This is a genomic window from Veronia nyctiphanis, assembly GCF_004116385.1.
GTDB classification, from domain to species: Bacteria; Pseudomonadota; Gammaproteobacteria; order Enterobacterales; family Vibrionaceae; genus Veronia; species Veronia nyctiphanis.
Genome location: NZ_PEIB01000028.1, coordinates 1 through 57,671 on the forward strand (window position 1 = coordinate 1; position 57,671 = coordinate 57,671).

At 45.8% G+C, this 57,671-nt stretch carries 47 protein-coding genes and 10 pseudogenes (1 of these 57 running past the window's edge); 32 read left to right on the forward strand and 25 right to left on the reverse strand.

Annotated features, from left to right (window positions below):
• Positions 1-56: 56 nt before the first annotated feature.
• A pseudogene (locus CS022_RS18185) lies at positions 57-305 on the forward strand (transposase); the annotation flags it as partial.
• A 57-nt stretch (positions 306-362) separates the two neighbouring features.
• On the opposite strand, the pseudogene CS022_RS18190 reads toward CS022_RS18185, so the two are convergent.
• A pseudogene (locus CS022_RS18190) lies at positions 363-482 on the reverse strand (IS3 family transposase); the annotation flags it as partial.
• 73 nt (positions 483-555) lie between these two features.
• Between CS022_RS18190 and CS022_RS18195 the strand changes: the two are divergent.
• The 7 genes and pseudogenes from CS022_RS18195 (at position 556) to CS022_RS18225 (ending at position 5,976) form a co-directional block, all read left to right on the forward strand.
• Positions 556-1,680: pseudogene (locus CS022_RS18195) on the forward strand (IS3 family transposase).
• Complete coding sequence (locus CS022_RS18200) at positions 1,643-2,053, forward strand: helix-turn-helix domain-containing protein (protein WP_161569671.1); 411 nt, start codon at positions 1,643-1,645, stop codon at positions 2,051-2,053. Before CS022_RS18195 ends, CS022_RS18200 begins: the two are co-directional and overlap by 38 nt.
• A gap of 331 nt (positions 2,054-2,384) precedes the next feature.
• Positions 2,385-2,990 (forward strand): prephenate dehydratase domain-containing protein, encoded by a 606-nt coding sequence (locus CS022_RS18205; protein WP_129123454.1) that lies wholly within the window; start codon positions 2,385-2,387, stop codon positions 2,988-2,990.
• Positions 2,991-3,142: 152 nt separating this feature from the next.
• Positions 3,143-3,523 carry a GNAT family N-acetyltransferase gene (locus CS022_RS18210; RefSeq protein ID WP_201746320.1) on the forward strand — a complete coding sequence of 127 codons (381 nt, stop codon included), beginning with the start codon at positions 3,143-3,145 and terminating at the stop codon, positions 3,521-3,523.
• Positions 3,524-3,591: 68 nt separating this feature from the next.
• Positions 3,592-3,983: pseudogene (locus CS022_RS26650) on the forward strand (NUDIX hydrolase).
• A 173-nt stretch (positions 3,984-4,156) separates the two neighbouring features.
• Positions 4,157-5,160: pseudogene (locus CS022_RS18220) on the forward strand (Gfo/Idh/MocA family protein).
• Positions 5,161-5,406: 246 nt separating this feature from the next.
• The gene (locus tag CS022_RS18225; protein WP_129123456.1) at positions 5,407-5,976 is read left to right on the forward strand and encodes a class I SAM-dependent methyltransferase; all 570 of its coding nucleotides are present in this window, start codon (positions 5,407-5,409) and stop codon (positions 5,974-5,976) included.
• A gap of 56 nt (positions 5,977-6,032) precedes the next feature.
• On the opposite strand, the gene CS022_RS18230 is transcribed toward CS022_RS18225, so the two are convergent.
• Positions 6,033-6,890, reverse strand: coding sequence for a hypothetical protein (locus CS022_RS18230; protein WP_129123457.1), 858 nt, complete (start codon positions 6,888-6,890; stop codon positions 6,033-6,035).
• A 353-nt stretch (positions 6,891-7,243) separates the two neighbouring features.
• Between CS022_RS18230 and CS022_RS18235 the strand changes: the two genes are divergently transcribed.
• The 5 genes and pseudogenes from CS022_RS18235 to CS022_RS18255 all read left to right on the forward strand — a co-directional run bounded on the left by CS022_RS18235 (position 7,244) and on the right by CS022_RS18255 (position 12,749).
• A complete protein-coding gene (locus CS022_RS18235) occupies positions 7,244-7,708 on the forward strand; it encodes a RidA family protein (protein ID WP_129123458.1) in 465 nt (154 codons plus the stop codon).
• Positions 7,709-7,738: 30 nt separating this feature from the next.
• Positions 7,739-8,338 (forward strand): rod shape-determining protein, encoded by a 600-nt coding sequence (locus CS022_RS18240; protein ID WP_129123459.1) that lies wholly within the window; start codon positions 7,739-7,741, stop codon positions 8,336-8,338.
• A 287-nt stretch (positions 8,339-8,625) separates the two neighbouring features.
• Positions 8,626-9,720 carry a sugar efflux transporter gene (locus CS022_RS18245; RefSeq protein WP_129123460.1) on the forward strand — a complete coding sequence of 365 codons (1,095 nt, stop codon included), beginning with the start codon at positions 8,626-8,628 and terminating at the stop codon, positions 9,718-9,720.
• Positions 9,721-9,853: 133 nt separating this feature from the next.
• On the forward strand, positions 9,854-10,393 hold the full coding sequence (locus tag CS022_RS18250; RefSeq protein ID WP_129123504.1) for a GNAT family N-acetyltransferase: 540 nt from the start codon (positions 9,854-9,856) through the stop codon (positions 10,391-10,393).
• Positions 10,394-10,572: 179 nt separating this feature from the next.
• A pseudogene (locus tag CS022_RS18255) lies at positions 10,573-12,749 on the forward strand (esterase-like activity of phytase family protein).
• A gap of 118 nt (positions 12,750-12,867) precedes the next feature.
• Here CS022_RS18255 and CS022_RS18260 read toward each other — a convergent pair.
• The 9 genes and pseudogenes from CS022_RS18260 to CS022_RS18300 form a co-directional block, all read right to left on the reverse strand.
• Positions 12,868-14,418, reverse strand: coding sequence for a hypothetical protein (locus CS022_RS18260; RefSeq protein WP_129123461.1), 1,551 nt, complete (start codon positions 14,416-14,418; stop codon positions 12,868-12,870).
• The gene (locus CS022_RS18265) at positions 14,406-15,182 is read right to left on the reverse strand and encodes an ABC transporter ATP-binding protein (RefSeq protein WP_129123462.1); all 777 of its coding nucleotides are present in this window, start codon (positions 15,180-15,182) and stop codon (positions 14,406-14,408) included. The genes CS022_RS18260 and CS022_RS18265 overlap by 13 nt, the downstream gene beginning before the upstream one ends.
• 194 nt (positions 15,183-15,376) lie before the next feature.
• Complete coding sequence (locus CS022_RS18270) at positions 15,377-16,609, reverse strand: flagellin (protein ID WP_129123463.1); 1,233 nt, start codon at positions 16,607-16,609, stop codon at positions 15,377-15,379.
• A 98-nt stretch (positions 16,610-16,707) separates the two neighbouring features.
• Positions 16,708-17,946 carry a flagellin gene (locus CS022_RS18275; RefSeq protein WP_129123464.1) on the reverse strand — a complete coding sequence of 413 codons (1,239 nt, stop codon included), beginning with the start codon at positions 17,944-17,946 and terminating at the stop codon, positions 16,708-16,710.
• Between the two features lie 299 nt (positions 17,947-18,245).
• Positions 18,246-18,548: a carboxymuconolactone decarboxylase family protein gene (locus tag CS022_RS18280; protein ID WP_129123465.1), complete on the reverse strand. Its 303-nt coding sequence runs from the start codon at positions 18,546-18,548 to the stop codon at positions 18,246-18,248.
• A gap of 195 nt (positions 18,549-18,743) precedes the next feature.
• Positions 18,744-19,363 (reverse strand): annotated as a pseudogene (locus CS022_RS18285) (glutathione S-transferase family protein).
• A gap of 29 nt (positions 19,364-19,392) precedes the next feature.
• A pseudogene (locus CS022_RS18290) lies at positions 19,393-20,426 on the reverse strand (NADP-dependent oxidoreductase).
• Between the two features lie 154 nt (positions 20,427-20,580).
• Positions 20,581-21,738, reverse strand: coding sequence for an iron-containing alcohol dehydrogenase (locus CS022_RS18295; protein WP_129123505.1), 1,158 nt, complete (start codon positions 21,736-21,738; stop codon positions 20,581-20,583).
• 109 nt (positions 21,739-21,847) lie between these two features.
• On the reverse strand, positions 21,848-22,432 hold the full coding sequence (locus tag CS022_RS18300) for a TetR/AcrR family transcriptional regulator (RefSeq protein ID WP_129123466.1): 585 nt from the start codon (positions 22,430-22,432) through the stop codon (positions 21,848-21,850).
• 840 nt (positions 22,433-23,272) lie between these two features.
• Here CS022_RS18300 and CS022_RS18305 point away from each other — a divergent pair.
• Positions 23,273-23,563: a hypothetical protein gene (locus CS022_RS18305; RefSeq protein WP_129123467.1), complete on the forward strand. Its 291-nt coding sequence runs from the start codon at positions 23,273-23,275 to the stop codon at positions 23,561-23,563.
• Positions 23,564-23,590: 27 nt separating this feature from the next.
• Here the strand turns inward: CS022_RS18305 and yegD are convergent, their stop codons facing one another.
• Both yegD and CS022_RS18315 read right to left on the reverse strand, forming a co-directional pair.
• On the reverse strand, positions 23,591-24,943 hold the full coding sequence (yegD, locus tag CS022_RS18310; protein WP_129123468.1) for a molecular chaperone: 1,353 nt from the start codon (positions 24,941-24,943) through the stop codon (positions 23,591-23,593).
• A 187-nt stretch (positions 24,944-25,130) separates the two neighbouring features.
• The gene (locus CS022_RS18315) at positions 25,131-27,122 is read right to left on the reverse strand and encodes a TonB-dependent siderophore receptor (RefSeq protein ID WP_129123469.1); all 1,992 of its coding nucleotides are present in this window, start codon (positions 27,120-27,122) and stop codon (positions 25,131-25,133) included.
• 126 nt (positions 27,123-27,248) lie between these two features.
• Here CS022_RS18315 and CS022_RS18320 point away from each other — a divergent pair, with 126 nt between their 5' ends.
• The gene (locus CS022_RS18320; RefSeq protein ID WP_161569672.1) at positions 27,249-28,259 is read left to right on the forward strand and encodes a helix-turn-helix transcriptional regulator; all 1,011 of its coding nucleotides are present in this window, start codon (positions 27,249-27,251) and stop codon (positions 28,257-28,259) included.
• On the opposite strand, the gene CS022_RS18325 is transcribed toward CS022_RS18320, so the two are convergent.
• The 3 genes from CS022_RS18325 to CS022_RS18335 all read right to left on the reverse strand — a co-directional run bounded on the left by CS022_RS18325 (position 28,219) and on the right by CS022_RS18335 (position 31,028).
• Complete coding sequence (locus tag CS022_RS18325) at positions 28,219-28,629, reverse strand: DUF4149 domain-containing protein (protein ID WP_129123471.1); 411 nt, start codon at positions 28,627-28,629, stop codon at positions 28,219-28,221. The two genes, CS022_RS18320 and CS022_RS18325, sit on opposite strands and share 41 nt — an antisense overlap.
• 222 nt (positions 28,630-28,851) lie before the next feature.
• The gene (locus CS022_RS18330; RefSeq protein ID WP_129123472.1) at positions 28,852-29,844 is read right to left on the reverse strand and encodes a 2-hydroxyacid dehydrogenase; all 993 of its coding nucleotides are present in this window, start codon (positions 29,842-29,844) and stop codon (positions 28,852-28,854) included.
• A gap of 302 nt (positions 29,845-30,146) precedes the next feature.
• Positions 30,147-31,028 (reverse strand): LysR family transcriptional regulator, encoded by an 882-nt coding sequence (locus tag CS022_RS18335; protein ID WP_129123473.1) that lies wholly within the window; start codon positions 31,026-31,028, stop codon positions 30,147-30,149.
• 158 nt (positions 31,029-31,186) lie between these two features.
• Here CS022_RS18335 and CS022_RS18340 point away from each other — a divergent pair, with 158 nt between their 5' ends.
• From CS022_RS18340 to CS022_RS18410, 15 genes are all read left to right on the forward strand, one after another.
• Complete coding sequence (locus CS022_RS18340) at positions 31,187-31,564, forward strand: RidA family protein (protein ID WP_408057262.1); 378 nt, start codon at positions 31,187-31,189, stop codon at positions 31,562-31,564.
• A gap of 79 nt (positions 31,565-31,643) precedes the next feature.
• On the forward strand, positions 31,644-33,092 hold the full coding sequence (locus CS022_RS18345) for an aldehyde dehydrogenase family protein (protein ID WP_129123475.1): 1,449 nt from the start codon (positions 31,644-31,646) through the stop codon (positions 33,090-33,092).
• A 38-nt stretch (positions 33,093-33,130) separates the two neighbouring features.
• Positions 33,131-34,117: a membrane dipeptidase gene (locus CS022_RS18350; RefSeq protein ID WP_129123476.1), complete on the forward strand. Its 987-nt coding sequence runs from the start codon at positions 33,131-33,133 to the stop codon at positions 34,115-34,117.
• Positions 34,118-34,193: 76 nt separating this feature from the next.
• Entirely contained in the window at positions 34,194-35,756 is a 1,563-nt protein-coding gene (locus CS022_RS18355) for a BCCT family transporter (protein ID WP_129123477.1), read from the forward strand.
• A gap of 99 nt (positions 35,757-35,855) precedes the next feature.
• Positions 35,856-37,577: a hypothetical protein gene (locus tag CS022_RS18360; RefSeq protein ID WP_129123478.1), complete on the forward strand. Its 1,722-nt coding sequence runs from the start codon at positions 35,856-35,858 to the stop codon at positions 37,575-37,577.
• Positions 37,574-38,290: a DUF3726 domain-containing protein gene (locus CS022_RS18365; protein WP_129123479.1), complete on the forward strand. Its 717-nt coding sequence runs from the start codon at positions 37,574-37,576 to the stop codon at positions 38,288-38,290. The genes CS022_RS18360 and CS022_RS18365 overlap by 4 nt, the downstream gene beginning before the upstream one ends.
• Positions 38,291-38,627: 337 nt before the next feature.
• The gene (locus tag CS022_RS18370; protein WP_129123480.1) at positions 38,628-39,362 is read left to right on the forward strand and encodes an ABC transporter ATP-binding protein; all 735 of its coding nucleotides are present in this window, start codon (positions 38,628-38,630) and stop codon (positions 39,360-39,362) included.
• A 25-nt stretch (positions 39,363-39,387) separates the two neighbouring features.
• Entirely contained in the window at positions 39,388-40,560 is a 1,173-nt protein-coding gene (locus tag CS022_RS18375; RefSeq protein ID WP_129123481.1) for an ABC transporter permease, read from the forward strand.
• Positions 40,561-40,754: 194 nt separating this feature from the next.
• Complete coding sequence (locus tag CS022_RS18380; protein WP_129123482.1) at positions 40,755-41,855, forward strand: alpha/beta hydrolase; 1,101 nt, start codon at positions 40,755-40,757, stop codon at positions 41,853-41,855.
• A 330-nt stretch (positions 41,856-42,185) separates the two neighbouring features.
• Positions 42,186-43,310 carry an alpha/beta hydrolase gene (locus CS022_RS18385; protein ID WP_129123483.1) on the forward strand — a complete coding sequence of 375 codons (1,125 nt, stop codon included), beginning with the start codon at positions 42,186-42,188 and terminating at the stop codon, positions 43,308-43,310.
• A gap of 348 nt (positions 43,311-43,658) precedes the next feature.
• Positions 43,659-44,153: an alpha/beta fold hydrolase gene (locus CS022_RS18390; RefSeq protein WP_145964526.1), complete on the forward strand. Its 495-nt coding sequence runs from the start codon at positions 43,659-43,661 to the stop codon at positions 44,151-44,153.
• Complete coding sequence (locus tag CS022_RS18395) at positions 44,147-44,722, forward strand: alpha/beta fold hydrolase (RefSeq protein WP_129123485.1); 576 nt, start codon at positions 44,147-44,149, stop codon at positions 44,720-44,722. The genes CS022_RS18390 and CS022_RS18395 overlap by 7 nt, the downstream gene beginning before the upstream one ends.
• A gap of 95 nt (positions 44,723-44,817) precedes the next feature.
• Positions 44,818-45,123: a DUF6482 family protein gene (locus tag CS022_RS18400; protein WP_129123486.1), complete on the forward strand. Its 306-nt coding sequence runs from the start codon at positions 44,818-44,820 to the stop codon at positions 45,121-45,123.
• Between the two features lie 366 nt (positions 45,124-45,489).
• A complete protein-coding gene (locus tag CS022_RS18405) occupies positions 45,490-46,161 on the forward strand; it encodes an HAD family hydrolase (protein WP_161569673.1) in 672 nt (223 codons plus the stop codon).
• 153 nt (positions 46,162-46,314) lie between these two features.
• Positions 46,315-46,866, forward strand: a complete 552-nt coding sequence (locus CS022_RS18410; protein WP_129123488.1) for a hypothetical protein — start codon at positions 46,315-46,317, stop codon at positions 46,864-46,866.
• 163 nt (positions 46,867-47,029) lie between these two features.
• Here CS022_RS18410 and CS022_RS18415 read toward each other — a convergent pair whose 3' ends face one another.
• The 3 genes from CS022_RS18415 to CS022_RS18420 form a co-directional block, all read right to left on the reverse strand.
• Entirely contained in the window at positions 47,030-48,115 is a 1,086-nt protein-coding gene (locus CS022_RS18415; RefSeq protein ID WP_129123489.1) for a flagellin, read from the reverse strand.
• Between the two features lie 71 nt (positions 48,116-48,186).
• Entirely contained in the window at positions 48,187-48,840 is a 654-nt protein-coding gene (locus CS022_RS26655) for a carbohydrate-binding domain-containing protein (protein WP_235869658.1), read from the reverse strand.
• Positions 48,837-49,307, reverse strand: a complete 471-nt coding sequence (locus CS022_RS18420; RefSeq protein ID WP_235869660.1) for a flagellin N-terminal helical domain-containing protein — start codon at positions 49,305-49,307, stop codon at positions 48,837-48,839. Before CS022_RS18420 ends, CS022_RS26655 begins: the two co-directional genes overlap by 4 nt.
• A 273-nt stretch (positions 49,308-49,580) precedes the next feature.
• Between CS022_RS18420 and CS022_RS18425 the strand changes: the two genes are divergently transcribed.
• Positions 49,581-50,099, forward strand: a complete 519-nt coding sequence (locus CS022_RS18425; RefSeq protein ID WP_129123490.1) for a GNAT family N-acetyltransferase — start codon at positions 49,581-49,583, stop codon at positions 50,097-50,099.
• Positions 50,100-50,111: 12 nt separating this feature from the next.
• Here CS022_RS18425 and lhgO read toward each other — a convergent pair whose 3' ends face one another.
• Complete coding sequence (gene lhgO, locus CS022_RS18430; protein WP_129123491.1) at positions 50,112-51,302, reverse strand: L-2-hydroxyglutarate oxidase; 1,191 nt, start codon at positions 51,300-51,302, stop codon at positions 50,112-50,114.
• Between the two features lie 107 nt (positions 51,303-51,409).
• Between lhgO and CS022_RS18435 the strand changes: the two genes are divergently transcribed.
• A complete protein-coding gene (locus CS022_RS18435) occupies positions 51,410-52,318 on the forward strand; it encodes a pseudouridine-5'-phosphate glycosidase (protein WP_129123506.1) in 909 nt (302 codons plus the stop codon).
• A gap of 65 nt (positions 52,319-52,383) precedes the next feature.
• Here the strand turns inward: CS022_RS18435 and CS022_RS18440 are convergent, their stop codons facing one another.
• The 5 genes and pseudogenes from CS022_RS18440 to CS022_RS18460 form a co-directional block, all read right to left on the reverse strand.
• Entirely contained in the window at positions 52,384-53,256 is an 873-nt protein-coding gene (locus CS022_RS18440) for an ABC transporter ATP-binding protein (RefSeq protein WP_129123492.1), read from the reverse strand.
• 2 nt (positions 53,257-53,258) lie between these two features.
• Complete coding sequence (locus CS022_RS18445; protein ID WP_129123493.1) at positions 53,259-54,125, reverse strand: ABC transporter ATP-binding protein; 867 nt, start codon at positions 54,123-54,125, stop codon at positions 53,259-53,261.
• A gap of 18 nt (positions 54,126-54,143) precedes the next feature.
• Positions 54,144-55,958, reverse strand: coding sequence for an extracellular solute-binding protein (locus CS022_RS18450; RefSeq protein ID WP_129123494.1), 1,815 nt, complete (start codon positions 55,956-55,958; stop codon positions 54,144-54,146).
• Between the two features lie 19 nt (positions 55,959-55,977).
• A pseudogene (locus tag CS022_RS18455) lies at positions 55,978-57,023 on the reverse strand (ABC transporter permease).
• Positions 57,023-57,671 (reverse strand): annotated as a pseudogene (locus CS022_RS18460) (ABC transporter permease subunit) (it continues 379 nt past the right edge of the window). Before CS022_RS18460 ends, CS022_RS18455 begins: the two co-directional pseudogenes overlap by 1 nt.

Genomic DNA, 57,671 nt, shown 5'->3' on the forward strand with positions numbered 1-57,671 from the left:
CCACTGACTTGATAGACACACTTGAGTTAGACATGATGACTAACAGAGAGGTGTTTATGAGCGGTAAGAGATTTCCAGAAGAATTCAAAATCGAAGCGGTAAAACAGGTCACCGAAAAAGGCCACAGTGTTGCTGACGTTGCCAATCGTTTAGGGACAACAACACACAGCCTTTATGCTTGGATAAAACGCTATGGGCCTGAGGCTTCTCATCAACAAGCCAAGTCAGATGAAAGCGACGAAATTCGGCGCCTCAAAAAAGAGCTAAAACGCGTCACAGAAGAGCGCGACATATTAAAAAAAGCCTCTTCAATGCATCCTGCATTGTATGCGCGGCCTTGCGCTTGTCATCGACGGTCAGTACTTTTGATTAAGAGCGACTTTGAGTGCTTCTGCATCCAGCATCGACTCCGCCAACAACTTCTTCAGACGTGTATTTTCTTCTTCTAAAGCCTTTAATCGTCGGGCATCAGAGACAGAAGTGGCCCCCAATTTTCGGACACGACTTTAGGTGATTGATCTGTTTTGATAGTCCCCAGAAAGACTGGAGCAGATGATGACAAGAAAACGTAGAAACCACTCACCCGAATTTAAAGCGAAAGTGGCGCTCGCCGCCGCTAAAGGTGATAAGACGGTTGCCGAGTTAGCCCAACAATACAACCTGCACGCTAACCAAATCTCAACATGGAAGAAAGAGCTGCTTGATAATGCGGCCATGATTTTTGCTTCTGAAAGTCAGTTAGGCAAGGATAGCTCCGAAGAGGTGGACAAACTCCACGCCAAGATCGGTCAGTTGACCATGGAAAATGATTTTTTGGCGAAAGTGCTCGGTCGTTAGACCGGGCCCAGCGGAAAAACTCGCTGGTTAAACAGACGCCATTGCCGATAAAACGCCAGTGTGAGCTTCTCAATATTGCTCGCTCTACGGCTTACTATCATCCCATCGGACCCTCTGATGAGGAAATTGAATTGCGCCGTATGATTGATGAAATTCATCTGCAATATCCGTTCATGGGCAGTCGGCGTATTCGAACTGAGCTGGCTAAAAAAGAGTGTCACGTTAATCGCAAGCGCATCGTTCGGATCATGCGAGAAATGGGCATAGGGACGATTTATCCCAAACCCAAAACAACACTGGCGAACAAAGCACACAAGGTTTATCCCTACCTGCTGCGTGATATCGATGTCACTTATCCAAACCAAGCTTGGGCGATTGACATCACGTACATCCCCATGGCGAAGGGTTTCCTATATCTGGTGGCCATTATCGACTGGTATAGCCGCAAAGTACTGGCTTGGCGCTTGTCGAATACGATGGATACAAGCTTTTGCATTGAGGCTCTCGAAGACGCACTGCAACACTACGGGCCGCCCCGATATCTTCAATTCAGATCAAGGCAGCCAGTTTACTAGCGCTGAGTTTACTCAGAGATTAATTGACCATGATGTACGGATAAGCATGGATGGGAAAGGACGCTGGGTCGACAACGTGTTCATCGAGCGATTATGGCGTAGCTTAAAATATGAGGAGGTTTACTTAAAAGCCTATACCACGCCCCGAGAAGCTGAACTTGAAATCGGCCACTACATGGTGTTCTATAACGAAGAGCGTAACCATCAGGGACTCAATGACCTTACTCCTGATGAAGCCTACTTCGGCAGGCAAAGATACGCAGCATGAGCTGGATCAAACACTTAAGAAATTAGCTTGTGTGTCCAACCAATGGGGTCCACTTCTCTCAGACTATTTAGATGAGCACTATGCCAACCCTATTTCGGTACAAGCCATAGCGCAGCATTTCTTTGTAAGCCCGAGAACGCTTCAGAGACGTTTCTTAAAAGTAGTTAACTTGACTGTTATCCAGTATTTGCAAAAGCTGCGTCTTCATAATGCCTGTCAGCTTATAGAGTTAACCAGGAAAGGAATTGCAGAAATTTCTTATGAAGTGGGGTATCAAGATGTCAGTGCTTTCAGAAAGGTATTCTTGCGTGAATTTGGCCTGACTCCAACAGAGTTGAGAAAACGTTTCTGTGCCAATCCGCCAATGGAATGACGATTATTTATATTTCTCGGGTTGTTTTCTAGTTCTTTGAGAAGTTACAACTCCCACTCGTTAACAGCTATTACTAAAATTCGGTCTTTTAATCAGTAATGAAAGTGTCTGAGCTCTCTGTACGCTTCGGTCTGGCACGACAGCCACTACACCGTCAGACGATGAGGAATAGAAACATTTTGGTCCAGTTGTGAGCAAGGCCAAAGTAGACAGCTTGAATAGATAATAAACGATAGGAATTCACGAAAAGTAACTAGTATATTCATCTAGCTGCTCGATAAAGTGGCTATACGTTGAAACTTTATAATTACCAAATTTTGTCGAGAGTAGAATGTCGAAAATGATTATCGGTATACAAGGTGGAAAGGGAAGTTACAATGATGTTGCTATCCAAAAGTATCTAGAAGATAACAATATTCATGACCATAAAATTATATACCTCAATAACACTGAGGATGTTTTAGAAAAATTAAGGCTAAAGCAGATCACACATGGACAATTTGCCACTAAAAATAGCATTGGGGGGCCAGTCGAGGAAACGGTTGAAGCATTAAAAAAACATACCAACTTGGGAGCTGGAATAATTATTCTTTCCGAGTATGAGATACCGATAGCTCATTGTCTCATGTGTCATCAATCAGCGAGCCTAGATACGATAACGGAAATCAGAAGTCATTCACAAACATTTTTGCAGTGCAAAGAAAATTTAGAAGCGTCTTTTTGTCATCTCAAGCAAGTCCCGGGTAAGGGCGCATATTTAGATCCCGCTCGGATTGCTCAAGGAATTTCCGAAGGAGAGTTTGGTGAAAATATCGCAACGCTAAGCAACCCCAAAATTGCAGATTTGTATGATGTAAAAATAATCAGCGGTGAGTTACAAGATAGAGAAGATAACATAACGACATTCCAACTCGTGTTACTGAATGATCAACCCTAAAAATAGGTGCAATAGGGCCTAGCAACCCACTACTGTTCTAAGGGCGTTAGTTGTAGAAGCCCAGTAATAGACACGTTTGCATTGTACATCCCCTTTAATCAAATTTATCAATCAATTAAATGACAATTCAATACTCAAATGACCTTTGTAAAGTGACACCTGAACAACTGAAAGATTTTTTTGTTGACTGGCCTAATCCCCCTACTGAAGCTAAACGGTTAGATGTACTCAAAGGCAGTTATGCTGTGTGGTTCGCCTTCCACGAAAATCGACTTATTGGCTTTATAAATGCAATCTCTGATGGTGTATTTTATGCTCACATTCCGCTACTCGAAGTTTTACCGGAGTATAAAGGAAAGGGAATCGGCTCAGAGCTTGTTCGATTGATGAAAGATTCACTTTCAGAAATGTATGCAGTAGATATTGTCTGCGATCCGCCTCTTAAAGTTTTTTATAAACAAAGGGGGTTTGTAGAGTGCTCTGCAATGGTAAGTCGATGCTACGAGAACCAATCTGCAGGAAGTAAGAGTTAACAAGAGCAAACACAGGAGAACACAACTTTCTCCGTCGTGCGGTAGTCAGGACTTACGAGGGAACACAGATGAAAATAAATGAATGTATCTCTTTTATCTTACAAAAGGGGTCTGAGGTGTTACTGGAAAAACGCAGTGAGTAAAAGGAAACGGACCCCGGTTTGATTACGATACCTGGTGGCATATTGAATACGGAGAAACCCAAGTTCAGGCATTATTTCGTGAGTTAAGTGAAGAGCTCAATGTTATTCCGACTGAATAAAAATATTTATGTTCCCTTTACCACCCAACGAAAGAACTCCAGTTAATTCATTATTTCATTGTCAGCAGTTGGACTGGGAATATTAGTGCTCAGGAGGCTGATGAAGTTAAGTGGTATTCATTGGATGAAAATCAAGTTGAAATTGCTACTGACAGTATTGCTTTGAAAGAAGTAGAGCGGGTGAGTCGTTATCTTTGAGAAAAGCTCTAACAAGAGACTCTGAATTGAATGCTTCAAGTCTGACTTATTGGGTCACAGCTGCAGTATTTAGAAGTAAAAAAATCATCTAACGAGTTATATTAAAACGGTGTTTTGATATGTTTGTTGGGTATTAATATCCATCGCAAACTAAAACAAAGAAGGGTGCAAGATTGAACAATAACAAAGTGCGTTGGGGCATTGCCGGGCTGGGTAATATTGCGCATCGTTTCGTCAGCGACTTGATTGGGTATACCGACAATGCTGAACTTTATGCTGTTGCTGCTAGGAATAAACAACGTGCTGAGGAGTTCTCAGGCCAATATGGCTGTGCAATCAGCTATGGTTCTTACCAAGAGTTGGCAAACAACCCAAATGTTGATGCTGTTTACGTTGCGACGATTCATCCATTCCATAAACCGTTAGTTGAGTTATTTCTTCAGCAGGGTAAGCATGTGCTGGTGGAAAAACCTGCGTTTACTCATCTCGAAGACTGGGATGCGATGGCAGGCTTAGCTGAACAAAAAGGTCTGCTATTGGCTGAGGCGATGAAGACTGTTACCTTTCCGGCCTATCAATCGCTTAAGCGATTTATCGAACAGGAGAGCCTGACAATTAATGAGGTTGAGGCCTCATTCGGTAACTGGCATCAATTTGACCCTGACTGGCATTTGTTCGACCCGACTTTATCTGGTGGCGCAACGTTAGATACGGGTGTGTATGGCTTGTGGCTATATGCTGATCTTTGTCACTTGATGAAAAAGCCACTATCAAAGCCACATGTCGAGTTCTTTCGAGATAATCCCGAAAGTGAGGTCGACGAGAATGTGATGTTTACATTCGATGGTGAATTTAAGGGAAAGGTTGCTGCGTCTATTACCCGCAATCAAAAGCGCGAAGCATTATTCGTGGACCGGGTGTTGAGATCGTTATTCATGACAAATGGTGGAACCCGACGAATATTGATATTTGTGTTGAGGGTGTGAAGCGCAACATATCGATGCCCACTGCCGGTGGTGGGTTTGAATTCGAGATTGAACATGTGTCTTCGTTGATCCAGCAGGGCGTTTTTGAGTCTGATATATTGAGAAAAGAAACCAGCCGGGACGTCATTGGACTCATGGAGCAAGCATTGGTTGATAATGGCTTTGGGCATCTGGTGAAAACAAAAAACTAGAAGACCTTGGCTAAAGTATGTACTTACTTTAAACCTATAGCTCACACGCAATCATCAATCCGCCTCGTTGTTCAGGCGTCTTTTTGTATTTGAATCACGCTAACAAACAATGTTCACTGAAAGTGAACCTGCTGATGAATCATGCTTTGGGATACACTGATTTTGGGAGGGGCTTGCGAAAGTGAAAAGTGACATGGAAAAAGATAAGTTCGATATTTCAGACCTAGTATCGTCAGGAAATGGCAGATGTTGATCATTGAAGCGTTACTCCTGCTTACCGTCTTTTTCTTCGTTGCTTCCATTGCGTGGAGCACAATAAGAGTCGGCATTTCGCCGATGCCGAGTTCTCAAAAAGCGATTAAGGAGATGCTTCAACTCACTGAGAGCACGGGGGATGGTCCTATCTACGACCTCGGTTCTGGCTGGGGAACCATAGTTGTGAGGCTGGCGAGAAAGTATCCGCAGCGTCAGATTGTCGGCTATGAAATTTCTTTGCTCCCCTATTTGGTCAGTCTTTTCCTGAAAAAACTTTTCCACATTGATAACCTGACGCTTTATCGGCAGGATTTTACGCATGCGAATCTGTCTGCCGCGTCGGTTGTGGTGTGTTATCTCTTCCCTGGGGGAATGGAAAAGTTAACCGCGATTATTGATATTGCCCAAGATCGCGAAACGTCATCAGACAATGCGAAACTCAAGTGTCGACCCGATTTCATCATCAGCAATAGCTTTGCTTTTCCCTCACTACAACCAGAGCAGGAAATCTGTCTCGAAGACATGTATCGCCTGCCTGTTTATCGCTATCAATTGAAGTGAGGTCGAAGAAGTGACGTCCACATTGAGCCATTGCTGACCTAATGTGGATTTTGAGCTTATTCTGAATCTTGAGGTGTTACTTCGCTAGGTTGCTCGGGTTCTTTGTACAAGAACTTAAAGCATAGTGAGAGAATACAAATCTCAAAAACGACCACAAATAGCCATACAACAAGCTCGATGAAATCGACGAAGAGGTTATTGGTTTCAGGAAAAAGACTAAAAACAAAACTTGTCAGCATTGGGATGATACCGAGTAACAAAAGTAGCCTCACACCGTTGCCCTTAGAAATATCCCACGCCCAGACAATATTTGTCCCCTTCACGCCAAGTGCCATAGCAGGCAAAACCAAAGACCAGCGAGCGGCTAGGTACATTACGGGCAACCAGAGCACATTAGTTAAGATTCCAACAGTTATACTAATCGCATCGTGACTACTCATGCTGCCTATAGCAAATGAAATATCCGGAGATAAAAGTCCAACGGGAATCATGACAACCAGTGTGTAGGGGATTGAGATGATTGCTACGATAAGCCCCATGGCGATTGACCATCCGATATAGCCGAGTTCTTTCATCGAAAAATTAAATATTTTTAAGGGTGGTCTTTCATCAGCTGGATACACGAAAATTTGGTGGCAGCGAACAACCGCCATCACAGCAAATGCCAGACTCAATAGAACAGCAATTCCCACTGATGATGCCAATACTGCAGGGTCAAAGTCTGCTTGTTCGGTGTAACTTAACAGGTCTACATCAAACACATATGGCCCAATAATCGTCAAAGCAAACAGGAAGAAGAGGAAAGGAGAGCAAGCCTGTAACAATACTTTAATGTTGTCTATAGGAAGCCTGAGAGCTTGTGCAATCGTCTCTTTAACGGGGAGTTCCCTGAACTCTGTTGAGTTATCTGACATAGTGATTTCCTTCTTTTTCTATGTGCGATTCTTTGTTTGAGTGACTGATTACTGTCAGCTTCAAAGGGGTGCGTGACTCCATCGTGAAAAACTTTCGGAGGTATACCAGAGCGTAATTCTATCGATAAGCTTCACAGTGCCTTTAACAAGGCTAAGAAGTGTGTCCCATGCTGTGTGTAACGCTGAATCAGCAAATATCTGGTCACAGACGAGATAGAGAGAATAATTCTGTGATTGGGTTTGCGCTTTTTGGTGTCATTACACCGTTTTCAATCAGTTAGTATAAAAATGATTATGAATTGAACAACGAAACATGTTGTTTTTGTATAGGCTAGTGGTGTTTAAGGTCAGTGATGGAAGTACAGAGCAGATTGGATGCGCTTGGGTTAAAGCTCCCAGCAGCGACAAACCCCAAAGGTAGTTACACGAATTGTGTACGAACGGGTAATTTACTTTATGTGTCCGGTAAGGGCCCAGATGGTGGGCGCTCTGATGCGCCACGAGGCAAGCTGGGGCAGGAATTTGATGTGCAGCAAGGATATGAATTTGCCCGCGCGACGGGGTTAGACATTCTGGCGGCTGTTGAAAAGGAATTAGGGACCTTGGAGAAGGTAACCCGCGTGGTTAAGCTTCAGGGCTTTGTAAACGCAACAGATGACTTTGAGCGTCACCCAGCGGTTTTGGATGGATGTTCCGATCTGATGGTTGAGGTGTTCGGTAGCAAAGGCGTGCATGCCCGTTCAGTATTCGGCGCAACGTCTGTCAGAGGTAATTTGCCAATTATCATTGATTCTATCTTCGAATGTGCCGAACTTTGAGGAAGTTAAATTGAGAGAAAAGGGAAGGGAATGCAAGATTGGTTGAGGCGCCGTGTTAGTAAAGTCGTTTACGTGCAGCTTTGGGAAGAGCGATTAAAAGTTATCCATTGTGGGAACGGAAAAACGTTTGATGAAAAGCCACTTCTTGCGCTCCGACATCAACCGAAAGGTGGACGGATCATTGCACAGATAGGCAACGAGGCTGCGGCGTTTTCAGGCGACGATATCGAGCTCCTTAATCCCTTTTCTCATCCCCGAACTCTTATCTCAGACATGTACAGTGCAGACCTGGTGATTCGTCATGGCTTCAGTAAATTACGGTCATTTCGCTATTTTGTTTCGCCTTATGTTGTTGTCGTGCATCCAATGGAAAAGCGGGAAGGCGGGGTAACCAAAGTAGAAAAAGCAGCACTCGAAACCTTGTTCAAAGAGTCGGGAGCGAGAGAAGTGTTGGTGTATGAGGGCGAGGCGCTCGACCCTGAAAATATTGACTATTCACATTTATATCAGGCATCGATTAAAGACCACCTTATGGACATCAAGCGCGGACGTAAAACGGCGGGGGTGCTTGCTGCCGTTCTTGGTGTTTATGCGCTGGCTCTGATTGCGTTCTTTTCAATCAATGGCTGACAACCACTACACACGTTTTTGGTCGCCGTCCTCTTTGGCGATCACTTTTCAGTGATAGTTTCCGCGTTTACCCGCTAAATCATTAAAGATTGTTAACTGCTTTCCCATTTCAATGTCTGACTATGTACCTTGATTTGCAAAGATGAGAATCTTCTCCTGTCTATCCATATCCCTCATCATCCAATGCTCTGCCTAAGTATTCCAATGCCGAGGTAGTGGTTGCTTTCCGTCTAAAAAACAGAGGGATTAACTGAAGGAGCTCTGCTATCCGTTTCCCTTTCGAACTTATGCGTGGCGAGTCTGGCCTGTATCTCAGTGTCAATGTGCTGACCGCGATGGCTTACTCGGTGATCTTGCCAATTATGAGCCTTTTTCTGGTTGAAGGTTTGGGTATCGAGCCGGGCTATATTGGTTTCTACACAGTCACCACAGCACTCGCCGCGATTGTCATTAGCCAATTCAATGGCGGTCTGGCCGATAAAGGTGTATCGGAGAAAAAACTGATGATGGTGGCATTGTCAGCGTTGGCATTGGGCGGGCTGTCATTCTCAGTACTGACCGAGTTTTGGCAAGCTGTTTTGACTGGCGCATTGTTTATGTCGGTCGGCGCATCATCTATCTCTATGATCCTCACAATGATTCGTGGGTTTGCCGAGCGCTCGGGAAAAAATAGCACCCGGGTGATGGCGCAGATGCGCTCATCGGTCTCACTGCTGATGATTGTCTCGCCATCGCTGGCTTTCCTGTCGATTGACTATTTAGGGTTCAGCGCCAACTTCTTACTCTCGGCGACTTTGGCAGGGCTCGCCCTTCTTGTGACCTGGCGTTATCTGCCTGATATTTCAAAAGCTAACGTAGGAAGTGACTCTGAAAGTCATGCCTCGTCTAAAATGTCCCCTGTCGTGTTTTACCTTGGTGGCATCATGTTGTTGGCAAGCATGGCCCGGATGTCCTACATGCCTGCGATGCCGTTGTATCTGACGCAGGATTTGGGCTTACCCGTCTCGTTGCCCGGTATTCTTATTGGCGTCGGTGCTGCGTGCGAAGTGCCTCTGATGTTATTGGCTGGCAAGCTTGCGGAGCGATACTGTAAAACCCGCGTGATCATGTTCAGCTTTACCTGCGGTCTGGCATTTTTTGTCGGGTTACAGTTTGCGTCAGAGGTCTGGCATTTCGTTGCCTTGCAGATTTTGAATGGCGCCTTTTTCGGTATGTATGTCAGCCTCGCGGTAACACTTTTGCAAGACTACGCCCCCAACAGCATAGGTAAAGCATCAGCGATGTACTTCAACACCATGTCTGCGGGGTCGATGATTGGTAGCAGCCTCATGGGGATCATTGCGCAATACTATGGCTATAAAAACAGTTTTTCATTGGGTTAACGGTACTTACCGTTGCTTTGGCGATGTTGACAGCATTTTATATCTGGAACCGGAAAAGACTCACGTTAGCTGAAGGGATTATTAGCTAAATTAGAGTAGTCAAAAGCACCGACAGGGGAAGCACTGCTTGAATATGGAAATACGTCGAATCACGGTCAGTGATATGGATGACTTTATCCTTCTTTGGAATAGCGTTTACGAGGAAGGCAAATACCTAGGCAGTGCCCCGCCACCCAAAGAGCGTCTCGTTAAAGCGCTGAGCCGAGTGGAAAGAGAGCAGATACCTAATTTTGTGGTTCATGACCAAGAGCGCCTGATTGCAAGTGTTGAGGTCTTCCCCGGTTCGATGTGTGGCCTTAATACGGATGATGCCGATCTGACAGGTATGCTCGGGATAATGGTTGATAAAGATCATCGCGGGAAAGGAATTGGTAGAAAGCTACTGGAAACAGCGATAGAAGATTGCCGCCGTTTTGGTTACAAGGCGTTGTCTTTGATGGTGTATAAATCGAATACCAAGGCCATTGCGCTCTATGAGTCACTGGGGTTTGAGTACCTTGAAGACGGCGTTATCCATACCCTACCTTCGGGAGACATTGTCACCAGCCAAAAAATGGGATTACAACTGGAAGAAGGCTTGATGCGTCGTATTCAGGCTTTTTTCAAAGTATGAAATCCATTTCACCGAGCCAACAGAGAAATTCATCACTAGTCATTTAATTGACATTGTTTGGTCATTAAAACAACACACTCTTTCGGAACAATCGCCGCCGAGCAAGCAGCAAACGAGGGAGTGAACCACATGGCTGTCAAACACAATCAAATTTTAAGACTGACATTACTGGCCACCGCATGCGCCTGGCAACTTACGGCATTACTGCGCAAGCGGCAGAAAAAACAGGCTTTGAGCGCATCAGTTCGTTCAGCACGGCAGGCAATATTCCAGCGAGCATGAGCAAGGAAAGCGAAAGTTCAGCGGAAATCATTGCAGCCACAAAAGATGGTAACACACTGGTATATTCAGATAGCCCACTTGGTGGTCTAGGTATCATCGATATCACTAATCCGAAAGCACCAAAACCTGCAGGTTTCATCAAACTTCAAGGCGAGCCAACCTCAGTTGATGTCCTGAATAACACGATTATCTCTGCACTAAATACCTCAGAAAATTACACCCAGCCTTCCGGTATCATTGGTCAGTGGGACTTGAAAACACGCCAGCAATTGGTGGGCTGTGATCTTGGCGGTCAGCCGGATTCGGTTGCCGTTGCAAAAGATGCCAGCTTTGTCGCTGTCGCTATTGAAAATGAGCGCGATGAAGATCTGAATGACGGTGTTCTGCCTCAGTATCCAGCGGGTCATCTATCTCTTATCGGCCTGAAAAATGGTCAGTTGGACTGTAATGCGATTCGCAAAGTCGCATTGACGGGTCTTGCTGAAATTGCCCCAACAGACCCTGAACCAGAGTTCGTCGCGATTAACGGCCTCAATGAAGTTGTCGTTACGCTTCAGGAAAACAACCACATTGCCATTGTTGATGGCAACACAGGCAAGGTGATCAATCACTTCCCGGCGGGTGGTGTTGAGCTGAATAACGTCGATGTTGAAGAAGAAGGTGCACTGACGTTTGATGGCAAGCAAGCTAATCGTAAACGTGAACCGGATGCGGTGAAGTGGCTTGACAACGACCGCTTCGTGACAGCGAATGAAGGCGACTACGAAGGCGGTTCGCGCGGCTTCACTATCTTCAACAAAAAGGGCGACGTGTTGTTTGAGTCAGGCTAGATTTTGAATACCGCGCAGCAATGGCGGGGCACTATCCAGAGAAGCGTTCTGGCAATAAAGGCATAGAGCCTGAAGGCCTCGAAATCGGTACTTTCAATGGTGAAACCTACATCTTTGTCCTTTCAGAGCGTGCTTCATTGGTTGGTGTTTACCGTGATACAGGTGCAGCGCCTGAGTTTGTTCAGCTGCTACCATCCGGCATCTCACCAGAATCAGCTGCTGCGATTCCGGGACGCAACCTGCTGGCGACAGCCAACGAGAAAGATTTGATTGAAGACGGCGGTGCTCGTGCACACGTCATGCTGTTTGAGCAGACGTCAATGACAAACCAATACCCGCAGATTGAATCTGTCATGGTGAATGGCAAGCCAATCGGTTGGGGAGCACTTTCTGGTTTGGTGGCCGATCAAGACAATGCGTCTCGCCTTTATGCAGTGAATGACAGCTTCTACAAAGGTCAGCCTTCTATTTTTGTTATCGACGCGAGCAGCAAGCCTGCAAAAATCACCAAGCAACTGGTGGTCAAGCGTGATGGCAAACCTGCGAAAAAGCTCGACCTTGAAGGGATCACCACAGATGGCAAAGGCGGTTTCTGGCTGGCGTCTGAAGGTCGTACCGATAAAGAAATCCCACATACTATTTATCGCACCGATGCTGAAGGCAACATCACTCAGACTGTGAAATTCCCACAAGAGCTGCTGGCGGTTGAGAAGCGTTATGGTGCTGAAGGCATTACCCGCGTTGGTGATGACCTGTGGATCGCAATTCAGCGTAGCTGGAAAGACGACTCGGAAAATACCGTTAAGCTTGTTCGCTATAACACCAAAACCCGCGAGTGGAGTGCAGTGCGCTATCCAACTGAGCCAGCGGCGCAAGGTTGGGTTGGCTTGTCAGAAATCACAGCATATGGCGACTCGTTGTATCTGATTGAGCGTGATAACCAGATTGGTGACAAAGCTCGTGTGAAGCGACTGACCCGTGTCAGTCTGAACGACCTGAAACCCGTGGCTTTGGGTGGCGACCTGCCCGTTGTCAGTAAGAAAACGGTTTATGATTTCCTGACTGACCTTAAAGCAACCAACGGTTATGTGACTGACAAAATCGAAGGCTTTGCGATTACCAAAGATGGACGCGCTTTCGCCGTTACTGACAATGATGGTGTCGATGACAGTGCCGGTGAAACCCTGTTCTTCGAACTTGGCAATAATGGCCAGTCGTTCAGCCTCGCTGACGCATCGAAGTAAGTTTTACAGTGTAAACAAAGGCACCCAAATGGGTGCCTTTTTACAATCTATAAGGTGCGGATGAACTAAATCCGGTTAGCCAAACTGAGCCATGTTACGAAGATTGAAAAATCGCATTTTATTTTATCCTCTTCATTCGCCATACACCTCCTGAGTTGCCCACCATGGTCAGCATCAGACTCGCCAACACGCTGAAACCAGCAATCATAAGTGTGTTTGTCATTGCTACTTCTGAGCCACTGACACCGACGAAATCAGCCATTGGCTCTTTGTTTAAGATGCCCGCGACCCAAAAGCTGATAAAGGTGAGTTCAAACAGCTTGTTTGAATGCGTCAGTGATGCCAAAAGGAAGGGCAGAAAAATGCTTATCGTCAGAAACGCCAGCCAGTGCAGCAATGCCGTTATCTCTCCTGCAATAGCAAAACGCAGTGTAATGCCTGCCAGCAGAAGGTTAACCAAGTAAAACATCGCCAAAGGCCGAAGCATACGTTGTAAGCCTGATTGTCCGGTTGTTTTGAGAAGCTCTTTGATATTGGATTGTGCATCGACTGTGTGTAGGCGCGCCAGCATAAGTACAGGGATCATCACCGCGACAGCGAGTAGGCCATTTTGAATTGCGGATATTGGTAACAACAGCGAAAGTGCGGACACACCGAGCGCCGTGAGGAAGAGTCTTGAATTCAGCGTTTGCTCGACAAAGCGCACTTCAGCACGAAAGCGGCTTGAACCGACCAGTGCTAAAAGGTCTGAGGGGAAATGCCTGATTTTCGTTAACCCCTTTGTGAGCATAGTTTGCTTTGATAAGGCTTTAGCGGCATTCGCCTGCTTTGAAACCACACTCGGTGAAGACAGAAAGACCTGCTTGGCTCTCATCAGGCTCATTACGACTAAAACACTGGTTGCCATCAGATGATAAAGAACAGGTAGCCAGCTTTCAAAAGAGAGTTTAAGCCCCTGCCAAGTGACGATTTCCTGCACGTCTTTCAGTGGCGTAAAGCCAATCGAAATAGAGCCAGAAGATGCCATGCCAAGATGAGCAAAGTCGTTTTCCATCCCTGTTGTTACCAATGTATGCGCTGAAAATCCGGTGAGCCCGAGCGCTGCTATAAGTGACCACAATAGAAAGTACAGCCAGTTCTTGGCCGTGGCACCCGGTTTTTGCAGCGTATCCATCAGTAAAATGAAGGCGCTGGTCAAAAAGATTGACGGCAAGATCAGCAAGAGAAACGGCAAGACATAGTCTGACAGCACCAAAGGGGATTCAGGGCTAAGAAAATACTGCAGTATGCTTGCTGCGATCAGAGAGGCTAAGGCCAGAAGTGTCAGATAGAACACATGACCTATCCATCTCACTAACAGGTATTGTTGAGGGGATTGCCCTGTGGTGCGGATGAGTTCGAGCATCCGGTCTTGGCGGTCTTTATCAATCGAACCGCTCAACCAGTAATAGCCAAAGAGGGAAAGTAAGTATGAGCCAACCAATGCCAGTGACGCACCAATCCAGGCTGAGTTATAGATCCCTCGGTAGCCGTTGATATCAATCACGCGATATCCTGCTTTCTCTCCAGGGAACAAAAAACAGGTGATGGTGACGGTGATGAGAATGGCGATCCAGACTGACTGCGCTCTAAGGCGTTGCTTTATATCCAGCAGTGTTAAGCGCCACATTCGACTACCTCCTCACTCAGATTACTCCCTACTGATGACATGAAATACGTAATGACGTCACTGATGGAGAGATTGGTATCCGATAATGCTTGGCTGGCTTGCTGACGAAGTGATTGAACATCTCCGATTTGGGTGACTTTTCCGCGCTCCAAAAAGACAAGATGATCGGCAAGCGCTTCAATATCGTCACTAAGATGACTGACGATAACCACTGTTGTCGATGTGCTTATATCTTTGATCAATGAATAAAAAGCGAGCCTTTCATTATGGTCGAGTGCGACCGTAGGTTCATCAAGAAGTAATACCTTTGGGTTTCCAAGCAAAGCCTGCACGATACCGACGCGTTGCTTCATCCCACCAGAACAATCAGACATCATTCGATCTCTGAATGCGCTCATATTCACTTTGTCTAGCCAGTGGGTAATTTGGCTGTCTGCGATGTCTCTCGTTAGTCCTTTCATTGCGGCGATATAGTGAAGAAATTCATTGACGGAGAGATGTCCATAACTGGGGCTATGTTGAAACACAAAACCAAGTTGTTGATACAGTGCTTGCGGGTTTTCAAGAATGCTCTTTCCATCGATTAAAACGTCGCCCTCTGAAATCGGGTCAAGCAACGCAATCGCTCTTAATAAGCTGGATTTGCCCGCACCATTGGCACCGATAAGACCTGTAACGCCATGATTAAACGCGATAGTCACAGACGATAGAATATCCGTGCCGTCTACTTTCCTTGAAACATTCTTTACAGTTAGTTGTGCCACCTAACGTTCCTCGTATATATCTGATTGAATTTATTTTTTTAAGATAGGAATAGGTGGAAGCTTTACGCGTTCATCATGTGTGGACAAGGAGGGTGGAGAGCAAATGCGGTTCAATTCGAGTTAATCAGATGAAAGTACTATCGCGATGTCCTACCGCTACGTGTGAGACGGCTAAAAGACTGGACTAAGAGGTGTTAACGCAACAGCTGTAAATAAGACTGCGAAATAGATTTTGCTTGCGAGAGCATCGACATTCCCGCATTTTGCAGCATGGATGATTTAGTGAATCTCACCGTCTCTTTACCAAAATCAGTGTCTTGAATTCGGCTATTCGCAGCGGCAATACTCTCATTGTTTTTACCCAGATTATTGAGGCTGTGCTCCAGCTTGCTGTGCATTGCACCAATTTCGGCTCTCTGTTCGTTAAGACGTTTCGCAGCAATGTCGACAACTGATACCGCAGCCAGTGCACCACTGACTGTTGATATGTCCACATTGTCAATGGTGAGCGTTTTCCTGTTTTCCGGCGGATAAAGCACATCTCCAGAAAAGGAATTTTCTATCCCTAGCTCTACCGCAAGGTTTGAATGAATCCAAGTATCGTCATAGTCACCGGGGCCCTCTTCATCGAGAATCCAATAGTCGTCAACGAACATCTGTAAAGTATTGTTATCGCCTACAGAAAAACGGTAGCTGTCATTATCAAAAGGTTGAGAACTCCAAGTAATGTTGTGGTGACCGCCATTAAAGTGGGTCGCCATCTCCTGTAAGTCATCACCCGGATTCGCCGTTAATTGGAAGGAAGAAGCATTTCCGTCATAGTCAATGGTCAAGTCTACCAATAGTCGGTTGTTGCCTTCCTGGACTGTCCAATCGCTGGGCATGCCATGTTTAGCGATAAATAAAGTCCCCCCCAAGCGTTCCTGATCAGGACGAATGCTTTGCAAGGTAAGTTGAAAGGCTTCACCGGATTCAGCGCCTACTTGAATTGATCGAGTGCCAAACTCACCATTGAGAAGCTTTTGACCACCAAAAGAGGTGGTTTCAGCAATTCGTGAAAGCTCATCTTGTAGCGCTGACACCTCCTGTTGTAATGCATCACGCTCTTTGGTTTCGTTACTGCCATTGGCTGCCTGCAAGGCAAGATCCCTCATACGATGAAGAATATCGAGAGACTCTTCGATTGCACCGTCAGCAGTTTGAAGCATGGAAATGCCGTCGTTGATATTACGCATAGACACATCGTAACCACGACTTTGTGAAATGAGGCGATTGGAGATAAGAAGCCCTGCTGCATCGTCTCCGGCACGGTTAATCCGACTGCCAGATACAAGCCTGTCTGAAGAAGAAGTATGACTTTCATTGGCATAATTGATGTGCCGATAAAACATCATTCCTTGGTAATCATTAACAATATGTCCACCCATTACATTGGCTCCTATTATAGGACAGTATCGTTTTCCGCTTTTTACCGCTGTTAGTCAGTTCCCTTGTCTAATTATCTGGAAAATATAGATTTCTTTGTTCAACGCAGTAACTGCAAATAAGACTGAGAAATAGATTTTGCCTGCGAGAGCATCGACATTCCCGCATTTTGAAGCATGGATGATTTGGTGAATCTCACCGTCTCTTTACCAAAGTCAGTGTCCTGAATTCGGCTATTCGCAGCGGCAATACTCTCATTGTTTTTACCCAGATTATTGAGGCTGTGCTCCAGCTTGCTGTGCATTGCACCAATTTCTGAGCGCTGCTCATTGAGTCTTCTCGCGGCGACGTCAATAACAGATACAGCGGCTTGCGCCCCACTGATAGTGGTGAGGTCTATGTCGTCGACTGTGACATTTTTTCTATTATTAGGCGGGTTCAATGTGTCCCCATCTGTGTGGTTTTTTATTCCGAGGATATCAACCAGCGTCTGCGAGCCATCGTCACCATCATAAATCCAAGTGTCATCATTGTGTCCTATAGGAACATTATTGTTTCGCCACTCTTCACTGACGAATAATTGAAGGGTATTGTCATCGCCGACAGAAAAGCGAAAGGCGTCCTCAGAAAGTGAACCAGTTCCTTGGCCATTAAAACTGTTTAATCGGGTCGCTAATTCTTGAAGATCATCGCCTTCCTTTCCGTATAGCTCAAAATGTTCTGAAAGTTGAGAATCGTTTTCCAACCACAATCTGATGTAATTATTGCCATCGGGGACAACCCAATTATCCGGCATGCTGTTTTTTGCCACGAAGAGCGTACCACCAAACTCGTCCTGATCTGGTCGAATACTCCCTAGTGATAATTGCATAGCCTCGCCAGATTCAGCACCTATTTGAATGGACCGAGTGCCGAATTCGCCGTTCAGTAGCTTTTGTCCACCAAAAGAGGTGGTCTCAGCGATGCGTGTTAGTTCATCTTGCAGGGCCACGACTTCCTGTTGTAAAGCTTCGCGCTCTTTTGTCTCATTACTACCGTTAGCGGCTTGTAGGGCGAGGTCTCTCATACGGTGGAGTATCTCAACCGATTCTTCGATAGCGCCATCAGCAGTTTGAAGAATAGAGATGCCGTCGTTAATGTTACGCATAGATACGTCGTATCCACGGCTTTGTGATATTAATCGGTTAGATATCATCAGGCCCGCCGCATCGTCTCCGGCACTATTAATCCGAATGCCCGATGCAAGCTTATTTGATGAAGAGGTATTAGTTTCATTGGCATGATTAATATGCCGATGAAACATCATTCCTTGATAATCATTAACAATATGTCCACCCATATTGAAAACTCCTTAACCAAGGTTATGTTTTATTTTTTCCATATATCTTTAACGTTCTAAAAAATGAACTCTTTAATCATTTTCAGTTTTTTATATCAACTATTTTCCTTATCTTATTTTGCTTATTAAATTCAATTATTTATATATAGAATGATGGTGTGTAATATTGGGTTTTTTTACAGCATGTTGATCTTAATAGACAATTTATAAATATTATTGTACGTGAGTTTTAATTAAGAATTACAACTTCAAAGGCCAGTGAATATTTCATTACTGGCCTTTTAACGAATACATTTCAGTTAGTCAAAAAGGTGTGTACCGTGTGTCAATGCACCACCGGCACGAAGTGCTGCAGCTACATGTATTGTTTCAGCAAATTCCTCTTCAGTTGCACCCGCTTTAATTGCAGCATTTTTGTGTGCTTCAATACAGTAGGCGCATTGTGTTGTCAGTGCGACAGCGATTGCCATCAGTTCTTTGTACTTTTTGGGAATCGCGCCATCTGCCAGCGCATGATTATCGTAATCCCAGAATCCCTTTGTAGTATCGGCGTTATGTTCTTTTAGCTTCGCCAATTTTTTTAGGTTCGCCATGTCATGCATATTGCTCTCTCCGTATCAGTACTTTTTTGTTTTCTGTCTTGGTGGGTTTAAGTTAACGCTTCCACATGATGTTCGCGAAAGACAAAAGCTATGGCATGGAGAAAGATTAGGTTGTTCGCAGCGTTTAAGTGATTGGTTATGTGATTAGGTAGCAGATAAAAATAGGCGCTTATTATCGTAAGCGCCGGAAGGGGATCAGTTGTTATTTTCTTGTTCTGTCTGCTCTGCGACCTTATACGCCGGACGAGATGACAGGGTGTCGTGGTAGCGGGCAATGTTCGGGAAGTTTGCGATGGCACCTTGCTGTGCAAGTACATCTGCGATAAACGACATCATAATGTCCGCGCCGGACAGTTTGTCGCCAACCAGATAGGTTGTGTTTTCAAGCGACTGGTTGATGTACCCCAGAATCTTCGCGGCTTCTGAGTTGGCATAGCTTCAAGAAACTCAGTTTTGGCAGGTTCACGCTTCAGGAAAGTCACCAGCAATAATGGCAACATTGCCGAGCTTTCCGCAAAGTGCATCCAATAGAGGTAATCAGCATACTCAGCGCTGCCACGCGCAGGAGAAAGTTCACCCTCGGCAAATTTGCTGATGAGGTATTCGGTGATCGCACCGGATTCGGCCAGCATCTTCCCATCTATTTCAATAACCGGTGATTTACCCAATGGGTGAACGGCTTTCAGCGCTTCAGGTGCCAGAAAAGTCTGAGCATCACGTTGATACGAAACGACCTCATAAGGTTGTTTCAGTTCTTCCAATAGCCAGATGATGCGCTTTGAACGTGACTTATTCAGATGATGAAGTTTGATCATGTTTATATTCCTTATTAATTCACATTTAATCAGTCGTTGGCGACTTGGATTACCACTTTGCCGAAGTTCTTGCCATCCAGAACATCAATCAACGCCTGCGATGATTGCTCCAATCCTTCTAAACGTTGCTCTTTATAAGTAATCTTGCCTTCTGCCATCCATTGGCCCATTTGTGCAGCAAACTCCGGATAGCGATGCCCGTAGTCATCCATGATGATAAATCCACGCATGGTAATGCGTTTCACCAGCAACAGACCTGCTAATTGAGAGAGGCGATCGACACCCTGTGGTAATTCAGTGTTGTTGTATTGCGAAATCAGACCGCAAAGAGGAATACGCGCAGAGGTGTTGAGCAGTGGCATTACGGCATCAAACACTTTTCCGCCGACGTTTTCGAAATAGATATCGATACCTGTTGGGCAAGCTTCTGCCAATTGAGTAGCGAAATCGTCAGATTTGTGGTCGATACAAGCATCAAGCTTAAGGGTCTCAAGCGCATAGCGACATTTTTCTTCACCACCGGCGATACCGACAACGCGACAGCCTTGCAGTTTACCGATTTGGGCGACCATCGAACCGACTGCTCCAGTTGCGGCAGCTACCACTAGTGTTTCTCCGGCTTTCGGTTGACCGATATCCATCAGGCCCATATACGCGGTAAAGCCCGGCATACCCATCACGCCGAGGGCATAAGAAGGCGGCATACGCGTCGGATCAAGCTTAATCAGGCCTGTTCCATCTGATAAGGCATAATCTTGCCAACCCGCAAAGCTCAGTACCCAATCGCCCTCATTAAAGTCTTCATTGTGTGAGGTTTCGACTCGGCTGACAGTACCACCAACCATGACACCGCCAAGTGCAACGGGGTCAGCGTATGACTCCACATCATTCATTCTGCCGCGCATGTAGGGGTCGATAGAAAGGTAAACGGTGCGAAGAAGCACCTGACCTGCCGAAGGCGTCGGAATTTCAGCGTCTTTCAGTGCGAAGTTTTCAAGGGTCGCGCGCCGAAAGGGCGAGCTGCGAGTGTCATTTGGCGGTTTATCGTTGTTGATTGTGTCATGTTGATTTCCTTAAATTTGGCGTAAAGAGGCCCGCACCTGAAAGCAGGTGTTCAATTTGTGTTTTGTTTAAACGGGTAACCGACGGTTCGTCAGCTACCCGTCAGCCTGAATGAGAAAGGTGATCAGGCTTTTTTCAGACAATCAATGTCAGGATCATAAGCTGCGATTTAAGATCCGTCGGCTGCTATCAAGATCGATATCTTGATGTTCGCCCAAGTGGGTCATCTTGTGATCAGTCAAGTGTTGGACAAGCGGGTCAATGCAGGTTGCATCAAGCTGGTAGTCGCCAAGTCGGGTTTTCACGCCCACCGATTCGAAGAACTCGCGTGTTTTGATGATTGCTTGTGTGGCTTTTTCAGCGTCATCGCCTTCTGTCATTCCCCAGACGCGTTCCGCGAATTGCGCCAGTTTGGCCTGCTTCTGTTGCTGCTTTTCTTCAAGCAGAGAAGGGAGAATAACGGCCAGTGTTTGCGCGTGATCCAGACCGTATAAAGCTGTTAACTCATGACCAATCATATGGGTTGCCCAGTCTTGCGGGACGCCTGTCCCAATGAGGCCATTCAACGCCTGCGTTGCTGCCCACATCAGGTTTGAGCGAGCTTCATAGTCTTCTGGATTTGCCATTGCCTTGGGGCCATCTTCGACCAGAGTTTGTAAAATGCCTTCTGCAAATCTGTCTTGTACTTTGGCGTTAACCGGATACGTCAGGTATTGCTCGGTAACATGAACGAATGCATCAACAATACCGTTTCCGACTTGTCTTGGTGGCAGCGTGAAGGTTTTGACCGGATCAAGAATCGAGAACTGAGGAAAGACAGTTTCGCTGATAAAGGCCATTTTTGCCTGAGCGGCATCATAGGTGATCACCGATACCTTGTTCATTTCTGACCCTGTTGCAGACAATGTCAGTACAGCACCAAATGGCATCGCTTCTTTCAGTTTCGCACCGCCAGTTTTCAGGATATCCAAAGGTTCACCGTCATACAGGCTGGCCGCTGCAACAAACTTTGTGCCGTCAACCACTGAGCCGCCGCCAACGGCGAGAAGGTAATCAGTACCTTCGTTTTTAACTTGCTCAACCGCCTTGATCATCGTTTCGTATTTCGGGTTAGCTTCTATGCCTCCGAACAAGGAAACCTTGCGGTCACCCAGAGCTGCTTCTACTTCATCAAGGGTGCCAAATTTTCGAGCACTCTCTCCACCGTACAAGACCATGACGTTTGCATCCTCTGGGATCAGAGTGGAAAGACGCGAGATTTGTCCCTGACCAAATACGATACGGGTAGGATTGTAGAACTCGAAGTTATTCATCATGCTTCCTCAGTCAATCGTTTTAGAATTCAATTAGACCAGTCGTCTAGTTTTGTCCCCAAAAAATGCCCACTCCTATTGTGGGCACATTTAGCACAGGTTGGGGGTCTTATTTACAACCCAGTAGCGATCGGGTTGTCTCCATCGCCAGTTCAAGGTGCTTACCATCTCTATGAAGCTTGGTTAGCAATGAAGCGCCTAACCAGAGTTGATAAAGATGGGCTGAGAGCTTGTACGCATCACAGTCATGAAGCGATCCATCGTTGATCCCTTCTTCAATTACATCAGCAATTTTCTGCGTGATTTTTTCTGTACCATCACGTAACGTCAGGCGCATTGGCTCTGATAAATCAGCGACTTCGGCACTTAACTTTACCACCAGACATTTTTGGGTTTCAGGGTCGCAATGTACTTCTTGCCACGCCTGCCACAATGCCATGAGTTTCTGTTGCCCTGTTTTACCGGGCTGTTGAAACAAGTCTGACAGCAAGTCTTGGTAATAAGCGAAGTAATCAATCAGTACGGCTTTGCCATAGTGTTCTTTCGATTCAAAGTAATGATAGAAAGAGCCTTTGGGTACTCCTGCCACTTTCAGAATCGTGCTTAGACCAACCGAACTGAACCCACCGTTAGAGAAAATATCTCTACCGACGTCGAGTAAATGCTGCTGTGTATGTTGATGCTTAGATTTCATAATTGAGGATACTAGAGAAAACTAGACCGGTCGTCTAGAGGTTTTTAACAGAAATTGCTATGCGTATTTTCGTCTATCAACATCAGTCGGTCGTCCATCAGCTGTTCGAACTCTTCAAAAAGATTGCTTTTCTAGATATATAACTGGTTTGTATTTATTGTTTCAGTGATCAGATATACCCGCGCATGAGAGAGGTAAAGGGTACTCTTTTGGCTGAATCACGCCAAAAATTCAGTGATATGTTAAATCAGCTTACGGCATCCAGTATTGATTTTTATCGCTCAATCATGAGCGATGATGGACTCCTTCAACTGCAGCAGACCTTGAAAAAAATATTGAATGCGCTGTAGTTGCCGGTTTGTCGTGATCTTTTGAGGGGTGACATAACCACAATAAATTTATGGTTTATTTTCTTTAGTTTACCACATATTGACTATACTTTTTGAAAAGTTATAGCTGTGAATGGCTACTCACAGCTGTATTGATCATACAGTGGTGTTTTGTTGAAAATTTGGAGAAATGATAGAGAAAAGCATGAAATATGCCGCGATCTGGCTGCTATTCGCTATTTATTAAAACAACCCTATTTTTCTCACCAGCGGCCTTGCCCGGGTTGCGATTCTCCATGCAGTTGCAGCGGATCACCCACCTGTACCTGTGACTGCACCCCAAGTGTCCCTTCGTCCCCAAGGCTTTGTCGTCTGAGCCCGCACGGTTTCCTGTTGAGAGGCATATCGTTCCCATGGTTTTCTCACTCAACATGCTTCGCGTTTGCAAACCTTACTGGTCATGTGAGGGCCATAATGACAATCTCGGTAAGCCTTTCAGATTGCCGCAGGTTTGGTTTTACTCAAGTACATCGCTTTACCCAAAGATAATCGCGGTTTATTTAACCTCGCTGAAAGGGACCAAAAGTATTCGATACTCATGGCAAATCACCTTGTCTTACACCGACAGCATTTTGATCGTGGGTACGCTATTCAGCCACACATTGATGCGGGAACAGTCCCGGACTTAGCTCACCTTCAGAATGATGTTCAGGTTATTGCGGACGGGCTTTGGGATGGCGTGATGTCGATTGCAGGAGAGTGGGAAGAAAAAGCCGAGCGTTTGTTAAATCACCCGGCGTAATTTTCTGGTGCGGAAATTTAATTCTTATCAGGAAAACGTGCGTTGCGCGTGACGGGCAAGCCCTGCCGTTACAGAGCCAAAGTAGTCTCCAGCCACGATAGGCACACCGGGTAACTCTCTTTCCATTAATGCACGAAGAATCGGCGAGCGTGCGCTGCCGCCTGTCATGTAGATCACATCTGGCTTGTCCTGAGACTGGGTCAGTGCGCCTTGAACCAGCTCCACAATCTTGCTTGCCGGGGTTTCAATGGCTTCAGCGAGTTGACCACTGCTGATGTGGGTCTCGATCTGACTGGCGCTCAGTGGGATTGATGACAAAAATTCCGGTTGTTCAGAGAGTGAAATTTTCGCCTCTTCCGCATGGCGGACAATCTGATATCCCAGTGTTTGCTGGTGGACTTCAATCAATCTCTGCAGTAACTGTGGTGATTCGGCATCGCGCCTCAACTGGTCTAGTACCTTGAGATTGCTGGTAGCATAAAAGTCCGTTTGCGCAGCGACATTGTTGATGGCGATCGGGTTCCAGAACTGCATGACTGGCATTTCTATGCCCCGTTGGCTTTTACTGTTTTTACCAAAAGCGGGCATCAGATTTTCAAAGGCGAGAGCGATATCGAGATCGTTTCCGCCGACACGACATCCACAATGGCTCAACAAACTATCTGGGCGATCGGTTTTATCACGATAACTTGGGCCCATTCTGATCATTGAGCAGTCTGTGGTACCACCACCAATATCGACAACCAGCACGGTTTTGTCTTCCGTCAGCTGACTTTCGTAGTCGAGCCCCGCTGCAACGGGTTCAAACTGGAAGGCAATATCCTGAAAGCCTGCTCGCAAGGCCGCATTTTTCAGAATGGCTTCCGCCTGCATATTGGCTTTGTCTCCGCCAAGCCCCTGAAAGTTGATTGGTCGGCCTATAACGGTCTGCGTGATATCTTGCTGGAGATGTGATTCAGCTTGCTGCTTGATATTCGACATCATGGCGCACACCAGATCTTCGAAAAAACGGATCTGGATGTCTCTCAGGCCAGTGGCACCTAAAAAGGACTTGGGTGATTTGACGTAATACACCTCTTCAGGGTCGTCGAGGTAGGTATCAAGTGCCGCTTGACCAAATACCAAGTCACCGTGCATCAGCTCGATGCCTTCTTCTCTGTTATTCGCGATGGCGCTGCGAAGAATTTGCTCCCCCAGCTTATCTGACGGCGTGAGACCAAAAAAGCGATACAGGTATTCACTCACGGACTCTCGGGTCGGGGCACAAAGGGTTGACGGAATAAAGCAGCTGTCGCCTTCAAGCGGGATAAGGCGAGGTGTATTTCCTTCCATTACAGCGACTGAACAGTTCGCCGTGCCATAGTCAAATCCGATAAACATGAATCACCTACATTGTCGGGAAAAGGCGGGACAGTCTACGGAAAATCATAGTAAAGACAAGAGCAATTAGCGTTGGTTTGGGAGAATTCACAGAATAGTGACAGGTTAAAAATGTATAAAAATAAGTAAGATAAAGGCCCACACCTGATGCGGGCCAGAGAAATCGCTATTCAGTGATTGCGAGAAATCAGAACTGGTAAGACGCAGACACTTTGATGTTGCGGCCCGGCTCGTAATCATCAGTGGTGAAACCTCGGGCAGCACCAGAGCGAGAAGCATGAGAGACGTAGGTCTCGTTTAGTACGTTGTCGATACCCAGCGTAACTGACAGACTCTCAATGTCTGACGGCATCCATTGCGCGTAAACGTTATGGACGTTGTAGCCCTCTTTGATCGGTTTACCTGCCAACACATTCTTTTCGTCAAGCACGAAGACAGAGGTCCAACCAAATAAGGTTTCAATGTTCTCTGCTTCGTAGTCGACGGTCAGGGCAATACTGTCACCAATATCAGTACTTCTCCCGTTAGCAGTAACGGCATCACCTGTCGCCAGATCCTTGTTGTCAGATTTCGAGTAGGATAATTTAGCGCTCACGTTTTCGTAACCGTAGCTTGCACTCAGCTCAGCGCCCTTGTATTCCACATCACCCGTATTTTTCAGCAGATAGCCGTTGCCGTTCCACTGTTCGGAGATATGGTCGTTAATTCGGGTATTAAATAACGTCAGGTTCGAGCTAAAGCTATGCTCACCGACTGTTTTCGCAAAACGAACGCCACCCTGTGTGTTTTGGCCTGTTTCCGCTTTAATATCGTCAGCGAGGTAGGTTTTATCCTGATACTTGATAAAGGTTTCCAGTAACTCCGGGCCTTTGAACAGGGTGCGGGTGTTGGCAAACACCGTCCATTCAGGTGTCACCGCGTACTCAGTACCCAAAGACCAGGTGGTATCAGAGAAATCATGGCTGCCTGTCATGGCATTGCGTCGATAATCATCGAAGCGAAGGCCCGCAGTAAAATCCCACTTCTTGTTAATGTGCAGTGTATTTTCCACAAATGCTGCTGCTGATTTAGCAGACTCACTCATGAACTCAGTGTCACCAAATTCACTCTTACTGGTTTTGCTCAGGTAATCGACACCATAGGTTAACTGGTTCTTAAGCCCTGCGATGACGATGTCTGATTGCAGGGTGACGTTTCCGCCCGTGTTGCTATTGGTGGCTGTGTTTATCGATTCACGGCCAAATCGCGCCCAACCTGTTTGACTCTCATCACGTTCAATGAAGGTTTTGCTGTTGAAGAGTGTCGCTTTTCCTTTCAGGCTAGATGTCTTCAGCGTGTAGCCAAGTGTGACAGTGTCTCTGTCATATTGCGTCGGTAGCAGCAAGTCACCTGAAAGCCCAGCATTCGCTTCACCGTTCATATCCGGGCGAGGGCTGTAATCACCTTTGTCACGGTAGGCGTCATAAGCAAGTTCGATGCGATGGCCATCAGCAGGTTCAATACCGACTTTGGCTAACAGGTTGACCACATCGCCTGCGGTTCCGAAGGTTTCTTCACCTTCTCCATCACGAAAATTATTGCGCTGAATTTGGTGGCCATAAACCATGGCGTCAACGTCATCGCTCAGTTGCCCGAACAGCGTCAGAGAGGTTTGTCGACTGTTGTTATCAGCAAAGCCACCGAAGAGACGGCCACCGAACTCTTGATCATTTTCGAGAAGGTCTTTGGCATTTTTCGTTTCAAAATTTACCGCACCACCCAGTCCGCCTTGCGTCACTGAGTTGTTTCCTACTTTGATGTCAGCGCTTTTTAGAATGTCGGGGTTCAGGGTCAGGTTACCGATATGGTGGAACATATTGGCATGCTGTGACGCGCCATCCAGTCGGATATCGAGATCAGTTTCATTGAGGCCGCGAATATTGATTCGCTGATTTACTGAGTGTGTACCGCCCACATCGACACCCGGGATATCACGCAAGATATCAGACATATGGTCTGCCTGTTTCAGTGCCATATCGTCTGCGATAAGCGATTCAGAGTCACTGGAGACTTTGGTTCCCCAGACGACAACTTCCTCAAACTGGGAATCAGGCTCAGCCCATGCTGAGTGGCTAATTGCCAGACCAATAGCGAGACATAATGCAGATTTCTTTTGAAGATGGACGTTACTACTTTCCATGCGATACAACCTTTTAACTCTAAATGAAAGTGATAATAATTATCATTTATGATAAATTGCGGCTTTTTTCAGGGAAAGGATATTCAGTTATGCGGGATTGCATATTTGTTATTAGGAAAATGCAGTATGGGAAAAATACAATCCTTTCGCACACATGTGGTTCACCTGACGTCAGATAGTCAGCCTGCAAAAACAGAGGAACAGTTTTTAGAAAGAGGCTGTGGCAGCTTACAGCAGATACCCATGAAAGGGCGTGTTTTTAGTTATGAAAACTCTGACGCATTTTCACTGCATGGCGGCAAAACCTATAACGAGGCCAATACCTTTCTTGCATCATCTGCTCCTGCGGGTTTGGTGCTAACGTTTCTTCTTTCGGGGAAAGTGAACGTCAACTACGACGGTCTGGCTTTTGATTTGGATGCTAGCGAGCAACCCAAATGCCTGTTGGTCAACCTTTCTAAAACCGTGCCTTTCTACAGGCGATTGCAAGCGGGTGAGGAGTCAGAAAAGCTCAACGTTGTTTTCCTTCCTCAGTGGGTCATCGAAAGATCACGTCCAGATTGTATGACCAGCCTATTTATGGAAAAACACCTGACGCATGCCTTGATAAATCCGAGTCAGCAACTGTGCGATATTGCTAAAGATATTCTTTGGATGCGGGAGCCGAATACATTTTCTGAACGAATCTTTGTTGACCGTCTGGTGTATCAATTAATGGGCGAGGTTTTTGATTCTCTGTCTGTTGCCGATTTCACACAAATAGAGAGTGGTCACGAGTATGTTATCAAATCCAACAATGAGCGGCTTGATGATGGGTTGACTGGTTACATCGAGGCGCATCTCGATGATGATTTGAGCCTCGAAAGGCTGGCATCAACATTTCATACCAGCGTATCAAACTTACAGCGTAAGGCCAGGGAGCAGCTTGGGGAGCCACTCAACCGCTATGTAAGGCGTCGCCGTCTTGAGATCGCAAAATTTCGGCTGACCGAAAGGTTGATGACGGTTAGTCAGGCTGCATACAGTGCCGGGTATCAACACCCTTCCAACTTTACCAATGCGTTCAAACGCGAATTTGGCTTTTCACCCAGCCAACTTACTGAAACACAGTTATTGTCGGCCAAAGAAGATAAATAAAGACCGCCAGCTGTATGGTGTTGATCACGACAGTACTGCGGTGATAGATGGCAAAGCGTTTAAGGTCACCGTTATCTGATGCTTCATTTGCCTTGGGCATCAGGTACTGTCGGGACACCACAAATCCGACAAAGCACAACGAGCAGAGTGCCAGGTGTATCAAGTTGTTGTTATCTGCAAACCAGAAGGTAAAGACAAGAACACCATTTATCAGGCCAAAGAACAGGTAATACCAAGGGAAAAAGGCGCGAATGAACACCGAGAACTGTTCTTTACTGAGTTGGGTAAATAGTAGAGGTGCAAATAACACCTGGAAGGTCACCATACCGCCAACCAAAATCACCAATCCAAACAAAGTTATAAGAGCCATATCCCCCTCCTTTACCTTTTGTTTACGAAAGCAGGTATTTCGGGATCAGCGAAGAAAGATGAAAAAATGAGAAACACGAATGACAAATTGTTCGGGGCCTTGTTTGGTCACTATGTCTGTTATTGCTGTTTTCATCGCGCCCTTTGATGTGGGTTGTTAGAACAAAAGGCGCGGTAACTTGTGATTAAAGTTAGAGGCAGAGCGACGTGTGTTGGCAGGAAGTTAGGTAATTATCTCATTGCCAGAGCATTTGCCTTTTTCGAACATTGCCAGGTTATTCAGCGTCGTTTCAGCGATGTTGCCTAACGCCTCTTCTGTCAGAAACGCCTGATGCCCGGTGAAAAGTACATTGTGGCAAGAAGATAAGCGACGGAACACGTCATCTTTGATCACGTCATTGGATTTATCTTCGAAGAACAGCTCCTGCTCGTTTTCGTAAACATCGACGCCCAATGCACCAATTTTGCTGTCTTTCAGTGCTTCAATCGCATCTTGTGAATGGATGAGCCCGCCTCGACTGGTATTGATGATCATTACGCCATCACGCATTTTGTAGAATGCTTCTGCATCCAGCATATGGTAGTTTTCTGCACTCATGGGGCAGTGCAGGGTAATAACATCAGCGCGATGATATAGGTCATCGAGGTCGGTATATTCAGCGCCAAGTTCCACCGCGAGCGGGTTTTCGAATGGGTCGTAAGCCAGAATGTGCATCCCGAACCCTTTGAGGATCCGTATGGTCGCGATACCAATTCGGCCTGTCCCAATCACGCCCACCGTTTTGCCATGAAAGTTGAAACCTTTTAGTCCCTCGAGAGAGAAATTGGCCTCTCTGGTGCGCTGATACGCACGGTGTATGCGGCGGTTCAGGCTAAGCATCAAACCAATGGTGTGTTCCGCGATAGATTCTGGTGAGTAGGCTGGTACCCGAACAACTTGCAGCCCCAGTGATCTTGCACTGTCCAAATCCACCTTATCGAATCCTGCGCAGCGCATGGCAATGATTTTAACGCCGTGCGAGGCAAGGATCTCCAGCACTTCAGCACTCAAATCATCATTGACGAAGGCGCAGACGGCGTCAAAACCTTCTAGAAGTTTCGCAGTCTGCTCGGTGAGTCTGAAATCAAAAAATTGCAGGTGGTGGTTGAAGTGCTCGTTGTATTTGGTCAACGATTCTTGGTCGTAGCGCTTGGTACTGAATACAGCGACTTTCATAGTGTCTTACCTGAAAAGCATCTCGGTCAGCCAAGAATTATCCGTTCTTAATGGTCTGTCAATGGGATAGGCAGTAGATCCGGTCTGGTTGGGGAATATTGTAGCAAAAACACAGGCGGGAGCTATTGTGTGAAAGAAAGTGAATGGGCCGATGACATATAGGCCTGAAGAGATCCTGATATTCGCTTTTTCGTTACAAATATCAGGATTTTATCGCATGAAATGCTATCGGCTCTCTGTGAATACAAAATGTTAACCAACCAATGGTTAATATCTAGCACAGTGATTATTCACTACAGCAATCAGTGTGCTTTTAACATCGACACGCATAACTCTGAAAAGTTGCTGGCCTGTGCAGATGTGTAACGTCCCCTCAGGGTAAATACCCCTATCTGCCGTTCTACATACGGCGAGTCCAGTGGGAGCCAGCACAGGTTTTCGGTTTTATCGCTGAACGCAAGGCGAGGCAGGGTTGTGATGCCCACACCATGTTCGAGAAGTGAGAACAACGACGTAATGTTCTCAACCGAGTAGAGTGCTTTTTCAGCCAACAGTGCAGCGGGTGTATTAGACAGTAACGAACAGGTTCCGTTTCTGATGAAAGGATATTCAGCAATATCCTCCCATCGAATGGCCCTGCGATTGTCTGCCAGTATCGGGTGATCATTGGTACATACGACACCAACGGGGTCACTCAGAAGCGGCTCAAAAAGAAAGTCATCATCATTCATATGAAGACAATTACCGAGAGCTAGATCGACCTCTCCCGCAAGAAGCTTGGCTTCCACACCTGCGGCGTTGTCATCAATCAATGAAACATGAACATTTGGAAAGCGATTGGTGAATTCAGCGAGGACGCTGGGAATAAGTTTGGCCGCGACGGAAGGGACGCTGGCGATTCGGACAACACCGGTTTCGCCTGATGCTGCAGCCTTTAGGTCAGTATCGAAGTCATCATAAATTTTTAGGATCACTTTCACCTTAGGTAAACAGTATTGACCGAATGGTGTCAGCTGAGCTTTGTGCCCGCTCTGAAAAAGTGATTGTCCTAAAATTCGTTCAAGCTCTTTCACCGATGTTGAAAGCGCTGCTTGTGTTCGATTGGCCCTAGAGGCAGCGGCTCTGAATCCTCCCATCTCCGCGACTAGTGAAAAATGAACCAACTGTTGGATCTTGATGCTCATACTTCCTCCTTTATGTTCGTCGAGCATTCTCTAATGTTTTTTAATAAGTTTTTTTTATCAATTGTCAGAAATTTATCGTTAGATTTATCAATAAAGAGTACGCATAGTAACCCTGCATAACAAATATGGATTCGATTGATTGGCCAGGGAGTTTCATTTTGAAGACAAGTGTTCAAACAGATTTGTTCGCTTCCAAAGCACCACTAAGCTGGGCTATCGCAAGCGGTGGCGTTGTATATACCGCACAAATCCCTATCGATAATCGTGGACAGGTTGTTGAAGGGGGAATCGAAGCACAGTCCAAGCAGGTGATGGATAACCTGATGTCGACACTCCATTCAGCCGGTGTGGGTGCTGATGCGGTACTTCAGGTATTGATTTATGTCACTGACCGAGACTATCTGAAAACATTTAACGGGATATACAGCGAGTATTTTCAATCCCCGTACCCCAACCGTGCGGCAATGGTGGTAGCGGGATTGGCCCGTGAAGAAATGCTGGTTGAGCTGGTGGTTTATGCCGCCGCGCAGCAGTAATAAGGCAAAAAGTGGCACACGACAACGTCTAGAGTTAAAGCGGGTAAGAAATAGAATTAAATCATAACGGAGTACTCCAATGTCAATGAACAGCGAAAATGCACTGTACATTAATGGCGAATGGCAACAGGGAAAGACAACGCTGGCAAACATCAACCCCTCTGATATCAGCGAATCATTAGGTGAGTTTGCACAGGCTGAAAAAAAGCAGGTTGAAGAGGCCATCGCGGCTGCAAGAGCAGCACAGCCAGTTTGGGAAAAAGTGCCACTCGAGAAGAAACTGACCATACTCCGTGCGATTGGTGATGAGTTGATTGCACGAAGCGAAGAACTCGGCGCTTTGCTGTCCCGCGAAGAGGGAAAGCCGTTAGCAGAGGGCAAAGGTGAGATTTATCGCGCCGGGCAATTCTTTCAATATTACGCGGCGGAAGTACTCAGACAAATGGGCGATATTGCTGACTCCGTTCGTCCCGGTGTGCAGGTCGAGGTGACCCGAGAGGCGGTGGGGGTGGTGGCCATTATTTCACCATGGAATTTCCCGACCGCAACGGCATCTTGGAAAATCGCTCCTGCGTTGGCCTTTGGTAACAGTGTTATTTGGAAACCCGCCAATCTGACGCCTGCAAGCGCCGTGGCATTGACGGAAATCATTGACCGTCAGGGTCTGCCACCGGGCACTTTCAATCTGTTAGTCGGGTCTGGCCGTGATGTCGGTGACAGTCTGATTCATAGCCCGGATATTGATGCCGTCAGTTTCACAGGCTCGGTGGACGTAGGCCGACAGGTCGCTGCTGCAACAGCGCCGAACTTCGTACGCTGCCAGCTTGAAATGGGCAGTAAGAATGCTCTCTATGTGGCAGAAGATGCTGACATTACGATTGCTGTAGAAGCTGCGCTTGCTGGGTCATATTCCGGTACAGGTCAAAAATGTACCGCGTCGTCTCGCTTGGTTGTTCACAAAAACGTTCACGATGCTTTTGTTGAAGCCATGATTGCGCGTCTTCAGTCTGTTGAAGTAGGCCCAGCGCTGAAAGAGGGCATCTTTATGGGACCCGTGGTCGATGAAAAGCAACTGAGCTCCAACCTTCGCTGGGTTGAGGCGGCGAAAGCACACGGAGCTGAACTGGTCCATGGCGGTGAAACCCTCACCCGTGAGACGGAAGGTTTTTACATGGCTCCCACTCTGTTCACAGGGACAGACAATAGCTGGGATGTGAATCAGGAAGAAATTTTCGCCCCCATGGCATGCGTCATCAAAGTCGATGATTTTGAGCAGGCGATGAACACCGTCAATGACACCCGCTTTGGCCTCACCGCAGGCATCATCACTCAGAGCCTGAAAAACAGCGCCCTATTCAAACAGCAGGCGCAAACGGGCTGTGTCATGGTCAATCTGCCCACTGCAGGTACGGATTATCACGTGCCATTTGGCGGCAGAAAGTCGTCAAGCTTTGGACCTCGCGAGCAAGGCCAATACGCGAAAGATTTTTATACCGTGGTTAAAACGGCGTATCAGCGTGCTTACTGAGCACGCCATTAAATATTGAATTGAAAGGAGATGCCGTCATGTACAGTGATCAGATAAATATTGATGGTCTGCAGTATTGCCGTTGGGACAGAGCGTATTTCGAACAGCTGAGAAACAGCGGCCTTAATGGTGTGCATGTCACTTTGGTGTATCACGAGAATGCGCGGGAAACGTTGACGCGTTTTGCACAGTGGCAACGTCTGTTTGAGTTGAACAGTGATCTGATCATGCCTGTACTTGACGCTAACGATTTGCGAGAAGCAAAGCGCCAGGGGAGAGTGGGGATTTTCTTCGGCGCGCAAAATTGCTCACCCATTGATGATGAAATCGGTCTTATCTCTGTGATGCGTCAGCTTGGTCTGTTGATCATGCAGCTGACCTATAACAACCAAAGCCTTCTGGCGACGGGCTGTTATGAGCAAGATGACAGTGGAGTGACCCGTTTCGGTAAACAGGCAATAGAAGAAATGAACCGGGTTGGAATGATTATCGATATGTCACACAGTGCGGAACGTTCGACGCTGGATGCTATCGATTTGTCATCACGACCTATTTGTATCAGTCATGCTAACCCTTCGGTGCATCATCAGGCACTTCGCAATAAGTCTGATGCGGTGTTGAAGGCCATGACAGAACGAGGCGGCCTGTTGGGCTTCAGCCTCTATCCTTTCCATCTACCTGACGGCAGTCAGTGCACGCTGGATGCTTTTTGCTCAATGATTGCTGATTGTGCTGAGCGTTATGGCGTCGATCGTTTGGCGATTGGCAGCGATCTTTGTCAAAACCAGCCACAAAGTGTACTCGACTGGATGAGAAATGGACGATGGTCAAAAGCTATGGATTTCGGTGAGGGCTCGGCATCAAATGCGGGTTGGCCGGACGCTTTACCATGGTTTCCCGATAGCTCGGGCTTTAAAAATATCTACTCTGGTTTGATTGAAAAAGGATTTAGTGAATCGGAGACAGCCAAGATTCTCGGTGGAAACTGGCTGAGTTTCTTAGAATCCGGCACCCGGCCGGCCTAAGCGCGAAGTCGTCGGTTTATAAGCTGCTGACGACAAGGAGCAGGATCAGGATTGATCCGATTAAAGGAGACAAATCATGTCTAACTCAATAAACCCGTCCAAAGCATCAGAGACGGGGAATTCAAACGTGGAAGCAAAAAAACTCGGCTTAGATAATCCCGCATTCTGGATCAGCGGTGGCTTTCTGGCTCTCTTCGCAACCATTGCGATGATAGACAGCAAGCTTCTGTCATCACTGGTTAATAGTGGTTTCGGATGGTCAGTGCAGGTCTTTGGTGCCTATTGGCAAGCACTGTTACTTTTGACTTTTGTCATCGGTCTGATCTTGGCGTTTAGCGGTCTTGGGCGTGTCAGACTGGGCGCAATAGCCAAGCCAGAAATGGACGGTTTCAAGTGGATGTCTATCATCCTCTGTACATTGCTTGCAGGTGGTGGTGTATTCTGGGCGGCAGGTGAGCCGATCGCTCACTATGTCAGTCCTCCGCCACTGTATGGCGCTGAAGAAAATACCACAATCCGTGCTTTTAACGCGCTTGCGCAGTCGTTTATGCACTGGGGTTTTCTTGCGTGGGCAATTCTTGGCACGCTGACCTCGATTGTATTGATGCGTCTGCACTATGACAAAGGGCTGCCACTTCAACCTCGCACGTTGCTTTATCCCATTTTTGGTGAAAAAGTCCTCACACCTGTCTTCGGCGGAATCATTGATGGGTGCTGCATTATTGCTGTAGCGGCAGGTACAATCGGACCCATTGGGTTTCTGGGCTTGCAAATCAGCTATGCGCTGAACGATCTCTTTTCTGTTCCCGATTCATTTGTCACCCAATTCATTATCATTTTGATGGCGATTGCCATTTACACCGTTTCAGCACTGAGTGGGCTTAATCGCGGCATTCAGATCCTGAGTCGTTTCAATGTGATTCTGGCGCTGGGATTGATGATTTACATCTTAATCTTTGGCTCGACCAATTTTGTGGTGAATGCGTATCTCCACGGCGTAGGGACCATGTTGGATAATTTCATCCCGATGGCAACGTTCAGAAGTGATGAAAACTGGCTTGGCTGGTGGACTGTTTTCTTCTGGGGTTGGTTCCTTGGTTATGGCCCGATGATGGCGATCTTCATTGCCAAGATCTCACGTGGCCGCACCATACGTGAGCTGATCATAGCCATCAGCATAGTAGCACCGCTATTGACCTGTTTTTGGTTCACCATCGTTGGTGGTACTGGCTTGTCATTTGAAATTGCCGATCCCGGTTCAGTCAGTAAAGCATTTGAAGGCTTTAATCTGCCTGCGGCGTTACTGGCTATTACGAAACAGTTACCCATGCCAACATTGATTTCGGTGCTGTTCCTGATTCTCACGACGATTTTTATCGTGACCACGGGTGACTCAATGACTTACACCATCAGTGTGGTGATAAGCGGTGAAACTGAGCCAAACGCGGTTGTTCGTTCTTTCTGGGGCATCATGATGGGTATCTGTGCTTTAGTGCTGATTTCATTGGGCTCAGGCGGCGTTACTGCTTTGCAATCTTTCATCGTGATCACTGCAGTCCCTGTCTCGTTAATTTTACTTCCGTCGCTGTGGAATGGCCCCAGAATGGCTATGCAAATGGCTAAGGAACAAGGTTTATAGGGATTCGTTTTATTGAGACAAGCTGGGTCTGGCGTTTGTCCAAACCCAGTACTACATCTTAGGTATGGCCGCTATACCAGAACGGAAACAGGTAGTGCTATGAGAGTAAATGAAAAAGGACAACAACGTCGTACTATGCGTAACCCACGCGATGTCATGCAGCCTGAAAGACTGGGCGCAATGCACCAGACAAGAATTAGCTTTGTCCGAAGTCTTCTCCGAAAAATGATCAGAGAAAACTGGACGGTAGCGGCGACCCTCTGGGACATGAACCCGCAAGGGTACGGGACCTCTGTATACACCCTCACAACACCTGAAAATGACTATCAGCTGATCGTTTTCTCTAACGCCATTGAAGATCATGAGCGTTGTGACCGTGTGATTGCTGAAAAGTGGGATGTCACATTTGCGCTGGTGCGTGGCAAGGTATCAGACGATGATCTTGAAAATCTTCGTCAAAATGTGCCGTTGCAAGAAGCAGGGCGCAACAGTACGCAGGTATTGGTTCTTGCCCGAGCCAATAAGAGTGTAAGGGTATTCGAACATCTTGTTGCCGCACTTTCGCAAGGCTCACAACCTGATGGTGATATTCTTGCCAGCGTCGGCTATATCTTGCGAACAACGGCGGTTTACGGTAACGGTAAATTTGGTATTGCTGACTTTGAAACACTGGCAAATTCCGACTTTTCGTCTTCCTTTAGCGCCCAGATGTGCGCTGTTTTTATCCTCCGTCAATTCAGCCTCGACTGGGTACATTATCTAGCGGAAATCCACGGTGGTGATAATGCGGTGACACTTGCGCCCGAGTTTCAGCGTTATCTCGGTGTTGGCAATGCAACGGGGTTAGGTATGGCCCCCTATCTCCTCCGTCACCCTTGCGTTGTCGATCAATGGATGACTCAGCGTGAGCATGCGTTGTCTGATGTGCTCGAGCAACCTGTGGAAGATACCGTATGTAACACGCTGGTGACGTATCTCAACATGGCTTCTGTGCATCTGTCGCAAGTGATCACTATCGATGATGACCAGCGAGCCAGAAACCACAAAGCTGCTGAGGAGTTGCCAGTCATTGCTGCGCAGGCTAACGCGCTATGTCGTCAGACTGGCTCGCACTGGCGTGCGTTGATGGAGTATGCCAGTCACTATAGTTTTGATGCGCAGGAGGCGTTGGTCGCTTGCCTGCTTGAGCTTTACCCTGATTTGGTTGATCGTTTCGAACAACAGATGAACACGGTTGAGGAAATGGCTATCCAACCCGGTGTGACTGTCGGTGAAATGGTCGATGTGCTTGAGCGTCGTTACCAATGGGCTTTAGACATCGATTTCTCTGAGCCGGAAAATCAGTATTGGTTTTGGTATCGCTCTCAGGATAAAGAAGAACCCAGGCTCGGTGTCAGAGGCGAAGAGCCGGGCGAGGAGCACGAGTTGCCTCTGGATGTAGGCCGTCAGGTAAATGCGTTTTATGCAGTACTGAAAGCCGAGGACAGAGAGACGTCGCTGGCCCGTTTTCTTCTTGAAAATCCCCGATTCCGACAGATAGCCCGTCGCAGCTTTACACTGGGCAATCGTGAAATGGGTGATATCCAGATCAATAGTATTGGTCAGCACAGTAAGCCGATGCATTTGCTGCGCTGCAAGCTATCAATGTTTGGTGCAACTAAGTTTGATCCCCGCTCAGACCGCTGGGTACGTGTCACCTTGTTTCAAGGGGCGCCTTTGTTGGATGACCTGTCTGATAAACAGGTGAACGATCACTGGATTTTCCCCGTCTTGCCTGTTGTTTCTCCGGATAACAACAAGGAACGGGAGCAACACCAATGATCACAGTCACACGAAATGAACTTATTGCGCTATGCACTAAAGCATTTGATGCTACCCATTGTGTCTGTGGTGAATCAGATGCGATCGCAACTATGGTCGTTGATTTGGAAATGGCAGGGCTTGATGGATTAAGCCGCTTCATGTTGGCGCTTGAGCTTGCACGAGAAGACATGGATACGCCGCCAAATGTCAGCGATGCGGATGACAATAAAATCTTCATCGACTGCCATGGGGCAAGTATCGTTTGCCATCTGCCCAGCCTTGTTGATTACGGTCTCGAAAAATTAGCAGGTCGCCCTAGTATCACACTGAATATTCAGCGCGCGCACAGCCGTTGGCTGGTCTTTAGCGAGCTGCGAAAATTGGCGGGTAAAGGGCTTTCCGTTTTTGCTCGCTGGAGCGGGGGTGATGAAGGCGTCGAAGTAGAGTGCTTCCTCAATGCTGGCCAGTTGTTCCCCGATATTTTTATCGACAATCAGGTCCGCTCATTTTCTCAGAATATGCAAATTGTGATCAGTAAACATCCTACGGAAATAGGAGAGCATGTTGCTGCAATGCAGCACATCAGCTCTGCATCACTCGAAACGACATACCATGGCGCTTTCAACCAAGGTATTGAGGTCAACTCAGAATACTGGCAAAGGCTCAAAGAGATTGCTGCAACCAATCTCGTTGAAGACAGTGATATCTCCCGCCAACGTGCGGGGGAATAACCGCCAGTTTTATTTCTCTTTCCTCTAAGTGGGATAGTGTCCTTCTATCTCCATTGCACTACACCCTTGGGGTGTTTGCCCTCTCAGACATGAGGTTTCAGTTGTGTTCTGAGGGGGCGTTTTTTTATTTTCTGCGGTGGCCCACCAATGACTTAACTTTATTTTTGTCTACTAAATCAGTCAGTGAAAAGGAGGTCGTTCCGTGAACCTATCTCTAACTTTACATTGAATGTCATGAAACAGTCGTAAGTCGCTCCCAGTTTCCACATTGTTGATTACGTGTCGTACGTTTTGTTAATAGAGTGGTGCGGCAATCAGCGACATAAAAGGGAGTGTTATGCTGAAGGTTGAAAATATAAGCAAAACGTTTCGTCTGAATAAAAAAGAAGCCAAAAGGCAAGGTAAACAGATAATTAATGCAGTAGACAATATCAGCTTTGACTGTCAGCCGGGCACGATTTGCGGCATGTTAGGTACCAATGGCGCGGGCAAATCCACAACGCTGAGGTTGCTTTCTACCGCCATGTTACCCACGTCTGGAGACATCAGCTGGAAACAAAAAAGCATCGATAAAAGGGTGAATGAATACCGTCGGAAAGTCGGTTTTTTGTCGGGTAACACCAAGTTATATCGACGTCTGACAGTGTCTGAAAATATGCGCTATTTTGGTCAGCTTTATGGCATGACGGAGCAGGAGATATTTGTCCGGACAGAAAAGCTGGCGGCACAGTTGGAGCTGGGCAACTTTATCGATCGTAGGGCCGACGAGCTTTCTACCGGTATGTACCAACGAGCAACACTCGGGCGCGCACTGATACACGATCCTGAACTTCTGATCCTCGATGAACCCACAACAGGGCTTGATGTAAAAGCGGCTGAAACCGTGCTTGAAGTGATGGAGAACGAGAAATCAGCGGGCAAGACCGTGATCTTTTCAACCCATCACATGCATGAAGTTGAGCGCCTTTGCGATGAAATTGTTGTAATTAACAAAGGCAAATGTGTGTTTGCAGGGCCTCAATCCGGATTTTGGAAAAGCAAGAAACGAGTCGACTCGATCAAGCCTTGCTGACAGTTGTGAATGGGGGAAGTGAGTGATGAAGCATATCCTTCTTAAAGAAATACTCGAGCTGATGCGCGATAAGAAAGCCTTGTTCGTAGCGATTATTCTGCCCATTATTCTGTTTCCGATCATTTTGGTTGCGATGTCATTTTTCACTTCGCAGGCAATTGAAGAGGCCAATACTAACATCCAGTACAAAGTGCTTAATGCTGAATTGGCGCCGGAGTTTCTCGATGGATTAAAGACACAACCTGACCTTGTTGAATCAGACATTGCATTGACAGACCTGCGCCAGCAGATTCTGGACGGTGATGTCGATATGGTGCTTGAATTTGCCACCCAAGGTGAATCTATTGCGCTGAACGTTTACTACGATAAAACGAATCGCTTCTCAGAAGGGACGAAGATTGTTAAAGATCAGGTTGCCGCGTTCAATGAGCGACAGAATCTGATGGTGCTGGAGAGCTTGGGTCTATCATCAGACAAAGCAAAAGCCAGCATTGAGGCCATTGCTTATCAGAGCAAGACCATTTCATCGACACGCTCGTTTCTTGGCGAAATGATAGGTGGCTTTCTCTTTTTCATCATATTGATGAATATTATTTCCGCCGGGCTCGCATTGGCAGCAGATGTTGCTGCAGGTGAGAAAGAGCGCCAGACGCTGGAGTCATTATTGATTGCGCCGCAATCACGAGTCACCGTAGCGATGGGGAAATGGTTGGCGCTGTGTGCGTTTGGTATCGTTAACAGTACTCTCACCCTTCTGAGTATCGCGCTACTGGGGATGTTTGCCGTTAATGTGCTTGATGTGCCTGAAGTGACCGCAATGCTGAACAGTATTCCGCTCTCAAGTTACGCATTGGCTCTGTTGTTGCTGTTGCCGCTCATCGGCTTTGTTAATGCTGCACTGTTGGCAGCAACCAGTTTTGCTTCCAGTTTCAAAGAGGCGCAAAGCAACGGTTCATTCGTTCTGATTGTCTTCATGATGATCGGCGTTATATCGATGCAGGGGTTGTTTGAACTCTCAGGGGTGTATGCGTGGATACCTGTTCTCAACATATCTCTATCGGTGATTGATGTTATCAAAGGCGAGTTTGCACTTTCTCACCTCTTACCTGTTCTGTTGAGCAACTTTGCCGTGCTTGTTTTAGTCTTGGCGGCGACAGTCGGTATTTATAAACGTGAGAGTGTCATGCTTGCTAGTTGATATGTTGCCATTTCATTATTGAGAATAATACGAGGGAGGCGGTGCCTCCTTTTTTTATTTTTGTCATAACAGCTCTTTTTTTCTCACTAAAAAAACATACGGAATATCTGACTCACTAACACTTTAATTAGAACTAAATTAGTCAGTCCTGTCTGTTTAGTTATCTAAAACGACGAGTTAGTGAGGTTAGAGGAATGCTAAAGCATGCAATGCAATTTGTATTTATCATATTGATAATGACGCTTGGTGGATGCACGCAGGTGTGTGTCGAACAAGGTATTAAACCTATATTTTTACCCAACTTTTTATTCGGTGGGATAATAAGCGAGCCTTACGATAAACGTTGGAGCGAGGAAGGTGGTCTGAAATATTTCATTGATAAGGCTGAAAGCTGGGACAGCGATGCATTGGGCTTCCCCGCAGGCTCAGAAAATCACTACAAAGTATTTGACGATAATGGCCATCAGCAACTTCTTCATTACATAACAGTACCTCAAGAGACGTTATTGCACCCAAGCCCAAAAGGAACCGTCATTTATCTTGCTGGTTGGGGCGGGTATTGGTCTGATTTAACATTTGATGATATTGGGTATCGAGATCTGATAGACAACTTACGTCAAGATGGCTACGCACTTTTGCTGGTTGATTTGAGAGGACATGGCTTAAGTGAGGCAAGCATCCCCTATAAGGCAGCCAGTACGTATGGTGATAGAGACGTTTCAGATTTAACACTGTTACTGAATGATATTGGTGATGAGCTTGCCAGACCACTCCTGACGGTTGGGCATTCTTATGGAGCAAGTGCAGGTACACTGTTGGCGATAAAAAACCCCGATGTTGTTGCTTCTGTCAATCTTGCCGGGCTCTCTACAATAGATAATGTGATGCAGTCAGTAAGAGGGGCCGCCATGCAAATTAACCAAAGTCCTGATTTGAATTTGGTATCTGACAGCACACTGGCGCTTTTGGATTTCTGTGAAGCGCAGACAGGCTTTTTGGATGCGCTGCTTTCAAAAGCAGAAAGCGACTATAACTTCGATAGGAATGGCTCAGATATTACTAAGTTGAGTAGCGACGCCCTCGATGTGCCTATGCTGCTGGTTGGTGCTACGAAAGATACCAATGTACCTATCGAAAACCTTTATCAAATCAAAGATTCCAGATCCGGGTCTGACGTCGTTAGGGTAATAGTTTATGAAGACTGCAATCACGTTAGTTTCCTTAATAAGGGTACATTATTAACGCAGGTTTCATTGTTTTTAAATGCTGTTGTATCAGGAAACACGCCCCCCTAATTCCTGAAATTGCTTATACGTGTAATGGTTAATTGAACTGAATGCTATTAGTCGAGTGGCCGTCAGGTCACTCGCACCCTCTGTCACTTAGTGTCATGCACATGAAACCTACTTTTGTTGCGAATCTTTATATCAATTACTCATCAGAGAAAACGCGAAGCATTATTGATACACGAATCGATTTAATTATTTATGAGTTTTAGCTAATCGAGTATTTACTCAAATAGTCTTAATACTGACACAGCGGAACAGATTCCTTTCAAAAGACAATAAGTTTGCACTGACTGTTTAGAGTTATTGCACTTAAAATAATTATTAAAAGGTAGGGATATGTTTAAACGATCAACAAAAATAATACTGGCTGCTTGGCTACTCATGCTTGGCGGCTGCACAGAACGTACAGAACTTAAAGATCTATGTGCCGATGAGGAAACTAAGCACATTTTCTTGCCCAATTACTACAACGCAGGCAAAGATGAAAAGGCTTATGAAGCGCTTTGGCAGTTTGATGATCCCATACAACCTTATATCAGACTCGACTTGTTACCCTTTGTCCAAAGGGTACAGAAATTTGATCTTTCTGGCTTTCCTTCTGGTAGTAAGAGTGACTATAAAATCATAACTTACGATGAGTATGAGCAGCTTATTCATTACATCAAAGTACCCAACAACCCACTTTTAGGAATATCCCCTAAAGGTACGGTAATTATGCTCCAGGGATGGTCGGGCAATTGGAATAAGTACCAAGGAAACTACCTAAATCCCATGGCAGAACACTTCAGACGCCTGGGTTATGAACTGCTGCTTGTTAATCTTCGAGGCCATGGTCTGAGTGAAGCAAGCAAGCCGTACACGGCCGCGAGTACTTATGGTGCTAATGATGTGTTAGATATTAATGCATTACTGGCTGATATTGGCGGTAGCCTTACAAAACCTCTTGTGGTCGCAGGCCATTCCTACGGCGCAAGTGCTGGTACGCTACTCGCAATCAAAAACCCAGATGTAAAAGCATCCATTAATTTCTCGGGTCTCTCCACTATTGATAATGTTATACAGGCGGTGAGGGCAGTTGCACCAGATAAAGAAAAAGTAGACATGTGTACCAATCAATCCGGATTCCTTGACGCGCTGCTCTCAAGGGCTGAATTGGATTACTTCTTTAAACGTGAGGATTCGAGCATTACTAACCTTGGCAGTGAAAGCCTTGATGTCCCCATTTTGCTCGTCGGTGGTACTAAAGATGAGAATGTTCCCATTGAAAACCTCCGTCAGATTGAAGATTCGAGACAGGGCTCTGATGTGGTGAGGACTGCTGTGTATGAGGATTGTGATCATTGGAGTTATTTTAATTTAAACAAGACCTATGAAATCGTCGCGTCCTTTATGTCAGCCGTGGTTGATGAGCAACCTATGCCTGAAAATGACGAAATCCTGTGTCCTGTTCTCATCCAATAATAGCGTAATGCGGGAGTAAAAACTGCGGGTGATCGTTTCGGTCACTCGCATCCTCCGCAGTATAGTGTCATGCACATGAAGCCTATTTCCGTCACGAATCTATATATCAATTACTCATCAGATAAAATACGAAGCTTTTTTGAAACACAAATCGATTTAATTATTTATTACGATTTATCTAATTGAGTCCCCGCTTAAATATTCTTGATACTGACACAACGAACGCCCCCATATCTACCAACACTTAGTCTGTACTGACTGTTTAGAGTTATTACACTTTCATAATTATTAGAGAGGTAGGGATATGTTTAAAGGATCAAAAAAATATTAATGGCTGCTTTGCTATTAATGCTTGGCGGTTGTACACAACTATGTGTCGATGAGGGAATAAAACCCATTTTTTTACCCAATTACTTTAACACGGGAATGGATGACAAGGCTTATGAAGCGCTTTGGCAGAATGATGGTCCCGTTCAACCTTATATTAACTTAGGCTTGTTACCTTTTATCCAAAGGGCAGAAACATTCGAACTAGAGGGCTTTCCTTCAGGTAGTAAGAGTGGCTATAAAATCATAGGTCACGAGGGATATGAGCAGCTCATTCATTACATCAAAGTACCCAACAACTCCCTTGCGCGAATCCTTCCTAAAGGAACAGTAATTATGCTCCAGGGGTGGTCGGGTAATTGGAATAAGTATCAAGGAAACTACCTAACTCCCATGGCAGAACACTTCAGACGCCTGGGTTATGAACTGCTGCTTATTAACCTTCGAGGCCATGGTCTGAGTGAAGCAAGTAGCCGTACACGGCCGCGAGTACATATGGTGCTAATGATGTGTTAGATATCAATTATTTACTCACTGATATTGGGGGTACCCTTATTAAACCTCTTGTGGTCGCAGGCCATTCCTACGGCGCAAGTGCTGGTTCGCTACTCGCAATCAAAAACCCGGATGTAAAAGCGTCCATCAATTTCTCGGGTCTCTCCTCTATTGATAATGTTATGCAGGCGGTGCGGGCTGTTGCGCCAGATAAAGACAGAGTAGATATGTGTACCAATCAACCCGGATTCCTTGATGCGCTGCTCTCAAGAGCTGAATCGGATTACTTCTTTAAACGCGAGGATTCGAGCATTACTAACCTTGGCAGTGAAGGCCTTGATGTTCCTATTTTGCTCGTCGGTGGCACTAAAGATGAGAATGTTCCCATTGAAAACCTCCGTCAGATTGAAGATTCAAGACAGGGCTCCGATGTTGTAAGAACCGCTGTGTATAAGGATTGTAATCATGGGAGTTACCTTCACTTAGACGAGACCTATAACATCGTCACATCCTTTATGTCAGCCGTGGTTGATGGGCAACCTATGCCTGAAAATGTCGAAACCCAGTGTCCTGCTCCCATCCTGTACTAATGTCATGCGGGAGTGAAAACTGCGAGTGATCGATTCGGTCACTCGCACCGTTACAAAGAATTGGCGAGTTTCGATTACCCATCAGGAGAGAGCCAATGACTATCAGTCTGAACCACCTCAACATGCAACTCAAAGTCGATAAACTGATTTTTCACTCACTTGACCTTTGCCTTTACCAAGCCTCTGCAGTTGTTGGCGGCAGCGAATTGATCGTAACAGATGATAAAGGAAAGCCACTTCGGGACCATAGCCTGCACGGCCTTCAGAAGCTGTTTAAAGCTGTTCGAACTGATTGCCACATGCTGCGTCAGCAGAGCGCTTACGATGAGATGGTTGGTCAGGCTCATGACTCATCAGATAACACGATGGAAATTCCTATTTCGACTAACCCAATGGTTTGACAGTGCCGAGTTATATAAGGTTTAGAATAAAAAAGCAGCCCTAGAAGGGCTGCAAAAGAAACTAGAGGTTAGGATTATGAAATTTCTTATTTTCATAGTTAAGAATAGGTATCAAATTTAACACTTTCCACAATTTTTGTATGGGTATGATTTTTATCCCTTTTCATATTTCCTCAATGCCAATCACGTAATCTGTAAGATCGCCATTTCTCTATCACACTTACAGAGCTAATTACCCTACAAAACTAAGCGTTTATTGAAGTGACTCTAAAGTTGTCGATACAGTCTCATCTTGTGCTAGTGCAGTTGAGTAAACTGTTCCACCTTTCTCGATAACGGTGATTAGGCCGACATATTGGTGAACCATTGAAAGCTGTTTTATTTGATCTCGATAACACGCTGACAGACAGGACAAAGTCGATTGCTAAGTATTCTGAAATCTTTCTTGAAGATTTTAGATGCCAACTGGTTGAGCCTGTTACATCCGCTTGGCTTGTCGACAAAATATTGACCGTTGATCAAGGTGGTTATGGCGGGCATGAGCACCGTTGCCATTTGCTGTCAGAATTACCTATCTGGAAAAAAACACCTACTCCCGAATCACTATTAGCGCATTGGTTTTCACACTTTCCTCATTGCCCTGTGGCAATGGAGGGGCTCTATGACATGCTTGAAGCGTTGAAACGAAAGGGTTTAAAGCTGGGTGTCATTACCAACGGTAAAGATCATGTGCAAAGGGCAAAAATCTCAGCACTGAATATTGAGTCATATTTTGATTGTATTGTGACCTCTGGTGAAGTAGGAATTAAAAAACCTGCCGCTGAGATATTTCATCTAGCTGTCGGAAAACTGGGTTTAAACGCTGAAGAAGTTGTTTACCTTGGCGACCACCCGATTAACGATTATTACGGTGCGTATCACGCTGGTTTGAAAGCGATCTGGTTAGAGGGTTATTTACCGTGGCCGAGCGGTGTTGTGCAAAGTTCGTCTACCATCAAAGGTCTATCTGAAATAGTTCCCTTAGTCTTTAAAAAATAAATATGAATCGTTACATTTTACGAGTCATTTCTGGTTTCTTAGGTTCGATTTTTCATTTTTTTTATATGTATCTGAGTTTAATTCCTATCTTTTCCCATCTAACGGAACTTTATGTAAAGTTGCCCACGAAAAATGTGTATGGGTAGGTAAATAATGAAAAAAGTCTTAATCTTAGCAGCAGTTGGTGGCGTTTTAGCTGGTTGTGCATCTCAATCCTTGGCTCCTGCGAGTGGAAAGGCGGCATTCGCCCTTCCTGTTGATATTAAAACAGTAAATGCTGACTTTGCATGCAGCAGAACATCGCTCTTTCTACAAAGTGTAAACTTTCCAGGTTTAGACCCTATTGAAGTGAAGTTCCGTCCTAAAAAAGGCATGGAATATGCGCTGTTTGATAACATCAAACCAGGTAACTACGACATCGTAAAATCACGTTGTTACCCTGCAAGCGGCTGGAGTTTTACCACCCAAAATGGTGGTTCTAATTATCTAGATGCTGAGCAAGATATCCGCGTATCGCTTAAACCAAATAAGATCACAATGGCTCGTACCGCATATGTCGGTTATACCAAAGCCAATGTTTATAGCACTGACGGCGGTACTGAATTTAACATTAAAATGATTGATGCTGAGCAAAGCTGGACAGATAAAGCAATTGATGCGCTGAAGTCGGAGCAAGAACTCACGGGTTGGACCGTTGGGTACTAAAAACATTGACGCCAACCTATAGGTTGGCGTTATTCATTTCAAGTCTTACATCACCAATGCCTTATTCACCCTACCACTCTTCATCATTTAAACGTCCAGTTTCCTATTTCGTTGGGTTTAGTTCTTTCCTTTGTCATTAATTTGGATTAGTCAGAGCTGTTATTTACTTCAACAATTGTAATGAATTCCATGGGATATTCTTCGCTTGCCCCAGCATAGACATCGTGGCATTTTGCAGCATCGCCATTTTGGTCATGCTCACCGTTTCTTTACCAATTTGGGTATCCAGTATTTTGCTGTTGGCACCCGCGATATTGAGTTTATTCATTTCCAAACTGTTTAAGCTGTGGCCGATACGATTTTCCATCGCGGCGATGTCCGCCCGCTGTTCATCGAGCTGCTTAAAGGCTGAGTCAATAGCAGCAATGGCATTTTGCGCCCCGGTGCGGGTGGAGATATCAATGTCCTGCACCGTGGTTTCTTCGGCGGTCATTACAAGCCCCTGCTGGTCGTAATCGCCCATCAGGGTGGCAAGGTTACCGGCGACACGCAGGTCAGAGTAGGAGTCTTCGCCGCCTTTGGTTGTTTTGTCATAAGCCATAAAAGCTTGCAGGCGATAGTCATCAGTGACAGACAGCTGCACGCCGCTGACATTGGGGGAGTCATAGTCACTGATAAGCTGGTTATTCATGCCTTCGACAACATCGTTGAGCGATGCGCCATGTGAAGCTTGGTAGGTTTCAGAATCGGTATTCAAGCGACTGAGTTTGATGTTATCAAGTACTGCACCACCTTCGTTGTCTGCGCTGGTATCGTCAAAGAGTACTCGGACTGAGGTCGTATTGGCATTTAATGAGATTTTTGTTGAGTAAGTGGTCCAATTTGACGAGTCGGTGTTTGGAAAAGACTGCCGAAAAAGATCGTTACCGTCCTGGTCTGTGATGATCGCGTCAAAATCAGAGTCGTACCCCTGACGCATGACATGGTCGAAGCTGAAATGGAGCTCTCTGTCTCCCTGAGCCATGAGATCACTGACGTCAATATTTTGGGCAATGGTGTTGGCCTTAAAGGTTGCCAGCTCAACAGCGGTATTGGTTTGAGGGTTTGCGGGGCCAAAGTTAGATAATGCGCCTTGAAAGAGTTGTATTTGATCGCCTGATGTTTCAGCCCAACCGTCAACGTCTTGAGAGTTAACATAGGCATGAACATCTGAGCTGTCATCGCCCCACGCTTCAAAATCGCCATTCACCAGCAAGTTTTCGTCGTTGACGGGTACAAAGCGAAACTTGTCGACATTGATATCGCTTTGGAAGGTGAGTTTTACAGAGGGCTCATCGGAAGAAATATCAAAGAGGCCGAGATCCTGAAGGTGAGTTTTACAGAGGGCTCATCGGAAGAAATATCAAAGAGGCCGATATCCTGATACTCATAATTGTGACGATTGCCTGTGTGCTGAAAGGTGGCGGTGGTCGTTGTTCCGTCAATATCGACGGTGACCTGTCCATCCCCCGTTCTCCCTCCTCTGAGTTCCAACCGATATTGGCCTGCCGTTAAGCCTGTTTCAAACTCCAGCCATTCGCCATCATTAACCCAACCAACGACATGCTCACCGGCATTTGTCTCATTGGTATTGGTGTATTGAGGTGAGTAACTGTGAATATCAACACCGCTGTTTGGCCCGTCTCGGTAGCTATAGCCAAAATTTGAGCTTCCGTAATCTTCGGCCTCAGTATCAAAGTAATTATCATAATCTTCAGCTTCAATGGTCACAGCATAAGGCGTATTTACCGAATCATTCAGTGCAGAACCTGTCTCATTAGGTGCGTTGAATTTGGTGAGTACCAATTGGCTGTCATGAGTATTCGGGTAAGTATACGAAGGCACTGTCCACCCCGCCGACATCGCCTGCGTGGCGGTAAAGGTGGTGCCAGTTCTGACCGCATCGGCCCGCACGCTGCCAAGGTTGAGTTTCATTGCTTCACCGGAATCGGCTCCCATTTGAATGGGGGTACTGCCATTGAGCCATTTAACAGTTTCTTACCACCAAAACTGGTGGTATCAGCAATACGGTTCAGTTCATCTTTGAGGGCCGAGACTTCTTCTTGCAGCGCGGTGCGCTCTTGTTTGCCCATTGATGCGTTGGCAGACTGCAACGCCATTTCGCGCATGCGGTGCAAAATGGTGTTGGTTTCTTCCATTGCCGCATCAGCGGTTTGCAGCAGTGACAGGCCGTCGTTGAGATTTCGAATAGAGGTGTCATAGCCACGGGCTTGCGAAGTCAGGCGAGTAGAAATATGCAGCCCAGCCGCATCGTCTTTGGCACTTTGAATGCGGGTGCCAGACGCGAGCCTGTCCATCGTCTCATTCTGAACACGGTTGGTCCGGTCCAGATGGCGATGCGCCATGCCCCCCTGAAAATCATTAACGATATGTCCGCCCATGATGCTCCCAGATGTATTAATTCCGTGAGCGCAACTGATATTAATATTCTTATTATTTTATTTTTAACGTGCTTATTTCCATTATCTTTTAGGGTTTTTTATTCCTTTTTATATGGGATGTAATTCTGTTATTTTGTGTTTAGCAATATTTATTTATCTAATTTATAATTATCCTTCTTTGGTTTTGTTACTGGATATGTTGTTAATTTTACGAGTAACGAAAGCCTGTACCCTTCATTGGATCTTTATTCCAGCCTATTTCTGAGAGCTATTATGGTTGTAAATGATGACGCTCATCAGCGTATTAATATAAGAGAAGCAAGAGAATCTGATTTAAAGCCAATCAATCGCCTTTACCGACAAATTAATGTCCAGCACTATCAAGGCGCGCCAGAGGTTTTTGCTCAGTTACCTGACGAACAGCATCAGGAAATGGGTGAGTTGCATCGGCAGATTTGCGATGCGGAGTGCCACTTTGCTGTTGCTGAGTTTGGCGGCAATATTATTGGGTACGTTACGGCAAGAATAAAAGAGGCGCCCAAGGTATCTTTCTTACGTGATCACTTGATTTGCCGCGTAGATACGATTGTGGTTTCTGAATCAGCGCAAGGGCTGGGAGTTGGCTCTTCGCTCATGGCGAATGTCAAGGCATGGGCGCTTTACCAAGGAGCAACTGAACTTCGACTCGAAGTCATGGAGTTTAATCAAGGTGCCATCGAGTTTTATCACGCTCAAGGGATGGAAACCCAATCGCGGATAATGTCGATGAGTTTGGATGACTCAGACATTTAGATCATTTCCAACTTATATGCTGATTTTATCGACGATATATTCCGCAATTGGAAAACAGGATGTAGCCGCTGGTGACGGCGCATTACACACCATTAAGCATCGCTTGGTGGTATGAAAGTGAAAATCATCGATCAGTTTTCCGTCTTTTGATACCGCTTGTGCCCTTATCCCTGAGGGGTAGTTACCTAAATCTTTGATGGTTAATGATGGGCAGTATTTTTGAACGTGTTTGAGGTAACCGCGTTTCCAGAATGTATTTTTTAGCTCATGTGCTGCTGAGCTGCGATGGTGCCAAACCAGTTTTCTGAAGCCCGGATAGCCCAACATATCGAGGCTGTCTTTAGCGTTGAAATCTGTTTTTTCGTAGCCTTGTCTTGAAAAGCTTACCACTGCATTCGGGCCAACAGTTACTGAGCCGTCGATCATCCGTGTCAGATGTATGCCAAGAAACGGCAGATTGGGATCGGGGATCGGGTAGATAAGATGTTTAATGATCTGGTTATGCTCAGAGGGGAGTTGGTAATAATCGCCCCTAAAGGGAATGATACGGAAGTCTGGCTCCTGACCTAATAGCTTCACAAGCCTGTCAGACATAACGCCCCCACAGGCAATCAACTGATGAGCATGGAAGGTGTTTTCATGAGTGATGGCCGTTACGCCAGATTCTGTCTCATTGAGGTAGCTAACGTCTTCCTCATAGAGAACGTCCCCGCCCTGTTGTTGAATGATTTCAGCTAAACGCTGACAAATCTGTCGATAGTTGACGATGCCTGTAGAAGGGACAAAAATCGCGCCTTCACCTGAAATATTGGGTTCCCTTTTCGATAAAGCTAATTTATCGAGCACATCGATTTCAATACCATTTTCGTTTGCGCGCTTAATCAGCCCTTGCATTCGCTCCAACTCAGCGTCATTTGTCGCAACCAGCAACTTGCCACATTCTTCAAACGGAATGTCATGCTCTCTACAAAATGCCTTAATTGCTCTGTTGCCTCGTTTGCAGAACTTTGCTTTCAAGCTTCCTGGTGTGTAGTAAACACCAGCATGAATGACACCACTGTTTCGGCCAGTTTGATGCAGAGCAGGAGAGGCTTCTTTCTCTAAAACGATAACTTTCGAGTCAGGGTACTTTTTCTGCAATTCATACGCAGTACTCAGTCCGATAATGCCTGCACCAATTACTAAAAAGTCACATTGTCTCATTGGGGTTCCGTTCTGTTGTATTGCGTAAAAGCTTGAACCAGCGCTGGAAAAAGGGAGCGATCTTGATGCTACCATGCACAGAGGCGCTTACCAAGGAGGCGACGTCTATGGCTCATACCATGCTCGATATTAGTGATGAAGTATCAAAAGCCCTTGCTCAAAATAAACCTGTGGTGGCGTTGGAGTCGACCATAATTTCCCACGGAATGCCGTATCCCAAAAATGTCGAAACAGCACTGAGTGTTGAAAAAGTGGTGAGAGAAAATGGCGCAACACCTGCCACTATCGCGATTATTGATGGGCGGTTGAAAGCAGGGCTTTCAAAACAAGACATTGAGGTATTAGGTAAAGCGGGCAGGTCGGTGACTAAAGTCAGTCGTCGTGACATGCCTTTCGTAGTGGCAGCAGGGCAACATGGGGCTACGACTGTCGCTGCGACGATGATTATCGCTCAAATGGCGGGTATAAAGATATTCGCCACAGGTGGAATTGGCGGTGTTCACCGAGGTGCGGATAAGACATTTGATATATCAGCTGATCTCCAAGAGTTAGCGAAAACCAATGTTGCAGTGGTATGTGCAGGGATTAAATCTATTCTTGACCTAGGCCTGACCCTCGAATATCTGGAAACGCATGGCGTGCCTGTTATCGGCTATCAGAGTAAAACTTTGCCCGGTTTCTATGCGCGGACAAGTGCGTTTTCACTCGAGTACAGCTTTGAGTCGGCAGACGATATTGCAAAGGCTTTGGTAACGAAATGGCAACTCGGTTTACAAGGTGGTGCAGTGATAGCGAACCCAATACCTGACGAGTTTGCTATGGATAGTCAGGTTATTGAAGGCGTGATTTCAGAGGCGCTAAAAGATGCCGAACAAAAAGGGATTACAGGAAAAGCATCGACGCCCTTTCTCCTACAGAGAATATGTGAACTTACGGGTGGGGAAAGCTTGGATTCGAATATTGAACTGGTGCTCAACAATGCGCGGTTAGCGGCTCAAATAGCAGTGCGTATGTGATGAACAAAGCGGGGATCAAAAAAGCAGCCACTGCTGGCTGCTTTATGAATATCAATGCGTGCTTTCTATTGTGTAACAGCAGGCTGAGGAGCCTCAGCGCCTACCTTTTTTGTTTCAAGCTCCGCCTTACGCTTTTTCTTACGATCTTTTGGATGAGTGATCGGAATTGCTGACAATAAGGTTTTGGTGTAATCGGCTTTTGGAGATTGATAAACCTCCTTCGCGGAGCCGTACTCCACCATCTCACCAAAGTACATCACCGCAACATTATCAGAGACCTGACGAACGACGGAAAGGTCGTGCGAGATAAAGATAATCGCCAGATTCATCTCTTGTTGCAGTTTCAAAAGTAAGTTGATGATTTGCGCCTGAACAGAAACATCCAGAGCTGATACCGATTCATCACAAATCAGCAGTTTTGGCTTCAAAGCAATAGCGCGCGCGATACCAATACGCTGGCGCTGACCACCTGAAAACTCGTGCGGATATCGGTCAATAGCTTCTTTGGGTAAGCCAACTTTTTCTAATAGTTCTTCTGCCCGCTTGCGACGCTCAGATGGCGAGCCGACACTGTGTATAACAAAGGGCTCTTCGATAATCATACCAATGGTGTGACGTTGGTTGAGTGACTCTAGCGGATCCTGAAAAACGATCTGCATATCTTTACGAAGGCGGCGCATCTGTTTGACGCTGTAATCAGTTATATCCTCCCCTTCGAAATAAATTTTGCCGTCGGTCGGCTCATAAAGCTTTAAAATGGTACGACCTAGGGTACTTTTACCACAGCCTGATTCACCAACCAGCCCTAATGTTTCGCCGCGTTTCACACTAAAAGAAACACCATCAACCGCTTTAACGGTATAGCCCTTGGCGAAGATGCCTTTGCCAGAAGTAAAGTGCTGTTTGAGGTTTTCGATTCTTAAAATTTCTTGAGACATACTTAACCTCTGAACTCTGGGAACTCTGAGACATCAACAGGCTTTATGTCGATCAATTGCTTGGGTTCGCAATCTAAATCGGGGATAAAGCCAAGTAGTCTCTTTGTGTATGGGTGTTGTGGCTTGTCGAAAATATCAAACACGTTGGCTTTCTCAACAATTCTGCCGCCATACATAACGGCTACATCATCACAAACTTCTGCTACGACACCGAGGTCATGGGTGATGAAAATCATCGACATACCCGTCTCTTCTTGAAGGTCATTCATGAGTTCAAGAATAGAAGCCTGAACGGTTACATCAAGCGCTGTTGTCGGTTCATCACAGATAAGAACATCTGGTTTGCACGCTAAAGCCATCGCAATCATTACGCGCTGGCGCATACCGCCGGAGAGATTGTGCGGATATTCGTTTAAGCGTTTTTCTGGCATTGGGATTCGAACTTTTGTTAGCATCTCAACGCAATAAGCTTGTTTTTCTTTTTTGGACATTTCTGGACGGTGAAGGTCCAGAACTTCCATCAGTTGTTTGCCTATCGTATGGACAGGATTTAACGCTGTCATGGGATCCTGGAAGATAATAGAGATGCGGTTACCCCGCATCTCTGACATCTTCTCGGAGGATAAACCAACGAGGTCGGTTCCTCGATAGACGATTTGGCCTCCTGTCACCTGACCATAAGGCTTAGGTAAAAGCCCCATTATCGACATAGACGTTACACTTTTACCGCAACCGGATTCACCGACTAAGCCCAGTGTTTTGCCTGCTTGTACGTCAAAGCTGACGCCATGCAGAACTTCAACAGAGCCATTTTCAGTGGTGAACTCAGTTTTAAGGTCACGAACACTTAGAATTAGATCAGATGACATAAGACCTCTCGTCATTAATTACGATTTAAACTGCTCGTCGATTACAACGATTGGTTCTAGTGTTTTACCTTGTTTCATCATTTTTTCTGTTTCTTTCTTAACATCGGTATCAATCCAGAAGTTAGAGATTTCGACAGGGTCAAATGCACTTATAGTTTGCTTGGTCATTGGGTTTGACGGGAACTTGACCCAGCGCCAGTGACCGCCGCGCGAAAACGGAGCCATGTAACCCGGAACCAAAACAGAGGCTTCTTGAACAATCTTTTGGATATCACGGCTAAGTTGTTTCTTTTTATCAATATCAAATTCAGCTCGGAATTGTTCAATTAGTACATCTAGCTCAGGCGTGCTGAAGTTGGTAAAGCTATTTGTCTGTGGTTTACCTGCATTATCTGAATGGAAATATCCACGGTATTGAGGTACTGGACCAGTGCCCATATCAAAGAATGCAAGCTCGTGTTTTTTCTCACGAACATACTTAAACCCGGAAGCACCATCAACCAGTTTTAGGCGAAGTTCCAAGCCTGCTAGTTTAGCTTGCTCTTGAATATAAGCCATTCGTTGCTCGTTCACTTTAGCTAGGTAAGTAAGTTCAAAAGACAGCCTTTCACCGTCTGCATTTACACGGATACCATCAGTACCAATTTTATCGAAACCAGCTTTAGAAAAGTACTCAACAGCTTTGTCTAAATCAAATGGGGCTGCCTTTGAGCCTTTCAGGTCATAATCACCATGGCCAAAGCCCATAGCATGGGGCTTACGAGAGTAGTCGCCACGAATTAGCTTCTCGATAAGGCCTTCAAAGTCAGAGGCATACTCGATACCTTTACGAATATTAATGTCAGCCAATTTACCATGTTGCGTGTTGATCCATATACCGCCTGCACCTTGTGGGCGTGCGTTAAATCCCCAGAACTTTTGAATGTAACCGTTTTGATATGCTTCTCCATTTGACTTATCGTGCCAAAGTGTTGGTCGAACAAGAGCAAATGTGTCCAACTCGCCTTTTTCGAATTTCTGACGAGCAAGATCTACATCACGAATAACAGTGAAGCGCACTTTGTCGACGTTGAAGCGGTTTTGGTAATATTTATTTTCATAGCCCCACCAGTCCTCACCCACATGTTTCAGCGTGACTGACTTTCCTTTTTTCTCACTGGCTAGATAATACGGACCTGGTAGAGGTGCTGCTTTGTAATTGAATCTCTTGACAAAATTATCGTCGACACCGTCACCATTCTCATCCTTAGAAGGCTTGTAAAAGTGTTTAGGCACAGGTGTCAGAGATGTTGCTTCCATCAAGCTGCGTTTGTTTTTTGGTTCGGTCGAAACTATCGCAATAGTGTGATCATCAAATTTGATGACTGACTCAATTTGTTTTGTGTAATAGTTGTTGTACCAAGGAGCTACGATGTCTTTAGAGCGCATCAACGTCAGTTTATAGACAAAGTCATCTGCTGTAATTGGCTCACCGTCCGTCCATTTAGCTTTTGGATTTAGCTTGAAGTAGACGGTTTTATTGTCGTCGCCATAGGCCCATTCGTTGGCAATTTGTGGGATCCAATTGTCTGTGTTTGGATGCAGGTCTACCAACCCGGGCGTGTAGTCAAGAAGATATCTTCGAAACGCACCATTAGAATCTGGGCCGACAGTTCTATAAGTCAGTGGAAATGAGGTCAGGAATGATCTGAAAGTTCCACCTCGTTTCGCTTCATCTGATGCAAAGACAGGATCAGACGTATTTGTTTCCCATTTAAGATTCGTTGGTAATTCTGCTGCACCAGCACCAAAAGACATGGCGATGGCTGTAGCAAGGATGTTGACTTTTTTCATTATAACTTCCTTGTTGTGTTTACTCGTAACGAGTGTATTTTTTAGGGTCAAATGCTGCTCGAATTCCTTCACCAATGAAGGTAATGAGTGTTAAGACCACTGTGGTAGCTATGGTGACCGAGAATACTATCCAAGGGCTGTCTAAGTTCGACTTACCCTGGCTTATCAGGTCGCCCCAACTTGGTGTAGGTGCTTGTAGGCCAAAGCCAAGAAAATCCAGTGCAGTGAGAGCCGTAATATTTCCGGTAATTAAAAACGGAGCAGCAGTGATTATGACGACCATAATGTTCGGTAGGATGTGCTTTGTGATAACTCTCCTGGTTGAAGCACCCAACGCTTTTGCCGCCAAAACGTACTCGCGGGCATTCTCGCGGTAAGTCATTGTTCGGGTCGTCCAAGTCATTCCCATCCAACCAAAAAGTACATTGATCAGTACGAAAAGGCCGAGTGTTGGGGTAGTTATCGATACAACTATCATGATCACATAGAGGAAAGGGATATTTGACCAAATCTCTATCACTCGTTGCAATAGTAGGTCATAGGTTCCTCCGAAAAAGCCCATGGAACACCCAACTATCGTCCCTATTACAGCAGTAATAAGTGTTACTGAGAAAGAAAAAATAATGGCGATTTGGAATCCGTAAACCAGACGAGCAACCATATCTCGCCTAGTGAATCAGTGCCAAGGTAATGCTTAGATTCGATACTTGGCGCATGCGGAGGGTACTTGCCATCTGGTAAGTCTTGCTCGTAAGGATTCCATGGAATAACAGGCATGACCACGAAATTGTCGCCTTTTTCTTTCTCAAATTTAGCCTGCAATTCACGGTAATTGGTTTCACTTTGATAGTCTAAACCGAATGTTTTTCCGATATATACATCACTGACAACCGGGAAGTACCATTGTTCATCGTATTTGACAATTAATGCCTTGCTATTAATCAAGAACTTCGCAAATACAGCAATAAACAGGAGTACGGCGAAAACAATAAAGGACCAATAGGCAACGCGGTTTTCCCTGAATCGTTTGATTTTTGTTGCAGTTAGAGGGGATACATTAAACATTAGCTACCAAACCTTACTCGTGGGTCGACCAGAGCTACACAAATATCTGAAAGAATATTTCCGACCATCATCATTGCGGCATTGATTGCGAGAATGGCCATTACGACAGGGTAGTCTCTCTCAACTACTGCTTCGTAACCCAAAAGCCCCAAGCCATCAATATTGAAGACGACTTCTATTAAGTAGGAACCACCTAAGAAGAAAATCAGTGAGTTACCAAAGCTACTTGCTAAAGGTATTAGACTGTTTTGCACCGCATGCTTTCTAATAGCTTTCTTAAACGGCAGACCTTTTGCCACTGCGGTCCTGATGTAGTCGGCTGAAATATTTTCGAGTAAGTTGTTCTTTACTATGACAGTGAGTACCGCAAAATCACCAATGATGTAACAAAAAAGAGGGAGCACTGAGTGCCATAGAACGTCTTTTGTCATTTCCCAGACTGATTCCATGTCTTCAAAGTCATCAGAAACGAACCCGCCCATTGGGAACCATTCGAGTTGAAAAGCGAAGATGCTCATGAGGAAAATGCCGACTACATATCCTGGGATAGCGTAACCTGCGAACACAACTAGTGATGAGGCATTATCAAAACCAGAATTGTTTTTTACTGCTTTATAATAACCGAGCGGGATAGAAACCAGATAAGCG

Coding starts and splice junctions, on each gene's coding strand:
- CS022_RS18200 (WP_161569671.1), top strand. CDS start 1,643: ATGAAGCCTACTTCGGCAGGCAAAGATACGCAGCATGAGCTGGATCAA.
- CS022_RS18205 (WP_129123454.1), top strand. CDS start 2,385: ATGTCGAAAATGATTATCGGTATACAAGGTGGAAAGGGAAGTTACAAT.
- CS022_RS18225 (WP_129123456.1), top strand. CDS start 5,407: ATGTTGATCATTGAAGCGTTACTCCTGCTTACCGTCTTTTTCTTCGTT.
- CS022_RS18230 (WP_129123457.1), bottom strand. CDS start 6,890: ATGTCAGATAACTCAACAGAGTTCAGGGAACTCCCCGTTAAAGAGACG.
- CS022_RS18235 (WP_129123458.1), top strand. CDS start 7,244: ATGGAAGTACAGAGCAGATTGGATGCGCTTGGGTTAAAGCTCCCAGCA.
- CS022_RS18240 (WP_129123459.1), top strand. CDS start 7,739: ATGCAAGATTGGTTGAGGCGCCGTGTTAGTAAAGTCGTTTACGTGCAG.
- CS022_RS18245 (WP_129123460.1), top strand. CDS start 8,626: ATGCGTGGCGAGTCTGGCCTGTATCTCAGTGTCAATGTGCTGACCGCG.
- CS022_RS18250 (WP_129123504.1), top strand. CDS start 9,854: ATGGAAATACGTCGAATCACGGTCAGTGATATGGATGACTTTATCCTT.
- CS022_RS18260 (WP_129123461.1), bottom strand. CDS start 14,418: ATGTGGCGCTTAACACTGCTGGATATAAAGCAACGCCTTAGAGCGCAG.
- CS022_RS18270 (WP_129123463.1), bottom strand. CDS start 16,609: ATGGGTGGACATATTGTTAATGATTACCAAGGAATGATGTTTTATCGG.
- CS022_RS18275 (WP_129123464.1), bottom strand. CDS start 17,946: ATGGGTGGACATATTGTTAATGATTATCAAGGAATGATGTTTCATCGG.
- CS022_RS18280 (WP_129123465.1), bottom strand. CDS start 18,548: ATGCATGACATGGCGAACCTAAAAAAATTGGCGAAGCTAAAAGAACAT.
- CS022_RS18295 (WP_129123505.1), bottom strand. CDS start 21,738: ATGAATAACTTCGAGTTCTACAATCCTACCCGTATCGTATTTGGTCAG.
- CS022_RS18300 (WP_129123466.1), bottom strand. CDS start 22,432: ATGAAATCTAAGCATCAACATACACAGCAGCATTTACTCGACGTCGGT.
- yegD (WP_129123468.1), bottom strand. CDS start 24,943: ATGTTTATCGGATTTGACTATGGCACGGCGAACTGTTCAGTCGCTGTA.
- CS022_RS18315 (WP_129123469.1), bottom strand. CDS start 27,122: ATGGAAAGTAGTAACGTCCATCTTCAAAAGAAATCTGCATTATGTCTC.
- CS022_RS18320 (WP_161569672.1), top strand. CDS start 27,249: ATGGGAAAAATACAATCCTTTCGCACACATGTGGTTCACCTGACGTCA.
- CS022_RS18325 (WP_129123471.1), bottom strand. CDS start 28,629: ATGGCTCTTATAACTTTGTTTGGATTGGTGATTTTGGTTGGCGGTATG.
- CS022_RS18330 (WP_129123472.1), bottom strand. CDS start 29,844: ATGAAAGTCGCTGTATTCAGTACCAAGCGCTACGACCAAGAATCGTTG.
- CS022_RS18335 (WP_129123473.1), bottom strand. CDS start 31,028: ATGAGCATCAAGATCCAACAGTTGGTTCATTTTTCACTAGTCGCGGAG.
- CS022_RS18345 (WP_129123475.1), top strand. CDS start 31,644: ATGTCAATGAACAGCGAAAATGCACTGTACATTAATGGCGAATGGCAA.
- CS022_RS18350 (WP_129123476.1), top strand. CDS start 33,131: ATGTACAGTGATCAGATAAATATTGATGGTCTGCAGTATTGCCGTTGG.
- CS022_RS18355 (WP_129123477.1), top strand. CDS start 34,194: ATGTCTAACTCAATAAACCCGTCCAAAGCATCAGAGACGGGGAATTCA.
- CS022_RS18360 (WP_129123478.1), top strand. CDS start 35,856: ATGAGAGTAAATGAAAAAGGACAACAACGTCGTACTATGCGTAACCCA.
- CS022_RS18365 (WP_129123479.1), top strand. CDS start 37,574: ATGATCACAGTCACACGAAATGAACTTATTGCGCTATGCACTAAAGCA.
- CS022_RS18370 (WP_129123480.1), top strand. CDS start 38,628: ATGCTGAAGGTTGAAAATATAAGCAAAACGTTTCGTCTGAATAAAAAA.
- CS022_RS18375 (WP_129123481.1), top strand. CDS start 39,388: ATGAAGCATATCCTTCTTAAAGAAATACTCGAGCTGATGCGCGATAAG.
- CS022_RS18380 (WP_129123482.1), top strand. CDS start 40,755: ATGCTAAAGCATGCAATGCAATTTGTATTTATCATATTGATAATGACG.
- CS022_RS18385 (WP_129123483.1), top strand. CDS start 42,186: ATGTTTAAACGATCAACAAAAATAATACTGGCTGCTTGGCTACTCATG.
- CS022_RS18390 (WP_145964526.1), top strand. CDS start 43,659: ATGCTTGGCGGTTGTACACAACTATGTGTCGATGAGGGAATAAAACCC.
- CS022_RS18400 (WP_129123486.1), top strand. CDS start 44,818: ATGACTATCAGTCTGAACCACCTCAACATGCAACTCAAAGTCGATAAA.
- CS022_RS18410 (WP_129123488.1), top strand. CDS start 46,315: ATGAAAAAAGTCTTAATCTTAGCAGCAGTTGGTGGCGTTTTAGCTGGT.
- CS022_RS26655 (WP_235869658.1), bottom strand. CDS start 48,840: ATGAAACTCAACCTTGGCAGCGTGCGGGCCGATGCGGTCAGAACTGGC.
- CS022_RS18420 (WP_235869660.1), bottom strand. CDS start 49,307: ATGGGCGGACATATCGTTAATGATTTTCAGGGGGGCATGGCGCATCGC.
- CS022_RS18425 (WP_129123490.1), top strand. CDS start 49,581: ATGGTTGTAAATGATGACGCTCATCAGCGTATTAATATAAGAGAAGCA.
- lhgO (WP_129123491.1), bottom strand. CDS start 51,302: ATGAGACAATGTGACTTTTTAGTAATTGGTGCAGGCATTATCGGACTG.
- CS022_RS18435 (WP_129123506.1), top strand. CDS start 51,410: ATGGCTCATACCATGCTCGATATTAGTGATGAAGTATCAAAAGCCCTT.
- CS022_RS18440 (WP_129123492.1), bottom strand. CDS start 53,256: ATGTCTCAAGAAATTTTAAGAATCGAAAACCTCAAACAGCACTTTACT.
- CS022_RS18445 (WP_129123493.1), bottom strand. CDS start 54,125: ATGTCATCTGATCTAATTCTAAGTGTTCGTGACCTTAAAACTGAGTTC.
- CS022_RS18450 (WP_129123494.1), bottom strand. CDS start 55,958: ATGAAAAAAGTCAACATCCTTGCTACAGCCATCGCCATGTCTTTTGGT.